This is a genomic window from Acidovorax sp. FW305-C-20-28, from assembly GCF_058783375.1.
On sequence record NZ_JBYSYM010000016.1, the window covers coordinates 55234 to 111510 of the forward strand.

Below are 56277 nucleotides of genomic sequence, written 5' to 3' on the forward strand. Positions count from 1 at the left end.
CCCCCTCTCCACCCTCGGCATCGCCCACACCGCCATCAGCCTGGTGCCGCTGTGCGCGGCCATCTACAGCTTTGCGCGCTACGGCGCCATCGAGCCGGGTACCCGCGCCGGCCGCGTGTACCTGGTCGGCTTGGTGCTCTCGGTGCTCACGGCCTTCGGTCTGTCGAGCACGGGTGGCTTCAATGCCGGGCATGCGCTGGGCATCCTGGCCCTGCTGGCGGTATCCGGCGCCTGGCTGGCACCGAAACTGTCGTTCCTCGGGCGGGCCAGCGCCTACCTGGCCACGCTGGGCTGGTCGTTCAGCGTGTTTCTGCTGCTGGTGCCGGGCATCAACGAGACGCTGACGCGCCTGCCGCCCGCGCAGCCGCTGGCCGCGGGGCCGGACTCACCGCTGGTGCGCGGTGCACTGCTGGCCTGGCTGGGGGTCTTTGCCCTCGGCTATGCCGCCCAAGTGTTCATGCTGCGCGCACGCCGGCGCGCCGCAGCCGGGGCACGCCGCTGAACGGCCGAAACGCTCAGCGCCGGCCGCGCGTGCGGCTGTGCACGATCAGCGCCCCCAGCACGATGCCGGCCGCCAGGCTGGTGTGGCCGCTGTAGCTCACGAGGCCCATGCTCCAGCCCTGGGCCTGCACGATGATGGCCAGCGCCAGACACAGCGCCCCCCAGCCCAGCAGGCGCCACAGCCAGGTGGCACGCGGGGCCAGCGGCTGGCCGAAGAGGTCGTCCTGCTGGCGCTCGGTGCCCAGCGCCAGCGCCGCGAAGGCGACGAGGCAGACCAGGAAGGTGGCGGCGTGGGCCATCAGACACCCTCCTTCGCCATGGCGGCACCGGCTGGCACCACGGGGGTTGCGGGCGCGCGCGCCGCCCGGCGCTTGGGGCCCTGGTGGCGCGCCGTGCGCACCGCCAGCCACCCATGCAGGCCGGCCAGCACCCAGAGCATGAGCTCGAAGCCCACGAACACCCAGTCACCCTGCGCCAGGCTGCGCCACAGGGGGCGGTCGGTGGTCAGCGCACTGACCACGGGCAGCAGGGCCAGGGCCGCGGCACCGATCCAGAACTGCTCGATCCACGCGCGGCGCGAGGGGCGCAGCATGGCATGCGCCAAGGTCAGCGCCCAGACGATGAAGAACACATGCACTTCCCAGGCGGTGCGTTCGGCCATGCCTTGCGGCAGCAGGCGGTTGCCCCAGAGGAAGCCCGCCATGGCGATGGACAGGCCGGCGATGCTGGCGATGTTGAGCTTTTCCACCAGCCGGAAGCCGAAATGCGGCCGCGCCGGGTCACCGAGCTTCTGGCGGCGCTTGACGGTCCACATCACCAGGCCTGTGCCCACCATGGCCGTGCCGGCCAGGCTCACGATGAAGTACAGCCAGCGCATGTGCAGGTCGGAAAAGCGCCCCAGGTGCAGCGAATACAGCACGCCGCGGGTTTCGGCCGCAGGGCCCACGCTTTCCTTGACCTCCAGCAGCTTGCCGCTCACGCCGTCGAACAGCATGTACTGCGGGCTCATGGTCACGCGGCCGGCCTCGCCGCGCGTCACGCTCACACGCGCTGCGGCATCGCCGGCATGGGTGGCCGTGACGCGGCCCACGTTGCCCACGCCCCAGCGGGCCTGGGCCTGGCGCACCATGTCGTCCACCGGCGCCAGCGGCGCGGCCTGGCCCGTGGCCTTGCCGGGCTGGATGAAGGTGTTGAGCTGGGCCGTGAGCTCCTGGCGCTGCGCCGGCGTCTTGTACGCCGCCTGCTCGCCGAACGGCATGTACAGCGCCATCAGCGTGATCAGGCCGGTGTAGGTGATCATGAAGTGAAAGGGCAGCCCGAACACCGAGAGCGCATTGTGCGCATCGAGCCACGAGCGCTGGCCCTTGCCCCAGCGGAAGGTGAAGAAGTCGGTGAAGATCTTCTTGTGCGTGATGACCCCGCTGACGATGGCCACCAGCATGAACATGGCGCAAAAGCCCGCCAGCCAGCGGCCCCACAGCACGGGCATGTAGTGGAACTGGAAGTGGAAGCGGTAGAAGAATTCACCCCCTACCGTCTCGCGCGAAGCCACCTTGTCCCCGGTCAGCGGATCGAAATTGGCGCTGCCGAAACTGCGGCCGTTCGGGCCCGGGGCCTGGCCGCGCGGCAGGCGCCAGAAGCTGTCCATGGTGGTGTAGCGCTCGTCGGGCAGGCGCATGCTCCACTGCGGCGCGTTCGGCGCCAGCTCCTGCAGCTTGCCGGCGATGCGCTGGGCGGCCTCGGCCGCATCGGGCACCACGGAGCGGTGCGGCATCTCGGGCCGCATCCACTGCGAGATCTCGTCCTTGAAATAGCTCACGGTACCCGTGAGGAACATCGCATACAGGAACCAGCCGCACAGCAGGCCGGCCCAGGTGTGCAGGTCCGACATGGTCTGGCGGATGCCCGGTGCCTTGGGTTCGTCCACCGGGGATGTTGTGTCCTTGTTCGTCATTGGGAGGCTCCTGCAGAGGACGACCATACGCTCCATGCGGCCAGCAGCAGCGGCACGGCCGCCACCAGCAACCCGCCCCAGGCGCGCCAGGCGCTGCGCACGGCAAACACCCAGACCACCGCGCCGGTGTAGATTGCGAAGCTGGCCAGCATGCCCGTGATCACGGCCTGCGACCGCGTCATGGGCAGGGCCAGCACCGCCACGCTGAACAGCGCGGCCAACACATAGCCGCCACCGATGGCGGCGACGGTGCGCGACAGCACCGGCCCGGCACGCCAGATACCGCGCAACAGATTCGTCACCATGTCCGCTGCTCCTGCATCACCCGCGGCCTCAGAAGTCGACCGCAGCCGACAGCATCAGCGTGCGCGGAGCGCCCACGGTCACGTAGTTGCTGATGACCCAGTAGTTCTTGTCCGCCACGTTTTCCAGGTTGGCGCGCAGCACCAGGGACTTGCCGGCCACCTTGGTGGCGTAGCGGGCGCCCAGGTCCAGGCGCGTCCAAGAATCCACGCGCAGGCGGTTGGTCGCGTCGGCGTACATGCTGGAGGTGTGGATCACGCGGCCGTTCACGCTCAGGTTCTGCACGGGCGTGTCCCAGTCCAGGCCCAGGTTGAAGGTGCGGTCGGGCACGCCTGCGGCATCGTTGCCCTGGTTCACACCACCCGCGGTGCGCGTGAGCTTGGCATTGTTGAACGAGGCGCTGGCCATGGCGCGCAGGCCGCGCTGCACTTCACCGTAGGCCGTCAGCTCCAGGCCGCGGTTGCGCTGCTCGCCGCCGAAGCTGTAGCGGTTGGTCACCGGGTCGGTCATCGCGCTCGGGCGCTTGATCTGGTAGATGGCGGCCTGGGTGGTCAACTGGCCCCAGTCGATCTTCACGCCGATTTCGTTCTGCTTGGACTTCTGCGGTGCGAAGGTCTCGCCCGCATTGGCCGTGCCGGGGCCGGCCGTGCCGCCGCGCGTGAGGCCGGCGGTGTAGTTGGTGTAGACCGAGATGTTCTTCGTCGGCTTGATCACCAGGCCTGCCAGCGGTGTCACGGCGCTGGCTTTGTAATAGCTGGTGGAAGCGCCCGTGTTCACGTTGAATGCGCTTTGCTCGATAGTCTGGTCACGCACGCCCAGGGTCAACAGGTAGCGGCCGCTGTCGAACGACAGGGTGTCGGCCAGCGCCACGCTGTGCTGCTTGAGTTCGGTGCTCTTGCTGGGGTTGCCGCGCGGGAAGTTGATGGTCGGCAGCGGCGACGGGTTGTAGATGTTGGAAGGCGCGTAGGTGCTGGTCAGCTGGTAGAAGTAGCCGATTTCCTGGTCCAGGTAGTTCGTGGACAGGGCCACCGTGTGGCCGACGCCGCCGGTCTGGAACTTGGTGCGCAGGCCTGCGTCCATCGACGAGGTCTTGTTGTACGCGTCGTAGTAGCCATTGGCCACCGTGAAGTTGCCCAGCGAATCCACACGCAGCCCAGCGGTCGGGAAGTTCTGCTCGTTGGTGTTGTGGGTGTAACCCACGCCGCCGTAGACCACGGTACTGTCGTTCAGGTCGTACTCCACACGCGACATCAAGGTGCGCATGTCGTCCGTGAGGTTGGCACCGGGGTAGATGCTGGTGCGGTTGTCCGGTGCAGCGGGCATCTGCGTGATGCCGGCGCGGAAGGCCGTCTGCGGGCGGAACTGACGGGTCTCGCCTTCGGTGGCATAGGCGTCCAGCGACCAGCGCAGGCGCCCGCCCGCGTAGTCCAGGCCCAGGGCGGCCAGGTCGGCACGCTGGCGGCCACCGTCCACATTGCCTTCGCCGTTGCGCACCAGCGCATTGGCGCGCACGCCCCATTGGTTGTCTTCACCGAAGCGGCGGCCCACATCCACGTGGGCGCCGAACTGGGCCTTGCCCATGTAGGTGGTGGTCAGGCGGGTGATCGGCGTGTCGGCCGCGCGCTTGGTCACCAGGTTGATGCTGCCGCCCACGCTGCCGCTCGGGCCCACGCCATTGGTCAGGGCGCCAGGGCCCTTGAGCACTTCCACGCGCTCGATCAGTTCCAGCGGCATGCGGGTCGAGGGGCTCAGGCCGAACAGGCCGTTCACGCTCACATCGGTGTTGGACACCGTGAGGCCACGCACCTGGAAGTCGTCGCCATAGCCGCCGCGCGCCTGCAGCGTGCGCACCGAGGCGTCGTTCATCACCACATCGGCCACCGTCAGGGCCTGCTGGTTCTGGATCAGCTCGTTGGTGTAGTTGGTGGTGCTGAAGGGCACGTTCATCTGGTCGGTCTTGCCCAGCATGCCCAGGTCGCCACCGCGCGCGAACTGGCCGCCGTGGTAGGTCTTCTGCAGGCCGCCAATGGCTTCGGCCTGCTCGCGCACCTTCACCTCGTCCAGCGTGGCGCCACTCTGTGCGGCCGCGCCCACGGCGGCCACGGCCAGGCCCGCGCCCAGGCATTGGCGCACCAGCAGGGCCAGGGGGTGGGGGGTGAAACGCGGGGACTCGCGCAGCGAACGGGAGGTCATGGATTGCATGGCAGGGCCGGAATGTGAAAAAAAGACGAGCGAAAGCCCGGCCGGGGCCGGGTCGATGGCATGGCGGGAAGTCGTACAACCTGCGGCGGCGCGGAGCCCCTCAAGCCGATTCCTGGAAACAAATCAAAACGACAACTATTCTCATTTTAATTTAGCACTTCCCGAACGGGGAGGCTTGGCTCTGTAAAGCCCGTCTGCCGTCTATTCACGCAGTACCGGGAAAACCCGAATCCACTGCAAGGCGTTGTCCGGCGCTACCAAATTCAGAGCAAACTGGTTATCAACCCGTTGCATCTTCGCAACGCAACAGGGCATTCCAGGCCGTGGAACAGCCCGATCCAGCCCCTTGCCACCGTGCCACAGGGCCCCGTGGTGGCGCGCCATGCCGCCAGAGGTCGGAGGACTGCCTGCAGCCACTCCCACCCGCCGCCATGTCCCCGTCGGCACTGCGGTCACCCAGCCTCGTCATACTCGCCGGCAACGGATGATGACCCTGAACAAAGCCTGATGGAGGACCACACCATGCTGCTGCAGCACCAAGCACCCCGACAACGCCCTTTCCTGCCGCTGCTGGCCGCCGCCTGCCTGGTGGCCGCCGGCATGGCCATCGCCCCTGCGGCCGCGCAGGCAGGCACTGCCAGCGTCACGTTCACCAAGCCCGAAAAGTACACCGATGCCAGCTACGCCCACCCCGTGGCCAACGAATCCGACCGCGCCCAGGTGCTGCGCGACGTGGAGCAGCACCTGCAGCGCCTGGCCACACGGGGTCTGGCAGCCAGCGACACCCTGCAGGTCGAGGTGCTGGACATCGACCTGGCGGGCCACTTCCCGCCCCTGGGTGCGGGCGGCTCCGAGGTGCGCGTGGTCACCGACATCACGGGGCCGCGCATCAAGCTGCGCTACAGTCTGGTGCGCGACGGCAGCGCCACGGTGTCCGGCGGCGAGGAGGTGCTCAGTGACCTGAATTTCATGGTGCCGAGCAACCGCTATTCGAGCGGAGACCGGCTGCGCTATGAGAAGGCCTTGCTGGACCGGTGGTTCGAGAAGCGCTTCGGCTCCAAGTAGGCGCGGTTGTCCCGGATTGAGCGGGCCGGGTTTCCCCGATGTCTAATGGCGACCCAGAAGACCTGTCGCCCCACCCATGCTCCACTACCTCACCGTCCCCGTCACCGCCTTCCAGCAGAACAGCTCCATCCTCTGGTGCGACGCCACGCACAAAGCCACCATCGTCGACCCCGGTGGCGACCTCGATGTGCTGCTGGCCGAGGTCGAGCGCCTGGGCCTCACGCTCGACCAGATCTGGCTGACCCACGCCCACATCGACCATGCGGGTGGCACGGGCGAGCTGGCCGAACGGCTGTCGCTGCCCATCGTGGGGCCGCACCCCGGGGACCAGTTCTGGATCGACGCGCTGCCGCAGCAAAGCGCGATGTTCGGTTTTCCGCCCGCGCAGCATTTCACGCCCACGCGCTGGCTGGCCGATGGCGACACGGTGCAGATCGGCAACGAGACGCTGCATGTGCGCCACTGCCCGGGGCACACGCCTGGCCATGTGGTGTTCCATGCGCCACAGATCGACCGGGCCTTCGTGGGCGATGTACTTTTTGCCGGCAGCATCGGGCGCACGGATTTCCCGATGGGCAACCACCAGGACCTGATCGACAGCATCACCGGGCGCCTGTGGCCCATGGGGGACCAGACGGTGTTCATTCCTGGGCATGGCCCGGAAAGCACCTTCGGCCGCGAGCGCAAGAGCAACCCCTACGTCGGCGGCACCTGATACCGCTACTCGGCGGCCTTGTTGCCCAGCAGCGCAGTGAGCCCCGTCGCCAGGGTGCCGCGCCAGTGCAGGTAGTCGTGCCCGGCCGCGTACTCGCGGTGCTGCACGGCATAGCCCTTGGCGCGCAGCACGTCGCGCAGGTGGCGCGTGGATTCGAGGATGCTGATCTGGCCGCTGCGGTTGGCCTCGAACAGCCCGGCCTCCAGGTAGAAGCGCACGGGCCGCACGGGGGCCTGCACGTAGTCGCGTGTGAGCGATGAGGGCTCCTGCCCCGGCGCGCCCCACCAGAACGAGCCGGACTGGCTGTACACGTTGCCGAACCACTCGGGGTGCTGCAGCCCCAGGTAGGCCGCCGCCAGCCCGCCGTAGCTGGCACCCGCGACCACGGTGCGCGCGGGCGCGGCGGCCACGCCCTGGCTGCGGGCCCAGGGCATGAGCTCGGTGGCCAGGAAGCGGGCGAACGCCGGGTTGGGCGGCAGCTCGTCGCCGCGCGCCTGGCGGCTGGGGTTGCTGATGAGGATGGCGGCCATGGGCGGCAGCTCGCCGGCCGCGATCAGGTTGTCGAGGATGGTGGGCGTGGGCACCTCTTTCTGGTAGGTGTCGCCGTCGAACAGCACCAGCAGGGCATTGCCGCTGGCACCCGGTTGCCAGCCCGCAGGGCGGTACAGCGCGACATCGCGCGTATTGCCCAGGGCCTGGCTGGTGATGCGGTGCGCCTGGACCGTGCCCTTGGGCACGCCGGGCCGCTCGGCCACCCAGGCCTGGGGCGGTGCGTCGGGCAGCTCGAACACCGATTCGCCCGCGAAGATGTCGATGAGCCGGTCCGGAAAACTGCGCGCATTGAACGGGTCACGCTGGGCCGTGGCCAGGATGGCGCGGCGGCGCACCATGGGCGAGGCGTTGAGCTCGGGCACATCGGGCGCGATCTTGTAGCCCAGGCGCGTGCCCGCAGGCACGCGGTAGCTGCGGTACCAGACGTCCGATGTGCCCAGGCGCGTAAGCTGCTCATGGTTGCCCGAGGGCGCGCCGAACAGCCAGGCATTGCGCTGCGCGCCGCGCCATACGAAGGTGACGCGCACCGTGCCGTCCTTGGCGGGCTCGGCATCGGCCTCCACCAGGGGCGTGCCGCGCTGCTGCACCTCCGCCCAGAAGGCCTCGGTGCTGCCGCCTGCGGCCAGGGACTGCTGCAGCGCACGGATGCGCGGGCTGTCGATCCCCTCGGGCGGCGGCACCTGCTCGGCACGCGTGACGACCTCGGTCACGCGCAGGCCGTAGCTGCCGGCCACGGGCGCGCGCACCTCCAAGGCATAGGGCGGGTTGGGCCCGGCGACGAAGACGAACTCCTGCAGCTCACCCACGCCCGTGGCCAGCACGCGCTCGCGCTTGCCCTCGGCATTGGTGAGCACCAGGCGCATGCTCGTGCCCGTGAGGCTGCCGCGCACCATGTCACCGGGCTGGGCCGCGATGGCATGGGCGCGCGTGGTCATGGCGGCGAGCGATCCCTGCACCTGCCCGCCCGCGCCGAGCGGCGCATTGGCCGGCGTCTGCGCGCCGGCGGGAGCGACTACCAGCAGCGCGCCCACCAGGACACACGCCGCTGCTGCACCACCATGAACACCCCACGAAAACCGCCCCATGCAAACACTCCTTGGTTAGAAATCGAACGCTGCCGACAGGCGCACGCTGCGCGGTGCGCCCACATTCACGCGGCCTGCGCCCCAGATGCTGTCGTAGTAGGCCTTGTTGGCCAGGTTGGTGACCGTGGCGCGCAGTACCACAGGCTGGGCGCCGATGCGCAACGCATAGCGCGCGCCCACATCGACCGTGGTCCAGCCGGGCAGCTTGACGCTGTTGTCGCCCGTGAGCCACTGGCCACCCGTGTGGTTCACCCGGCCCGAGACCGCCAGGCCTTGCACGCCCGGGATGGCCCAGTCGGCGCCCAGGTTCAGCGTGAGCTTGGGCACGCCGAACTGGGCCAGGCCCTGATTCACGCCCCGGATGGTCTTGGTCTGCTTGGCTTCGGTGTAGGCTGCGCCGCCCAGCAAGCTGAGGCCCCGGGCCACCTGGCCGAAGATGTTCCACTCCACGCCGCGGTTGCGCTGTTCACCATCGAGCAGTTGGCGGTTGTTGGCCTCGATCAGCGCAGGCTTGCTGATCTGGAACAGGCTCACGGTCTGCGTGATGTCGCCCATGGCCCACTTCACGCCCACTTCCATCTGCTTCGTCTTGTAGGGCTTGAAGGTCTCGCCCTCGTTGGCGTAGGGTGCCTTCACCGTGGTGCCGGCGCTCAGGCCTTCCACGTAGTTGCCGTACAGCGAGATGGCCTCGCCCCAGGGCTTGGCAACCACGCCGACCAGCGGGGTCACGGCAGTCTCCTTGTATTTGGCGAGCTTCTGGTTTACCTGCTGGGCGCGCAGGCCCAGGGTGAGCTGCAGCCTGTCTTCGGCGAACGACAAGGTGTCCACCGCGCTCAGGCCGGTGAGCACGTCGTCGTTGTATTTGGTGAAGGTGGATGCGGCCGCCCCCGCCGGCATGGTGATGGGCGTGGGGTTGAAGATGTTGCTGGTGATGTTGGCCGTGCCGTTGCCCCGGCTGCCGCCCTCGTAGTCGAGCACATTGGCCGCCAGCGTGAGCTTGTGCGCCACGGCGCCGGTGTTGAACTGGCCGCGCAGGCCCAGCTCGGCCGTGGTGGTTTCGTACTCGCCCCAGGAGTTGTAGGCCGTGCCCGTGGCATTGCCGGTGGCGGCGTTGGCCATGGTCCACACGGGGCGGGTGCCGAAGATGAAGCCGTCGTACGAATGCTTTGTGTGGCCGGCCGAGGCAAAGGCCGTCCAGCCGGCGTTGAGCTGCGCCTGGCCGCGCACGATCAGGCCCTGGGTCTCGGTGTTGCTGAACACGCCCTCGCCGTAGAAGAAGTTGGTGGAGCCATCGGGTGCGCGCGGCACCGTGGTCCAGCCGGTGATGATGGGCTGCATGGTCACGCCCTTGCGCACCTTGTTGGCCAGCGAATAGGCATCGGCCTCCACGCTCCAGCCGGGGCCCTGGTAGTCCAGCGCCAGGTGGCCGATCTCGCGCTTCTTGGTCTGGTGGTCGAGCCAGGTCTCGCCGCCCGAGAGCACACCGTTGACGCGCACGCCCAGGCGCTGCTCGGGGCCGAAGCGGCGCGCCACGTCGGCATGCACGCCCACATTGGATTGGTCGGACCAGGTGGTGGTCACACGCGTCAGCGGGTCCTTGCCGGCGCGCTTGGGCACCAGGTTGATGGCACCGCCTACGTCGCCCGCGGGCGGCAGGCCCATCATCATGGCACCGGGCCCTTTGAGCACTTCCACGCGCTCGAACATCTCCGTGGGCGTGTTCTGCTCGGGCGCCAGGCCGTACACGCCGTTGATCGCCAGGGAGTTGGCCGACACGCCGAAGCCGCGGATGATGAAGTTCTCCACCACATGGCCTTCGTTGGTCGTCATGCGCACGGAGGGGTCGTTCTTGAGCACGGCGCCGATGGTCTGGGCCTGCTGGTCGGCAATGCCTTCGGCCGTGTACGAGGTGGTGTTGAAGGGCGTGTCCATCACGCCCACATTGCCCAGGATGCCGAGGCGCGCGCCCTTGGCGACCTGGCCGCCGGGCGCTGCGGCCGGCAGGCTGTCGGGGGTTTCAGGGGCAGCGTTCACGGTCACCTCCTTGAGCGAGGGCGCCGTCGTGGTCTGCTGGGCCATGGCGGCGCCGGTGCCCGCGAGCAGGGTCCACGCACAGGCCTGGGCGATCTGGCGCAGGGCGAAGGGTTGGGCTTGGAAAGTGCCCCGGGTCGGGCGGCGTGTGCTGTGCATGGTGGTCCTGGAAAGAAGCATGGAAGACGAAGGCCAGGCCCCACCGGAGGCCGAGAAAATCGGAATGATTGTGATTCACCCCATGGGTCGCACCAACGCCCTGTGCGGGCTGCGGCAGTGGAATCCGGCGGGCAACCTGGTTGCAAGTTGTGCCAACGATGATTCCACGCGGCCTCCGCGGCCGTGTTTGCGCGGGCAACAAAGATCTTTGCCGCAGCCGCGCCTCAAACCCTCCCACGCGCCAGTTTCGGGGGCATGCCGAAGCGCTTGCGGTAGGCCGTGGCGAAGTTGGCCGCGCTGTTGTAGCCCGCCACCAGGGCCGCCTGCGCCACCGAGAAGCCATCGCGCTCCAGCGCCTGGCGCGCGCGCTGCAGGCGCGATTCGCGCACGAAGTCGAACACCGTCGTGCCGTACACCGCCTTGAAGTGGCGCTGCAGCGTATTGGCATTGGTACCGGCCTGGCGCGCCAACGCGTCCAGCGACAGGTCCATCGCGCTCTCGGTCTGCAAAAAGGCGTGCAGGTCGCGCATGCGCCGGTGCTCGTGCGGCAGCAGGCGCAGGGCCGATGGCACAGGCGCCGGGGCTGGCACGGGCGCCGGCGCTGGGCCGTGGGCCTGCTGGTCCAGGCTGGAGAGGGCTTCGCCCACGAGTTCGAGCGCGCGGCTTTCCAGGTACAGGTGCAGCAGCAGCGGGCTCAGATCGGGCGCGCGGGTGATCTGCTCGGCCAGCGCGGTGATGCGCGCCGAAGGCTGCCAGTGGTGCATGGCCAGGTGCTGGCGGCGAAAGCCGTCGATGGCGTCCGATGCCGACGGCCCGGCCACCTGCTCCAGCCACTCGGCCCCCAGCCCCACGCTCACGCGCCGGGCATAGGAGCCCCCGCGCGCTCGGCGCTCGAAGCGCTCGGGCTGCGCGACCGACACCAGCAGCGCGCGCGGCAGACCTGGCCCCGGGGCGCGCGTGCGCGACAGGGCTGTGCCGGCACTGCTCGACAGCGCCACCCGGCGCGGGCCATAGCTCACGTCGACCGAGCCTTCGAGCAGCACCACGATGCGCAGGCCAGCATCCATGTCGCCGCTGGCGCGGAAGTCCTGCGCATCGGCCACGTCGTCGGCGTGCAGGTGCAGGCCCGGGCGCAGCACATGCAGGCGCTTCAGGTGGCGCTGCAGCGAGGCCTGCATGCCTGCGGACGCAGGCGCCTCGGAGCTGACATGCAAGGGGCTGACGACGGACATGGTGCAGGGGATGAAGGGGGGCGAACGCCGGGGCCGCTGGCGCAAAGGTTTTTCTCTGCATGGCAAACACAGCGGGCCCGCGGGCATGGGATGCTAGCAAGCTGTCACAATAAATGCAAATGATTCTCAATAGTGAAATTTCACTGCGAGACTTTTCCGCAACGTTTGCACGGACTGACTGCCGACCATGCCCCTCTTCTTCCTGCGCGCCGCCGCGCTGTTCGCCTTCTCTGGCCTCTTCTCGCTGCTGGTGCTGTGGTGCCCGCCCCTGCATGCCCAGCCCGCACCGGGCGCCACCCAGACCGTGACCGACCTGGCGGGCCGCAGCGTCAAGCTGCCCGCCAAGGTGGAGCGCATCCTGCTGGGCGAAGGCCGGCTGCTGCCCGCGCTGGCCGTGTTCGAGCGCGACGATCCAGCGCGGCGCCTGGTCGGCATGATGGGCGACTACGAGAGCCTCGACGAGGCCGGCTACGCGCAATGGCGCAGCCGCTTTCCGCAACTCGACAAGGTGCCGCGCGTGGGCCGCAACAGCAGTGGCAGCTTCAGCGACGAGCAGGCCATCGCGCTGCGCCCGCAGGTCGCCATCCTGGGCCTGGCGGGCGGCCATGGCCCGAGCAAGAACGACCGCGAAACCCTGGCCCGGCTGGAGGCGGCCGGCGTGGCCGTGGTGTTCATCGACTTCCGCCACGACCCGCTCAAGAACACGGCGCGCAGCATGGAATTGCTGGGCACGGTGCTGGGCAAGCGCAAGGAGGCCGACGCGTTCGTCGCCTTCTGGCGCGCCCAGCTCGAGCGCGTGGAGTCGCGCCTGCGCAGCGCGCCGGCCAGCATGCGCCACCCCACGGTGTTCCTGGAGAACCGGGTGGGCCTCTCCGACGAGTGCTGCGCCACCATGGTCGGCCTGGTGGGCCTGCTGATGGACGCGGGCGGCGCGAACAATGTGGCGCGCGGCCTGATCCCCGGCGAGCACGGCACGCTCAACCCCGAGTTCCTGATCGCCACCCAGCCGCAGCTGTACATCGGCACGGGCATCGGCAGCATGGCCACGGTACAGAAGTCGCCGCTGCGCATCGTGCTCGGTGCCGACGCCACGCCCGAGGCCGCACGCGCCTCGCTGGTACGCGCCACACAGCGCCGCGGCATCGCGCAGCTGCAGGCCGTGCAGCAGCCCGGCCGCGCCCATGCCATCTGGCACCACTACTACAACTCGCCCTTCAACGTGGTGGCGGTGCAGGTTTTCGCCAAGTGGCAGCACCCCGAGCTGTTCGCCGACCTGGACCCGCGCGAGACGCTGCAGACCCTGTTCCAGCGCTTCCAGCCCATTCCGCTGACCGGCGTGTACTGGACCAGCCTCTGATGCGCGCCGATCCCCTGCACGGCAGCACCCGCCGCGCGCTGCTGGCCTCGGGCGCCGGCCTGTGGCTGGCCGGCTGCACCACCGCTGCACCGCAGCCCGGCCAGCTGCTGCAGGCGCCCTCTGTGCAATTGCCCGGCACACACCAGATGGACCTGCGCGACCCTGTGAGCGGCCACACCTGGCGCATCTGGGTGCAGCGCCCTGCCGGCCCCGCGCCGGCCACGAGGCACCCGGTGCTGTACCTGCTGGATGGCAATGCCTCCTTCGCGCTGGCCGCGCAGCTGGTGCGCAATGGCGCGGGCCGCCCCGGCGAACTGCGCAGCGATGCCGCCATCGTGGTCGGCATCGGCCACCCGGGTGACGCGACCATCCACCCCGCCGAGCGCCAGCGCGACTACACGCCGCCACCGCCCGGCGGCGCGGCCACGGCCCAGGCGGGCGGGGCCGAGGTGCTGCTCGACTTCATCGCGCGCGAGCTGCAGCCGCGCGTGGCCGCCGCCCTGCCGGTGGACCCGCAGCGCCAGACGCTCAGCGGACACTCCTTCGGCGGCCTGCTGGTGCTGCATGCACTGTTCACCCGGCCCGCGCAGTTCACACGCTATGCGGCGACGAGCCCCTCGGTGTGGTGGAACAACGGCCAGGTGATGGGCACGGCCGAGCGCTTTGTGCAGGCCTACACCGGCGCGCCGCGCCCTTTTCGCGCACAGCTGCAATTGCGCATCGGCAGCCTGGAGACGGCGGAAGCCGCCGCCACGCCGGCCCGCGCTGCCGTGCAGCGTGAGCGCCGCATGCTGGAGCGCACGCAGGCGCTGGCCGCACAGCTCGCTGCGCTGCAGTGGCCCGAGCTGGCCGTGCAGATGGAGGTGCTGGCCGGCGAGGACCATGGCAGTGTGATGGCGCCCGCGCTGATCGATGCGCTGGCCCTTGCCCAACAGCCGCGCTGAGCCCCTTTTTTCCTGTGTTCACTCCCGTGCCTTCCCCTATGTCCTCTTCCCCAGCCGAACCGCTGGCCCAGCGCTATCGGCATTTCATGCGCCTGCGATTGGTGCTGCTGGCCGCGCTGGCAGCGGTGCTGTGCACGAGCGTGGTGGCCGACATCGCCATCGGCCCTTCGACCTTCGCCTTTGCCGATGTGCTGCGCGGCCTGTTCGCTCCGGACAGCCTGCCGCAGGCCCAGCAGGTCATCCTGTGGCAGGTGCGCCTGCCCTATGCCGTGATGGCGGTGCTGGTGGGCGCCAGCCTGGGCCTGGCGGGTGCAGAAATGCAGACGGCCCTGAACAACCCGCTGGCCAGCCCGTTCACGCTGGGCGTGTCGGCCGCGGCGGCCGTGGGCGCATCGGCCGCCGTGGTCAGCGGCTTCACGCTGCTGGCCTGGGGCGAGAACCTGGCCGTGCCGCTGTGCGCGTTTGCCGGCGCGGCCTGCGCCACGGCGCTGATCCAGCTGCTGGCCTGGCGCCGGGGTGCGACGGTGGACACGGTGGTGCTATTCGGCATCGCCCTGCTGTTCAGCTTCGAGGCGCTGCTGTGGCTGCTGCAGTTCATCGCCGACAGCAATGCGCTGCAGCAGATCGTTTTCTGGACCATGGGCAGCCTGGGGCGCTCCACCTGGACCAAGATCGCCTTCGTGGGCGCGGTGCTGGGCATGTGCATGCTCTGGTCGGGGCGCCAGGCCTGGGCGCTCACGGCGCTGCGCGCGGGCGAGGACCAGGCGCGCAGCTTCGGCATCGCGGTGGAGCGGCTGCGCCTGGTGACCTTGCTGCGCGTGAGCCTGCTGGCCGCCACGGCCCTGTCCTTCACGGGCACCATCGGCTTCGTCGGCCTGGTGGGGCCGCACATCGCGCGCATGCTGCTGGGCGAAGACCACCGCTACTACCTGCCGGGCAGCGCGCTGGCGGGGGCGCTGATGCTCTCGCTCGCCTCCATCCTGAGCAAGTCCCTGATCCCTGGCGTGGTGCTGCCCATCGGCATCATCACGGCCCTGGTCGGCGTGCCCCTGTTCATGGCGCTGGTGCTGCGCCAGCGGAGGCTGGGATGAGCACGGGCTTGGTACTGGACCAGCTGTCCGCCGGGTATCCCGGGCGGCCCGTGCTGTCGGGCGTGTCCGTGGACGGAATCCCGCCCGGCACCCTGGTGGCCGTGGTGGGCCCCAACGCCGTGGGCAAGTCCACCCTGCTCAAGGCCATTGCCGGCCTGCGCCCGGCGCAGGGGCGCGTGCTGCTGGAGGGCACCGACCTGGCCACCCTTCCGCCGCGCGAGCGCCTGCGCCGCGTGGGCTACCTGCCCCAGGCCCTGCCGCAAAGCACCTCGCTCGTGGCCTACGAGACCTGGCACAGCGCCCTGCGCGCCAGCCGCAGCGAATGGAGCGCCGCGCGGCGCGAAGCGGCCATCGAATCGGTGGTGGCCGCGCTGGGCCTGCAGGCATTGGCGCTGCGCCGGCTCGACGAGCTCTCGGGCGGGCAGCGGCAGATGGTGGGCCTGGCCCAGGTCATCGTGCGCGAGCCGCGCCTCTTGCTGCTGGACGAACCGACGAGCGCGCTCGACCTGCGCTGGCAGCTGCAGGTGCTGCAGGCCGTGCGCGCACTGGTGCAGCAGCAGGGCACCGTGGGCGTGGTGGCGGTGCACGACCTGAACCTGGCGCTGCGCTTTTGCCAGCAGGTGCTGGTGCTGGGCGGCGGTGGCGTGCTGGCTGCGGGCGACCCTGCCCAGGTGCTCACCCCTGCGCTGCTGCAACGCGCCTACGGCGTGCAAGCCCGCGTCGAACGCTGCTCGCTTGGCAACCTGCTGGTGCTGGCCGATACCGCCCTGCCCCTCGATCACCCGCTTTCCCACACAACGACGACCACGACCCCATGATGCGACGCCAGGGCCATGTGCCCACGCCCGAAGCCAGCCGCTACCTGCAACGCCTGTGCTACCACTTCACGCGCAAGATCAGCGTCACCTACGACGCGCACCAGGGCCAGGCCCATTTCCCCTGGGGCCTGTGCGTGCTGCGGGCCGACGATGCGGCCCTGCACTTCGATTGCAGCGCCGAGGACGATGCCAGCCTGGCACGCGTGCAGTTCGCCATCGACTCGCATGTGGAACTGTTCTCGCGCAAGAGCCCCGTGGCCGTGGACTGGCAGCCGGTGCAAACCCTCTGACTGCACAATAGGCGGGCATTGACCCGCTTGATCGGGCGATGCCCGGGGCGGCAGCTTTCTAGGATGTGACATTTTGTTAACAATCCCGGATGCCGAAGGAATGCACCGGGCCCTGTCCCGCCATGGCATCCCCCGCTAGCACCACCTCCACTGCCCATCCACCCCGCCCTTTTGCCGTTCCACAGCGCGGCTCCAGCGTGGCGGGCAAGGCCTACTGGGCCATGGCGCAGCGGGTAGCGCTCACGGCCGCCGCCATCGATTGCGGCTACATCGTGCTGTTTCTCTGGCTCGGTTCCCCGCCGCTGGCCTGGGTCAACCTGGCCAGCATCGCGATGTACCTCGGGGCCTACCAGCTCATCCAGCGGCGGCGCAACACTGCCGGCATCCTGCTGATCTGGCTCGAAGTGATCGTCCACTCGGCCCTGGGCTCGCTGCTGGTGGGCTGGGACAGCGGTTTCCACTACTACCTGTGGCTGTTCATCCCGGCCATCGTGATCGCCAACTCGGGCCGCTATGCGGCGCCCATGGTGCTGGCCCTGCTCGCCTATTACCTGGGCCTGCGCTTCGCCTGCGACCACTGGGGTGCCCTGGCGCCGCTGCCCGGCAAGGGGCAGCAGATCGTGAACACCCTCCACACCTGCCTGGTGTTCGGCATGTTCGCGGCCCTGGCCGCGTTCTACCGCCGCACCATCCTGATCGCCGAGAACCGGCTGCTCAAGCAGGCCACGCTCGACGGGCTCACGGGCCTGAACAACCGCGCGCACTTCCACACCCTGGCAGGACACACGCTGACGCGCATCCAGCGCACGGGCGAGCCCGTGGCCCTGGTGCTGTGCGACATCGACCACTTCAAGCAGGTCAACGACCGCCATGGCCATGCCATGGGCGACCGGGTGCTGGTGGCGGTGGCCGGCGTGCTCGCGCGCAAGCTGCGCGAGAGCGATGTGATCGCGCGCTGGGGCGGCGAAGAGTTTCTGGCGCTGATGCCCGCAAGCTCCCTGGAATCGGCGCTCGAAGTGGCCGAGCGCATCCGCGTGGCGGTGGAGCAGGTCGAGATCAGCGACCAGGGCACGCCGGTGCCGCTCACCATGTCCTTCGGGGTCACGCGGGTGGCGGGCAGCGACGACCTGCAGGCCGCCATCGTGCGGGCCGACAAGGCGCTCTACCAGAGCAAGAACAGCGGCCGCAACCGCGCTACTGCAGGCTGACAGCGGCGGCTGTGGGTCTAGCCGCGCTTGCGCGCGGCTTCGTAGAGCTTTTGCACCTTGGGCACGTTGAGCTGCAGCTGCTCGATGCGCGCCGGGCCCGAGGGGTGGGTGGACAGAAAGGCCAGGCCGCCCTGCTTGTTGCCCGTGGCATTGCCCATCTTCTTCCACAAGCTGACCGAAGCCTCAGGGTCGTAGCCGCCGCGCGCGGCCAGTTCCAGGCCCACGAGGTCGGCATCGCTCTCGTCCGATCGGCTGAACTGCAGCGTGAGCAGCTGCCCGCCCAGGCTGGCGGCGGCATTGCCCAGGTCGCCCAGGCCCAGCAGTTGCGAGCCCAGGCGCAGGCCGATGTTGGTGGCCTGGGTCTTGGCCAGGCGCTCGCGCGCATGCTCACGCAGTGCGTGCGCCATTTCGTGGCCCATGATCATCGCCGCCTCGTCGTCGGTGAGCTTGAGCTGGTCGAGGATGCCGGTGTAGAAGGCGATCTTGCCGCCCGGCATGCAAAAGGCGTTGATCTGCTTGCTGCCGATCAGGTTGACCTCCCAGCGCCACTGGCCGACGCGGTCATTCCACGGTGCTGCAAAGGGGATCAGGCGCTGCGCGATGGCGCGCAGGCGCTGCAGCTGGGGGTGGCCGTCCGGGGCCAGCGCGCGCTGCGAGCGCGCCTGCTCCATCATCTGCTGGTACTGCTGAGCGGCCGAGCGCTCCAGCGTCTCGGCCGGGATCAGCTTGCGCAGGGTGGAGGAGGTGCCCACGTCCACCTGGGCCAGGGCAGGCGCCACCGCACCCGCGCCAGCGGCCAGGAGGAAGGCACGCCGCGCGGACCAGAGGGACGAAGGCGCGGCAACGGGAGCGGGGCAGAGCATGCACATGCAGGAATAATAGACAAAAACCCAGGCACCCATGTCAGACACCTCCCCCACCACCGGCATTCCCTCGGCGCCCCGCCCTTCCTGGCTGCAGACACTGCGCATCTACCTGGAGCCTGCGAGCCTGCGCATGCTCACGCTGGGCTTCTCGGCCGGGCTGCCGCTGCTGCTGGTGCTGGGCACGCTCTCGTTTCGGCTGCGCGAGGCGGGCATCGACCGCAGCACCATCGGCTACCTGAGCTGGGTCGGCCTGGCCTACGGCTTCAAGTGGGTCTGGGCACCGCTGGTCGACCGCATGCCCCTGCCCCTGCTCACGCGCTGGCTCGGCCGGCGGCGCAGCTGGCTGCTGCTGTCGCAGCTGGTGGTGGTGGCCGGGCTGGTGGGCATGGCCATGGCGGACCCGCGCGAGATGCTGGGCCCCATCGTCTGGTGCGCGCTGGCCGTGGCCTTCGGTTCTGCCACGCAGGACATTGCGCTCGATGCCTTCCGCATCGAGTCGGCCGATGCGCGCTACCAGGCGGCGCTGGCCGCCTCTTACCAGACAGGCTACCGCCTGGCCATGATCTGGGCCGGTGCCGGTGTGCTGTGGATCGCCGCACGCGCCGAGGTGGCGCCCGCCGTTGGGCAGGCCGTGGCGGGCTACCAGAACGGCGCCTGGCAGGCGGCCTACCTGGCCATGGCCGCATCGATGGTGGTGGGCATCGTCACCGTGCTGTTCTCGCGCGAGCCGGCGCAGCTGGTGCTGCCACCTGCCAGGAACGCCGCCGAGTGGATCAAGGGCGCGGTGATCGATCCGTTTGCCGACTTCCTGGGGCGCTACGGCTGGCACGCCGCGCTGATCCTGGCGCTGATCGCCGTGTACCGCATCAGCGACGTGGTCATGGGCATCATGGCCAACCCCTTCTACGTGGACATGGGTTACACCAAGGACGAGGTGGCCGCCGTGACCAAGATCTACGGCGTGGTGATGACCCTGGTGGGGGCCTTCGTGGGCGGTGTGCTGTCGATGCGCTTCGGCGTGATGCGCATCCTGATGCTAGGCGCGCTGCTCAGCGCCGGCAGCAACCTGCTGTTCGCCTGGCTGGCCGGCCACGGGCACGATGTGACGGCGCTGATCGCCGTGGTCTCGGCCGACAACCTGGCCAGTGGCATCGCCTCGGCGGCTTTCATCGCCTACCTGTCGAGCCTGACCAATGTGAGCTACTCGGCCACGCAGTACGCGCTGTTCAGCTCGCTGATGCTGCTGCTGCCCAAGTTCCTTGCGGGGTTTTCGGGCCGCTATGTCGATCTGTTCGGCTACGCCCACTTCTTCACGGCCACGGCGCTGCTGGGCCTGCCCGTGCTGGCCCTGGTGTGGCTGGCCTCGCGCGTGCAGGCGCCAGCCAATGAACAACGGTAGGCGCTGATCGCTATGGATTGCATAGCAACACGGGCCACGGCGCCCGCCCCAGGTTTACGGAAGCTTTACAGAGGCTACAACACGGCGTGACGCCTGTGGGCGAGCATAGGGTGTACCCAATACACTGAACCCATGAGCTCCCAACTGCTGATGATCGAAGACGACGCCCGCCTCGCCGAGATGGTGGGCGAGTACCTGGGCCAGTCCGGCCTGGTGGTGACGCACCGCGCCGACGGCAAGAGCGGCCTGGCCGAGCTGCAGGGGCCCGATGCCGCCGCCCTGCCCGACCTGGTGATCCTGGACCTGATGCTGCCCGACATGGACGGCCTGGAGGTCTGCCGCCGCATCCGCTCGCTGCAGGGCCCGGCAGCCCAGGTGCCGGTGCTCATGCTCACGGCCAAGGGCGACCCCATGGACCGCATCATCGGCCTGGAACTCGGTGCCGATGACTACCTGCCCAAGCCCTTCGAGCCGCGCGAGCTGCTCGCGCGCATCCGCGCCATCCTGCGCCGGCGCACCGATGGCACGGCGCCCGCCGCGCAGGCCCTGCGTTTCGGCACGCTGGAGATCGACCGCGACGCGCGCACCGTCACCGTGGGCGGGCAGCCGGCCGACCTGACCTCCTACCAGTTCGACCTGCTGGTGGCGCTGGCCGAGCGCGCGGGCCGTGTGCTCACGCGCGACCAGATCATGGAGGCCGTGCGCGGCCGCGAGCTGGAGGCCTTCGACCGCTCCATCGACGTGCACATGGGCCGCATCCGCGCGGCCATCGAGGCCGATGCCAAGAACCCGCGCCGCATCCTCACCGTGCGCGGCGTGGGCTATGTGTTCGCCAAGCAGCAGGACTGACGCGCTGTGAGCCTGTCCAACCCCTTCGCCCGGCGCCTGTACCTGCGCATCTGGCTCGCCGTGGTCGGCGGCATCGCCGTGCTCACGCTGGTCGTGGGCTGGGCCTGGCGCATCGCCGAGGAACAGAAGGCGAGCAACAACCAGCCCTTTGTGCCCCCCTCGCGCGAGATGGTGCTGCGCGACGCCAAGGGCGATGTGGTCTTTCGCGGGCCCGCCACGCGGCAGCCGTCGGAGCCCGGCGAGAACGTGGAATTCCACATCGAATCCGACACCGGCCAGGCCTTCGTGCTGCAGATGGCGCCGCGCCAGAACCGCGGTGGTGGCCGCCCGGGCAACGGGGATGCCGCGTTCTGGACCCGCCCGCCCTTCGGCTTTCTCTGGCTGCTGGGCATCGTGGGCCTGGCCGTGGCCGTGGGCGTGTACCCCATCATCCGGCGCCTGACCCTGCGGCTGGAGGCGCTGCAGCGCAGCGTCAAGCATTTCGGCGAAGGCGACCTGTCGGTGCGCGTGCCCGAGCAGGGCCAGGACGAAGTCGCCGACCTGGCGCGCCAGTTCAATGCCGCCGCCGCGCGTGTGGAGAGCCTGGTCAAGTCGCACAAGTCGCTGCTGGCCAATGCCTCGCACGAGCTGCGCTCGCCGCTCACGCGCATCCGCATGGGCATGGAACTCATGGGCGGGCAACAGCCCTCACCAGCCTTCCGCGCCGAGATCCTGCGCAACATCGCGGAGCTCGACCAACTGGTCGACGAGATCCTGCTGGCCAGCCGCCTGGATGCGCGCGAGGCCGATGTGGGCACGGTGGAACTGGTGGACCTGGTGGGCCTGGCGGCCGAGGAGTGCGCGCGTGTGGATGCCGACCTGGACGTAGGTGCCAGCCCCGATGGCGTGGACGTGCAGGGCATCTCCAAGCTGCTGCGCCGCGCCATCCGCAACCTGCTGGAGAACGCCCGGCGCTACAGCACGGGCGAGATCAGCGTGGCCGTGCTGCGCCGCCAGGGCCATGCCGAGGTGCGCGTGAGCGACCAGGGGCCGGGCGTGCCGGCGAGCCAGCGCGAGCGCATCTTCGAGCCCTTCTACCGCCTGCCCGGCGCCAGCGAACGTGCGGGCGGCGTGGGCCTGGGCCTGGCCCTGGTGCGTTCCATTGCGGGGCGGCACAACGGCGTGGTGTTCTGCGAGGACCGGCCCGATGGCGCGGGCGGCGCGTGCTTTGTGCTCCGCTTGCCAGTCACTTCCGCCAGCGCCACGCCATGAAGGCATAGAGCCCCGCGCCCAGCACCAGCACCGAGCCCGCCACCCCCAGCGCCCAGTCGAAGCCCTGCGCCCGCGAACCGGCCTGGGCCAGCAGTGCAGCCGCCATGGGTGGCCCGGCGATCTGGCCGATGCCGTACAGGGCGGTCAGCAAACCCGTGAATCCCGCGGCGGACTGGGGCCACTGGTGGCGCGCCTCCTGCAAGGCGAAGAAGGTGATGGCGGTGAAGGGCAGGCCGAGCAGCAGGCTGCCCAGCGCAAAGCCTGCCGGGCTGGGCCAGAGCACGCCCAGGGCAATGCCCGATGCCTGCAGCAGGTAGGCCCCGGCCAGCAGCCAGCGGCGGTCGCGGTGGGGCGCAATGCGCGTCGAGAGCCATGCACCCAGTGCCACACCGGCGCCGAACACGGGCCAGAACAGGTCGGGCCAGACCGAGCCGGCCGGCAGTGCGGCGCGCGCGATCACAGGCAGAAAGGTCGCGGTGACGATGTAGCCCAGGCCCGCGAGGCCATAGGCCAGCGCATGCAGGGCCCGCAGCGCCGCCGGACGGGCCGCCGGCAGGGCCTGGGCAGCGCTCGCACCCGCCACAGCACCGGGCGCCTCGCGGCCACGCAGCACCGGCCAGATCCCGGCGCACAGCAGCGCCGCCAGTGCGGCAAAGGTGGCCCAGCCGGCCGCAGCGCTCCAGCCCGCGGCGACCATGGCGCCCGTAGGCAGGCCCGTGGCCACGATGCCCAGGCCCGGTCCGCAGAAGATCAGGCCGGCGAGCTGGGGCTGCCCGAGGCGCGTGAGCTGCCCCATGCACCAGTTGGCCGTGCCCAGGAACACCAGCGCGCTGGCCACCCCGGCCACAAAGCGCAGCAGCGGCCACGATGCCGGCCACGGGCAGGCGAGCAGGCCCGTGAGCAGCACCGTGGCCACCAAGCCGCCACGCGACAGCGCCGCATTGCCGGGTACCGCTGCTGCGGCGCGCCGCGCCAACCATGGCAGAGCCATGTAGAGCAGCGCTCCGGCCAGGTAGCCGGCGTAGTTGGCCGTGGCCAGCCAGCTGCCCGTGGCGATGTCGACCACGCCATCGTGCAGCATCATGGGCAGCAGCGGGGTGAAGGCAAAACGGCCGATGCCCATGGCCACGGCCAGGGCGACCATGCCGGCCAGCGCGACCCGCAGGGGCGCCAGCTCAGACGCATGCACCCGGGCGGGGGAAGGGGAAGATGACACCTGGTCCATAGGGGTACCCAAAGGGTTGCCACGGCGGATGCCGCGGCGTATCATCTTAACAAGAGATTGAATTTTTGTAATTCATACTTTTTCAAGATGGTCGAATCACCCTCCCCGCTCGATCTGGCAGCCCTGGACATCTTCCGCACCGTGGCGGCTGAAGGCAGCGTCACGCGCGCGGCCGAACGGCTGGGGCGCGTGCAGTCCAATGTGACCACCCGGGTGCAGCAGCTCGAGGCGGACCTGGGCACCCCCCTGTTCCTGCGCGAAGGCAGGCGCATGGCGCTCACGCCCGAAGGGCAGGTGCTGCTGGGCTTTGCCGACCAATTGCTGGCGCTGGCCGAAGAGGCACGCCAGGCGGTGCGCCCCGGCCCGCCGGGCGGACGCTTGCGCCTGGGCTCGATGGAAAGCACGGCCGCGAGCCGCCTGCCCGTGCCCCTGGCGCGGCTGCATGGCCAATGGCCGGGGGTGGCGCTGGAACTCTCGACCGCCCCCACCCGGGAGCTCGTGGAACGGCTGCGTGCCCACGCGCTCGACGCCGTGCTGGTGGCCTGGCCCCCGGGCCAGGCGCCAGACCCGGTCTTCGAGACCCGGCCCGTGTTCACCGAAGAGCTGCTGCTGGTGCTGCCCGCAGGCCACCCGGCCGTGGCCGGGCCCGAGGAGGTGCAGCCCGGCGCGCTCGCGGTGTTCGAGCCGGGCTGCACCTACCGGCGCATCGGGCAGGACTGGTTCGCCCCGCGGCCGCAGCCCATGCAGGTGCTGGAACTGGGCTCCTACCACGCCATCCTGGCCTGCGTGGCCGCTGGGAGCTGTGCCGGCATCGTGCCGCGCTCGGTGCTGGCCATGACGCCCCACGCCACCCTGTTGAGCCACCAGCCGATCACCCGCATCGACACCCTGCTCACCTGGCGCAAGGGCTACCGCTCCAGCGCGCTGGACGCGCTGCAGCAGGCCCTGTCTGCCGACTGACCGCTTTTTCACTTCCCCCCGCTCCAGGAGTCCGCCATGTCCGACCGCAGCCTTCGCGCCACCCTCTCGCTCCGCCTGCCCATCATCCAGGGGCCGATGACCGGCTCCGACACCCCGGCTTTGGCCGCCGCCGTCTCTGCGGCGGGCGGCCTGGGCTCGCTGGGCTGCGGCATGCGCTCGCCCACGGCCATGGCCGAGGCGGCGGCCGAGGTGCGTCGGCGCACCGACCAGCCTTTCTGCATGAACCTCTTCGTGCAGGACACGCCCACACCCGACGCGGCCAGCGTGGACGCCGCCGTGGCGCGGCTGGCCCCCCTGTATGCCGAGTTCGGCCAGCAGCCGGCCGCGCCCGCGCGCTGGTGCGAGGACTTCGCGGCGCAGTTCGACGCACTGATCGCCGCGCGCCCGGCGGTGGCGAGCTTCACCTTCGGCATCCTGTCCGCCGCGCAGGTGGAGCGCCTGCACGCCGCGGGCTGCTATGTGATCGGCACGGCCACCACGGTGGCCGAAGCCGTGGCCTGGGCCGACGTGGGGGCCGACGCGGTCTGTGCCTCGGGAATGGAGTCGGGCGGGCACCGGGGCACCTTCCTCGGTGACTTCGCCTCTTCGATGATCGGCACCATGGCCCTGGTGCCGCGTTGCGTGGATGTGCTGGCGCCACGCGGCGTGGCCGTGGTCGCGGCCGGCGGCATCATGGACGGTCGCGGCATCGCCGCCGCGCAGGCGCTGGGTGCCGAGGCCGTGCAAATGGGCACGGCCTTTTTGTCCTGCGACGAATCGGGCATAGGCGTCCCCTACCGCCAGGCGCTGGCGACCGCCAAGGGCACCGATACGCGCACCACGCGGGCGCTGACGGGGCGCCACGCGCGCGGCATCGTCAATGCGCTGATGGACCGCCTGCAGGCCGATGAGGGGGCCGTGCCACCCTACCCCGTGCAGAACGCGCTGACGGGCGCGCTGCGCAAGGCCTCGAACGAGGCCGGCCGGGCCGACTACCTGTCGCTCTGGGCCGGCCAGGGTGTGGAGGCGGTGCGGCCCATGGCCGCCGGCGCGCTGGTGGCGCTGCTGGAAGAGGAATGGAGACAGGCCTGCGCGCGCGTGGGCGCGGTGGCCTGAAGCACGCGGCTCAGCGCGTCCAGGGGAGATCGCGGGCCGTGCCCTGGATCACCGGGTGTTCGCGGTGCAGCACCTCGCCAGCCAGCACGCGCTCGTAGTAGCGCAGGTAGCCGCGCGCCATGGCCTCGGCGCTGAAGTGCTGCTGCACATGGGCGTGGCAGGCACGCGGGTCGGCCTTGTGAGTGCGCACGGCTTCGGCCAGCGCGCTGGCACTGGCCGACAGGCTGCCGCACTCGGCAGGCACCAGCTCGGGCAAGGCGCCGTAGGGCGTGCTGAACACCGGGCAGCCGAAGTACAGGCTTTCGATCACGGCCAGGCCGAAGGGCTCGTGCCAGCGCACGGGAAAGATCAGGCCGCGCGAGGCGTTGAGCAGCTCGTTCTTCTGCGGGCCACCGACCATGCCGAAGAAATGGATGCGGCGCGACAGCGTCCAGCGGAAACCGCGCTTGAAGTTGATGCGGTCGCCGCCCAGCACGTCGAGCTCCACGCCCGCGAGCTTGGCCACCTTGATGGCGCCGGCCACGTTCTTCACGCCCCAGGCCGCCTTGCCCAGGAAGTGGTAGTGGTCGCGCGGGCGCGCAAAGTCCACTGGGCCGTAGGCCGACCAATCGAGGCCGTTGTAGACGAACTCGGTGGAGCCATAGCGCGCCGCATGGTTGCGCGACAGGAACACGGTGTTCAGCGGCAGCGGCTTGGGCTTGCGCGCATTGCCGTGCTCGGTGACCAGGTAGGGGCGCGAGGGCTCGCTGCGCGGGTTGAACTGGAAGTGGGTGATGTCCACGTCGGCCGGAATCTGGCCGTCCCAGGGCTCATCGGGCTTGATGGGCAGCACCTGGGCGAAATCGCAGCTCGAGCCCTCGGGCACGAGGTAGCTCACGCGGTGGCCCAGTTGCACCAGGGTCTTGCCCAGGTCCCAGATCACGCGCTCGGTACCGCCGTAGCCGTACACCGGAATGGGGGAGTTGTTGACCAGCAGGATGTGCATGGGAGAAAGGATACCTGTCGTCGTGGTCAGAAGGGGCGGCCGCAGCCGATGCGCGCACGCCGCTCGTGCAGGGCTGCCAGCACCAGCGGGCACATGAAGAGGTAGAACATGTTGCCGCTGTTGTGCGCCAGGAAGACCTGGGTCAGCCCGAAGCCGATGTACGACAGCGGCAGCATCACGCCGACCAGGCACAGCGAGAGCGATTCGCGGTCCATCTTGCCGGCGCCGTCGCGGATGCGCCGCGCCGTGGGCCAGAACATCACCAGCGGGATGCCGTAGAACGCGAACAGCAGCAGCACGCCGGGCAGGCCGCGCTTGGCGAACAGGTCCAGCACCTCGTTGTGCGCATGGCCGAACTCCAACACCACGGGGTGCGCGAGGCCGGCGGCCACGCGGCGTGCCTTTTCCTGCTCGTAGCCGGCCCGGCCCCAGCCGGTGAAGGGCCGGTCCCAACCCATCTGCCAGGCCAGCTGCCAGTGGGCCAGGCGCTGACCCACCGAGCTGCGGCCATCGCCGCGCTGCTGGTAGACCTGCATTTCCTGGCGCGCCTCGTCCACGCGCTGCTCCACGGCCGGCACCTGCGACAGCGCGGCCGCGGCAATGGCCAGCACGCACAGGCCCCAGTACACACGCCGCTGGCCCGTGGTGCGCACCAGCAGCCAGGCGCACACGGGCAGCAGCAGCACCAGCGCCAGCCAGCCGCCGCGCGACTGCGAAAGCACCGAGCCCACCGCGCCCAGGACGATGGCGGCCCCCAGCAGCAGCCGCTGCCAGGCCACCCAGCGCCGCCACTGCACGACCAGCAGCAGGCCGCTCATCACGGCCAGCAGCATGCTCAGGTTGCCGTACTGGATGGCGTTGGTGAAACCATCGGCGCGCGGCAATTGCCGCACACAGATCTGATAGATCGCCACCAACCCGCTGCCCACGGCCCCCACTGCCACGCCCATCCACAGCCAGGAGGCCCGCGGCTCGAAGGTCATGAGGTAGAAGATGCAGGGCAAGGCCAACAGGTACTTGGCCGGGCGGTCCATGCTGCCCCAGCCCCAGGTGGCGCCCACGTCGAGCAGCCACAGCGCGGCCATGCACGAGAAGGCCGCCGTGAGCCACCAGGCGGCACGCGGCGCCGGGCGCCGCCACCACACCGAGGCGCTGGCCAATGCCGCCAGCAGCAGCAGCGCCGCACCGTAGGAGTAGCCGGACGGCAGCCACAGCGCCAGGCCGGGCACCATGAAGGCGCCCACGCTGGCACTGCGCCCGAACCAGCGGTAGGTGCGGACCGTCACCGGATCACCCGGCCCGTGAGGCTGTCGCGGTCGTAGTGCAGCGCGGCATAGCGGAAGAAGCCTTCCAGCGCCACAAACAGGCTGTACAGGAAACCCGCGCCCCCGCACAGAAAGCCCAGGCGGAACACGTACAGGCGCAGGAACATCGAGCCGCCCGAAGCCAGGCCGCGCAGCACGCCGCCACGCTTGCCCAGCTCGGCGCGCTTGGCAGCGCCCAGCATCACGTACTGCGTGAGCTTTTCGAGGCTGGTGCGCACGGAGTTGCGCGTGTAGTGCAGCAGGCGCGCGCGCACCAGGCGGCGGGGCACTGCAGCGCCGCCGGGCTCGGGGTGCAGCTGGGCCTGCTCGTGCACCACGCCCGTGAACTCACGGACCATGGAGCGCACGAACAGGCGCTCGATGCGCGACTGCGAGAGGAAGTAGCGCAGCTCCTGACCAAAGGCCACCATGCGCCAGCGGATGGTCCATACCGCGCGCTCGCCCGAACGCACGATGGCCTGCACCTCCTGCTGGAAAGCAGGCGTCATGACCTCGTCAGCGTCGAGAAAGAACACATAGTCGCCGCGCGCATGGGCGAGCAGGCGGTTGCGCTGCACGGCAAAGCCCTGCCAGTCGGGGTAGGAATGGACTTCCGCGCCCAGGCCCTGGGCCAGGGCGACCGTGTTGTCCGTGCTGCCACTGTCGACGACCAGCACCTGATCGGCGAAGGCCGCGCTGCGCAGGCAGGCTTCAATACGGTGGGCTTCGTTGTGCGTGAGCACCGCCACCGTGAGCGTGGGCGACGCCTTTGCGTCGCCAGCGGCCACCGACATGGGTCAGTGGCCAGCGTGCACGTGCTCGCCCGCCTTCAGGCGGTACACCGTTCCGCAGTAGGGGCACTTGGCCTCGCCGCTGCGGCCCACGTCCAGATAGACCTTGGGGTGGCTGTTCCACAGTTTCATGTCGGCCTTGGGGCTGGGGCAGAAGACCCCGCCCTGGGCGTTCAGGTCCTTGGCCAGCAGTTCGATCACAGCTTGGGACATCGTTCAGACCTTTGCGAGCCAGTGGGCGTATTTCGGGTTGCGGCCGTTGACGATGTCAAAGAAGGCGCTCTGGATTTTTTCGGTGATCGGGCCGCGGCTGCCGCTACCGAGCTCGATGCGGTCGAGCTCGCGGATCGGCGTGACTTCGGCCGCCGTGCCGGTGAAGAAGGCTTCGTCGGCGATGTAGACCTCGTCGCGCGTGATGCGCTTTTGCACGATTTCCAGGCCCAGGTCCTTTGCAATGTGGAACACGGTGTTGCGCGTGATGCCGTTCAGGGCACCGGCCGACAGATCGGGCGTGTAGATCACGCCGTTCTTGATCACGAAGATGTTCTCGCCCGCGCCTTCGCTCACGAAACCGCTGCTGTCGAGCAGCAGGGCCTCGTCGTAGCCGTCGTCCAGGGCTTCCATGTTGGCCAGGATGGAGTTGGTGTAGTTGCTCACCGCCTTGGCCTGGGTCATCGTGATGTTCACGTGGTGGCGCGTGTAGCTGCTGGTCTTGACGCGGATGCCGCGCTTCATGCCTTCCTCGCCCAGGTAGGCGCCCCAGGCCCAGGCGGCCACCATCAGGTGGATCTGGTTGCCCTTGGGCGAAACGCCGAGCTTTTGCGAGCCGATCCAGGTCAATGGGCGCAGATAGCACGATTCGAGCTTGTTTTCGCGCACCACAGCCTTCTGGGCCTCGTTCACTTCGTCCTTGCTGAAGGGAATCTTCATGCGCAGGATCTTGGCGCTGTTGAACAGGCGGTCGGTGTGCTCTTCCAGGCGGAAGATGGCGGTGCCGTCGGCCGTCTTGTAGGCACGCACGCCTTCGAACGCGCCGCAGCCGTAGTGCAGGGTATGGGTCAGCACGTGGATCTTGGCGTCGCGCCAATCCACCATCTGGCCGTCCATCCAGATCTTGCCGTCACGGTCGGCCATTGAGGGAACTACGGGGCTCATGGGGGTCCTTTGGGTTGCTGTAGGTCGCAAAACAGCGATTTTACGGGGCCGGAGGGACCTCGGCCACCGGAGCCGGCGCCTCGTCCTGGGCGGGGCGCACCAGTTCCCACTTCACGAGCTTGCCATTCTTGAACTCGCAGGTCACGAAGGAGCGGGATCCATCCGTCCAGCGGTACAGCTCGGGCTGGGCACCATCGTCGGACAACAGCTGGCCCAGCGAGCGCGTCATGGCCACCACATGCATGAGGTTCACCCCGGGGCGCAGCTTGGCGTTGAGCATGACGGCGCTGCCGACGTGGCCGATGGGCCGGTCTGCCGCTTTTTTCAGCACATTCATGAGGCGCGTGAAGTGCAGCAGCGCCCACATCATGAGCCCGCCGCCCACGGCCGCCACACCCGGCCACCCATATTGCACATAGCCAAATGCCAGGCCACCCACCGCCGCGAGCGGCACCACGATATTGCGAAAATTCATGGGCGGTATTGTCTTATGCCCGGCGCGCACGGCCATCCGTGAAGACCGCAGGCCTGCAGGGCCCTCCCGGCAGCAGCACCAGAACCCCGCGCAGACCGCGCCCTTGTGGCAGAGACGCTCATTTCGTTGTGCAAACGCTACATCAAATGCAGGGCCGCGGCCGCCGTATGGCGCAACCGGGCGCCGCGGTTTACGCTCGCCCGGTTGATACAACCTGATACGCCGGGTGATGCCTGCGGGAGCACAAGCCATGAAACTGGACGACATACGCCTTTCCCCCAAGCTTTGGGGGTCCATCGTGGGCCTGCTGGGGGCCATGCTGCTGGTGTCCCTCTGGGCCCAGGCCCGGACCGACAGCGTCGTGGGCGAGGCCATGGCCTCGCTGCAGTCCTACGACCAGCGCATCACCCTGGCACTGCAGTGGAAGGGCGCGACCGAAACCACGGGCGAGCGCGTGCTGGCCAGCAATTCCACGCCCGATGCGGACCTGACCACGCTGTTCGATGGCCGCGTCAAGGCCGGCGTGACCGGCATCTCGGCCATCCAGGCCAAGGTGGTGGAACTGGCCACCAGCCCCGCCGACAAGGCGGCGCTGGAGCGCGTGGCGTCGGAGCGCACCAAGATCCTGGCCCTGAACAAGCAGGCGCGCGAGATCAAGCAAGGCGGCGATGCCGGGGCCTTCAAGACCTTCGTGGAGCGCCAGTACCTCGCGGCCATCGGCAGCTATGTGGACTCGCTCGAAGCCTTCGTGCAGCTGCAGCAGTCGCAGCGCGACGCCGCCAAGCAGGAAGCCGGCGCCGCCCTGGGCCGCGCACGGGTGCTGGCCTGGGCGATCCAGGGCCTGGTGTTCGTGCTCGGCCTGGTGCTGTCCTTCCTGCTGGTGCGCTCCATCAGCCGGCCGCTGGACCGCGCGGTGGAACTGGCCGACGCGATTGCCGGCGGCGATCTCACGGTGCAGGCCAAGGACGACCGGCAGGATGAGTTCGGCCACCTGCTGCGCACGGTGTCGCAGATGGCCGAGCGCCTGCGCGCGCTCGTGTCCGAGGTGCGCACCGGCGTGGATTCGATGTCCAACGCCTCGGTGGAAATCGCCACCGGCAACCACGACCTGTCATCGCGCACAGAACAGACCGCCGCCAACCTGGAGGAAACCGCCGCCAGCATGGAGGAGCTGACCGCCACCGTGACCCAGTCGGCCGATACGGCGCGCCAGGCCAACCAGCTGGCCAGCACGGCCGCGCAGGCCGCCGGCCGCGGCGGCGAGGTGGTGGCCCAGGTGGTCGACAGCATGCAGACCATCACCAACAGTTCGCGCAAGATCGCCGACATCATCGGCGTGATCGACTCCATCGCCTTCCAGACCAATATCCTGGCGCTCAACGCCGCTGTGGAAGCCGCGCGCGCCGGCGAGCAGGGCCGGGGCTTTGCCGTCGTGGCCAGCGAGGTGCGCAGCCTGGCCCAGCGCAGCGCCGAAGCGGCCAAGGAAATCAAGGGCCTGATCACGGCCTCGGTGGAATCGGTGGAAACCGGCTCCGGTCAGGTCACCCAGGCCGGCCAGGCCATGGACGAGATCGTCAGCAGCGTGCGCCGCGTCTCGGACCTGATCGGCGAGATCACGGCCTCGTCGTCCGAGCAGCGCGACGGTATCGCCCAGGTGAACGTGGCCGTGACCCAGCTCGACCAGATGACGCAGCAGAATGCCGCCCTGGTGGAAGAGTCCGCCGCGGCCGCCTCGTCGCTGCGCGACCAGGCCCAGCGCCTGGCCGAGGTGGTCTCGGTGTTCAATGTGGGCTACCAGCCGCCGGCCGCGCCAGCGCCCCGCCCCGCGCTCTCCGCCGTGTCTCCGCGCGCGCCTGCCGCCCAGGCCACAAAGAAGGTCGCCGCGCCGGCCAGCGCAGCCCGCAAGCTGCAGGCCCCCAAGGCCGCGCCCGCCGCTGCCAAGGCCCCCCCGGCCCCTGCCGCAGCACCGGCCAAGGCCAAGGGATCGGACGACGACTGGGAATCCTTCTGATCGGAGAGCCGCCCGGGCCAAAGGGCTCCTGCGGGGTATGCCTCACCGAGGTGGGTGGACGGGGTGCTCGGCCGCCCAGCGCGCGCTCCAGTCCCTGACCCAGGCCGGAATCTGGTCGGCGGGCATGGGCCGCGCAATGAAGTAGCCCTGGGCCAGATCGCAGCCCGACTGGAGCAGAAAGCCCCAGTCGTCGGCGTCCTCCACGCCCTCGGCCACCACCTCCATGCCCAGCTCCTTGGCCAGGCCCAGGCTGGCAAAGAAAATGGCGCGCAAGGTTTCGTTGTGGTGGGCGCCGTGCACGAAACCCTGGTCGATCTTGAGTTCATCGAAAGGCACATCGCGCAGCTGTGCCAGGGATGAATGGCCGGTGCCGAAATCATCGATGGAGAGCTTGAACCGGCGCAGGCGCAGGCGCGTGAGGATTTCCAGCGGCGCACGCAGATCCTTCATCAGCTGGCTTTCCGTCACCTCCAGCACGATGGACTGGGGCTTGACCTCGGCCGCCGCGGCCACGGCGGTGATCCGCTCGGGGAATTCCAGGGCATGCAGGTTGTCCATGGACACATTCACGGCCACCTTGAGCGCGAGGCCCTCGCGCGCCCAGGTGGTGCTGTCGCGCAGCGCCTGGGCCAGCACCACCTGGGTGAGCGCGTCGATCAATCCATGGGCCTCGGCCAAACCGATGAACTGGTCCGGGTACACCAGGCCGTCCTCCGGGTGGCGCCAGCGCACCAGGGTTTCCACGCCCACCACCGCGCCGGTCGAGACCGAGACCTTGGGCTGGTAGTGGTTGACCAGCTCTCCCGCCTGGATGGCCTGCGCCAGCCGCTCCACGCCATAGCCCTTGCCGTGCAGGTGCTGGGCCAGCCGCGCCGCGGGCACCCACCGCTCCACCAGCTGGAACAGCGCCTGCGGTGGCACGGGTTTTTGCAGGCTGCCCAGCACTTCGATGTGGTGAGCCTGCACCAGCCGGCGGGCCGAGTGCAGGGTGCGTTCATCCTCCCCGCTGACCAGGATCAGGCTACCGGTATAGCCGTGCTCGACCAGCTTGCGCACGAACTCCACGCCATCCATGCCGGGCATGTTGAGGTCGCACAGGATGAGCTGCGGTGCCAGCAGGGCATCGTCCACCCGGTCGAGCGCGGCCTGGCCGTTGTCGCAGGTATCGACCCGGGTGAATCCCAGGTTGGCCAGTTGCCGGGCCAGCAGCATGAGCATGAAGGGCTCGTCGTCGAGCACCAGGATGCGGATGTCCGATCGGGCGCTCATGGCGCACCGCCCCCCAGGTCGCCGGACAGGATCTCGACCAGGTGCCGATCGACGGTCGCCATCTCCAGCTTGAAATGCTGGAAGGCCAGCGACAGCGCATCGATCTGCCCCGCCGCCCCCACCTGCTCCATGTCGGCGCACAGGTCCCCCAGCGCCATGGCGCCCACCGACCGCGCTGCAGACTTGAGCTTGTGCACCGCTGCCACGGTCTTGGCCGCGCTGCCGGCACAGTAGGCCTGCTCCACTTCCTGGGCAATGCGCGCGGCACTGCTGCGAAAGGCCTGCAGAAACTCGCGCACGACCTGCGGGTCCTCCCCCACCAGGCTGCGCAGGACCTGGACATCGACCGGGCCGGCGGGCAGGTGCTGCAGGTCGGGGCTGCGCTCCCCCGGGGCCGGCGTGGCCGGCGCGGGCTTGGGCAACCAGCGCTCGAGCAGGTCCTGCAGGTCCGACAGGGGGGCAGGCTTGCTCATGTAGTCGTCCATGCCGGCATCCTTGCAGCGCTGGGCCTCCGTCTTGAGGGCATTGGCGGTCAGCGCCAGGATGCGAACGGGCGGCTCCACCGCTTCGGCGGCGTGGATGCGCGCATTTGCGCGCTCCTGCTCCTCGGCGCGGATCACCGAGGCCAGTTGGTAGCCGTCCATGCCGGGCATGTGCAGATCGGTCACGATCAGGGCATAGTCACCGCTGCGCCAGCGTATCAGGGCCTGCAGGCCGTCGCTGGTCAGATCGGCGGTCAGGCCCAGCAGCGACAGCTGCTGCATGATGACCTTCTGGTTGATTTCATTGTCTTCCACCACCAGGATCAGCCGGCGCTGGCGGCGTGCCTCTTCGCGCGACAGCGCCAGGGGCGCCGGCGCATGGCGCGCGGGCGCCAGCGTGTTCTGCTCGTCCTGGTAGGGCACTCGCCCCGCCGCCACGGCCACGGCGCGCAACAGCGCAGCGCGCGTCAGCACATTGCCGTCCACGGAGACGCGGTCTGAATCGAACTGCGGTGGGTAGCGGTGGGGGCCATGGCCGATGACCACGAAGTGCTGACTCAGCCCCGGATGGGAGCGCGCGATGGCGCGCAGGCGGTCGAGCGATGCGGGACTGTCGGCCTCAGTATTGACCACCCAGACCCAGGGGCCGGGCGCCAGGCTGGGCGCCAGCCGCCCGGCCGCCTCCAGGCTCGCCACATGCCGTGTGTGCGCGCCCGCGTTCGCGAGGTAGGTCACCAGATCGCCCGACAGCGTCTTGCCGTTACCGATGATGAGGCAGGACAGGCCGGCCACCAGGGAGGGGGGTGGGGGGGCCCCGTCTTGTGCGCCTGCAGCACCGTCCTTTGCGCCTGCAGTACCTTCCTTTGCGCCTGCGGCGCGCGCAAAAGGCAGGCGCAGTGTGAAGGTGGACCCCGCACCGGGCGCGCTGACCACGGAGATGCTGCCCCCCATGCGCTGCGCCAGGTTGCCGGAAATGGCCAGCCCCAGCCCGGTGCCGCCAAAGCGCCGCGTGGTGGAGACATCCGCCTGCGTGAAGGCCGTGAACAGCGTCGCCAGCGTGGCCTCACCCATGCCGATTCCATTGTCGATGACCTGGAATTCCAGGGTGACGCCCTGCGCGCCGTCCTCTACCAGCACGGCGCGCACCGCCACGCGGCCGGTGGTCTTTCCGCCCGCGGAGAACTTGATGGCGTTGTTCACCAGGTTGATCAGTATCTGGCGCAGGCGCAAGGCGTCGCCCCGCACCAGGCCGGGAATTTCGGGGTCGGTGAACAGGCTCAGTTCAACGCCCTGCTTCTCGGCCAGGCGGTTGAGCATCACGCACACCTTCTCGACCACCTCTCCCACGGCCATGGGCTCGCTTTCCACGTCCATGTGGCCGGCCTCGATCTTGGAGAAATCCAGGATGTCCTCGATGATGCTCAGCAGCGAGAACGCGGACTCGCGGATCAGGTCCACCATCGCCACCTGCGGGCTTTTCAGGCTGGAGCGCGCCAGCACGTCGATCATGCCGATGACACCGTTCATGGGGGTGCGGATTTCATGGCTCATCGCGGCCAGGAAGTTGGACTTGGCCTGGGCCGCCGCGTCGGCCTCGTTGCGCGCCACTTCGAGTTCTGCGCTGCGCTGGCGTTCGCGCGCATGGGCCGTGGCCAACTCGCCGTAGAGGCGGCTGCTCTCCAGCAGCAGCACGATGAGCACGAAGGACGATGCCAGCAGCCCGTACACCCGCCCGCCATAGAAGCCCAGGTCAAAGCGCGCACCGTTGAGCACCGAGGACAGAGCGATGTCCAGCAGCCAGGCCACCAGGGTCACCATCAGCCACAGGTCCAGCACGCTGTGCGCTTTTCTCCACAAGGACAGCAAGGCCACCAGCGACAGGATCCAGGTGCACACGGCCACCAGGAGCTTGCCCGAATCGTCCTGGTTGCCGCGCATCAGCACCGGCAGGGCGTCATGGCCTGTGGTGCTCAGCAGCACCAGCGCCAACGCCAACGCCAGGGTGCACAGGATGGCCCCTGCAATGCTGCGGCGCACCGAACCCTTCGCCGGTGCATGGGCACCCGCGCGCAGGCCCGACCGGTCCTTCCAATGGACATAGGCGAGCACAAACAGCGGAAAGCCGCCATGCCACAAAAAATACAACCACGCCGTGGTTTGCGGGCCTGCCCCCAGGGCGCCGCCCGGTGCAAAGAGCCCGGGAAAGCTCAGCCCGTGCGCCACCGCCATGCAGGCACAGAACAGGTAACCCGCCCCCAGCACCAGCAAGGCACGGGAACGCAGAAAGCTGTACTGACCGAACAGCAGCACGGTGGTGATCAGGTCGCTGGTGACCAGGGCGGTCTGGTAGATGGGGATGAAGGCGCCCACCTGCGGCAAGGCCACGCGCGCAAAGGGCGCAATCGCCAGAAAGATCAGCAGGGAGGCAAAAATCGCGGCAACGGCCACACGCCGCTGGCGTGTGTCTGCATCCAGCGTGGACAGAAAGGCCGACCCGCTGTCAGAAGGCGAACCCAGAGAATGCTCCATGGCCAACGCAGCCTCCCTCTGCAATCGCTAGCGGCGCCGCAGGTGCCTCTGAAGCGGGCATTGGCGGACGCCGGGCAGATTCGTCCAATGGACCCGAACCAGCTTAGTCCAAGTGCCCTGCAGGAGCAAGGAAAATGCTGCCGGGCCGGCCCAGGGAAGGGCGTTAGCCCATTTCACGCACCACGTTCATCGCCTCTTCCACACGCTCCACGGCGTGGATGGTGAGGCCCTCGATGGGCTTCTTGGGCGCATTCGCCTTGGGCACCACAGCGACGCTGAAGCCGAGCTTGGCGGCCTCCTTGAGCCGTTCCTGCCCGCGCGGCGCGGGCCGCACCTCGCCTGCCAGCCCCACCTCGCCAAAGGCCAGGAAACCGCGGGGCAGCGCCTTGCCACGCAGGCTGGAGGTGATGGACAGCATCACCGCCAGGTCGGCCGCAGGCTCGCTGATGCGCACGCCGCCCACGGCGTTCACGAACACGTCCTGGTCCATGCAGGCCACGCCCGCGTGGCGGTGCAGCACGGCCAGCAGCATGGCCAGGCGGTCCTTGTCCAGGCCCACCGAGAGGCGCCGGGGGCTGGGGCCACCGCTGTCCACCAGGGCCTGTATCTCCACCAGCATGGGGCGCGTGCCCTCCAGCGTGACCATGACGCAGCTGCCCGGCACGGGTTCGCTGTGCTGGCTCAAAAAGATCGCGCTGGGGTTGCTCACGCCCTTGAGGCCCTTCTCCGTCATGGCGAACACGCCGATTTCGTTGACCGCGCCGAAGCGGTTCTTGATGGCGCGCACCAGGCGGAACTGGCTGTGCGTGTCGCCCTCGAAGTACAGCACCGTGTCCACCATGTGCTCGAGCACACGCGGGCCGGCCAGGGCCCCTTCCTTGGTGACATGGCCCACCAGGACGATGGCCACGCCCGTGGCCTTGGCCGCGCGCGTGAGGTGGGCCGCGCATTCGCGCACCTGGGCCACCGAGCCTGGGGCCGAGGTGAGCTGGTCGGAGTACACGGTCTGGATCGAGTCGATCACGGCCACGGCGGGCTGGGTGGATTCGATGGTCGCGAGGATCTTTTCCAACTGGATTTCTGCCAGCACATTGACCTGGCTGTGGTCCAGCCCCAGCCGGCGCGAGCGCAGCGCCACCTGGGAACCGCTCTCCTCGCCCGTCACATACAAGGTGGGCAGGCCCATGCGCTGCAGCGCATCGAGCGCCTGCAGCAGCAGGGTGGACTTGCCGATGCCCGGGTCACCCCCGATCAGCACCACACCCCCCTCGACGATGCCGCCGCCCAGCACCCGGTCGAGCTCGTCGATGCCACTGGCCGTGCGCTCCACGTCGCTGGCCTCGATGGCCGACAGCGGCATCACCGCCTGGGCCTGTGCCAGGCCCGCATGCTGCGGCGTGCTGTAGCGGTTCTTGCCCGGCCCGGCGTCGGCCACCTGTTCGATCAGCGAGTTCCAGGCGCCGCAGGACGGGCACTTGCCCAGCCAGCGCGGGCTGGTGCCGCCGCATTCGGTGCAGGTAAAAACGGTCTTGTCCTTGGCCATGGTGTCGGGTGTCGTGAAGCGGGTGGGTGACTATAGCGGCCGGCAAATGCCCTGTGCACCTGTGCATGGCCGCAGGCTCCCGTACGATGTCGCCCTGGCACACGACGGACGCACGGACACGCACGCATGCACACCCCCACCAACACCTTCAAGCAGGCCATGGCCGAAGGCCGCACCCAGCTCGGCCTGTGGCTGGGCCTGGCCGATGCCTACAGCACCGAGATCCTGGCCGGCACGGGCTACGACTGGCTGCTGCTCGATGGCGAGCACGCGCCCAACGACCTGCGCTCGCAGCTGCACCTGCTGCAGGCCGTGGCCAGCGCCACCAGCGCGCTGCCGGCCGGAACGCAGCCGCCCCACCCCATCGCGCGTGTGCCCGTGGGCGACACGGCGCTGATCAAGCAGTACCTGGACATTGGCGCCACCACGCTGCTGGTGCCCATGGTGGACACGGCCGAGCAGGCGCGCGAGCTGGTGCGCGCCACGCGCTATGCGCCCGAGGGCGTGCGCGGCATGGGCAGCGCGCTGGCACGTTCGTCGCGCTGGCAGGCCTACCCCGACTATGTGCACGAGGCCAATGCCCAGGTCTGCCTGCTGGTGCAGGCCGAGACGGTGCAGGCGATGGAGAACCTCGATGCCATCGCCGCCGTGCCCGGCGTCGACGGCGTGTTCATCGGCCCGGCGGACCTGTCGGCGTCGATGGGCCACCCGGGCAACCCCGGCCACCCCGATGTGCAGGCCGCCATCCACGGGGGCATCGCGCGCATCCTGCGCGCGGGCAAGGCGCCCGGCATCCTCGCCACCAACGAAGCCCAGGCACGCCAGTGGCTCGCGGCGGGCGCGCGCTTTGTGGCGGTGGGCATCGACACCATGCTGCTGGCCAGTGCGGCCCGGCAGCTGCTGGCGCGCTTTCGCCCGGACGGGGCTGCGCAGGCACGCCCCAACGGCTATTGAATCAACCGACAACAACAGCAAGAGACAACGACGATGAAAGCATGTATCTACGGTGCCGGCGCCATTGGCGGCTGGATTGGCCTGGCCCTGGCCCAGGCAGGCTGCGAGGTGAGCCTGGTGGCGCGCGGCGCCACGCTCGCGGCGCTGCAATCCGACGGGTTGCGCCTGCGCCGCCCGGACGGCAGTGTCACCAGCGCCCCCGTGCGCGCCAGCGACAGCCCGGCCGCCCTGGGCGTGCAGGACCTGGTGGTCATCGCCGTGAAGGCGCCCGGCCTGCCCGAGGTGGCGCGCGCCATGGCACCGCTGGTCGGCCCGCAGACGGTGGTGCTGACCGCCATGAACGGCGTGCCCTGGTGGTTCCTCGATGGCTGTGGCGGCGCGGCCCAGGGGCGCACGCTGGAGTCGGTGGACCCGGGTGGGGCCATTGCGCGCGCCATCCCCGCGCGCCAGGTGCTGGGCAGCGTGGTGCATGCCAGTTGCTCGGTGGAGGCGCCGGGCTTCATCAAGCAGCATTTCGGCAACCGCCTGATCGTGGGCGAGCCCGATGGCAGCACCAGCGCGCGGCTGCAATCGCTGGCCGAGGTGCTGCAACGCGGCGGCATCGAGATCGAGGCCTCCACGAACATCCAGAAGGACATCTGGTTCAAGCTCTGGGGCAACCTCACGGTGAACCCGATCAGCGCGCTCACGGGTGCCACCACCGACCGCATCCTCGACGACGAGCTGGTGCGCGGCTTCGTCTCGGCCGTGATGCTGGAGGCCAAGGCGATTGGCGCCCAGCTGGGCCTGCCCATCGAGCAACAACCCGAGGACCGCCATGCCGTGACGCGCAAGCTCGGCGCCTTCAAGACCTCGATGCTGCAGGACGTGGAGGCCGGCAAGCCCGTGGAAATCGACGCCCTGGTGGGCGCCGTCTACGAGCTTGGGCAGATCACCAACACACCGACCCCGCACACGGGCGCGCTGCTCGGCCTGGCTCGCCTGATGGCCCGCACCCGTGGCTTGTACTGATTTTCCACTTCACCACGCAACCATGCTCAAGCTCTATTCCGCCCCCGGCACCTGCTCCCTGGCCGCGAACATCGCACTGCACGAGGCCGATGCCGGCCATGAACTCGTGACGCTGGACTTTGCCAACCAGCAGCAGCGCAGCCCCGAGTACCTGGCCATCAACCCCAAGGGCCGCGTGCCCACGCTGGTGACCGAACATGGCGTGCTGTCCGAAACGCCCGCGCTGCTGCTCTACATCGCGCAGCGTTTCCCATCCGCGAAGCTTGCACCGCTGGACGACCCCTTCGCCCTGGCACGCATGCAGGAGTTCAACAGCTACCTGGCCTCCACCGTGCACGTGAACCACGCCCATGGCCGGCGTGCCGGGCGCTGGGCCGACGATGCGGCCGCCATTGCCGACATGCAGCGCAAGGTGCCGCAGACCATGACCGAGAGCTTCACGCTCATCGAGACCCACTACCTGCAGGGCCCCTGGGTGCTGGGCGAGGCGTATTCGGTGGCCGACGCCTACCTGTTCACCATTGCCTCGTGGCTCAAGTCGGACGGCGTGGACATCACGGCCTTCCCCAAGGTGGCCGGCCACACGGCCCGCATGCGCACCCGCCCTGCGGTGCAGCGCGCGCTGGGCTGAGCCCCGTCGCTCCAGCAAAAAGCCCCCGCAGCCTGCACCGGCTGCGGGGGCTTTTTTGCGGGGGGGAGCCGGGGTTCAGTTCACCTTCAGGATGCGCCAGTCGACACGGTTGTCGGCGCGGTGCACGATGTCCACCTTCTGCGTAGCGGCCCAGGGGATGATCTGGTTGTACAGCGGGATGTGCGAGATCAGCTCGTGGTCGGCGATCAGGGCCTTCTCGATCAGGCCGTTGCGCGTGGCGGTGTCGGTCTCTTTCTTGATGCGCTCGATCAGTGCATCCTGCTGCGGGTTGGAGAAGCGGCCCAGGTTGAAGTTGCCGTCGCCGCCCGCGCCGCTGGAACGGACCAGCGACTGCAGCGAGTAGTAGGCGTCGAAGGTCGGCACGCCCCAGCCCAGCAGGTAGATGCTGGCCTCGTTGCGCTGGATCATCGGGAAGTAGGTGGCAAAGGGCAGCGAGCGCAGCTTGGCCTTGATGCCGATCTTGGCCCACTGGGCGGTGATGGCCTGGCACAGTTGCTCATCGTTGATGTAGCGGCCGGCGCTGCAGGCGAAGTCCACCTCGAAGCCCTGCGGGTAGCCGGCCTCGGCCAGCAGCTTCTGCGCGGCGGCGGGGTCGTAGGGGTAGCGCACGTCGGCCTTGGGCGTCCAGCCGTTGATCTGGCGCGCGATGATGGTGCCCGAGGGCTGGGCCAGGCCGCGCAGCACCACGCGCTGGATGGCGCTGATGTCGATGGCCTGGTAGAGCGCCTTGCGCACGCGCACGTCCTTGAGCGGGTTCTTGCCCTTCACGTCCGAGCCCGGCAGCTCCTCGCGAAACTGGTCCAGGCCCAGGAAGATGGAGCGGTTCTCGGCCCCGTCGAGCACCTTGAGGTTGGGCGTCTGGCGCACGCGCGGCAGGTCCTGCAGGCCGGGGTCGAGCACGAAGTCGAGCTCGCCCGAGAGCAGCGCAGCCGTGCGCGTGGCATCGGACTTGATGGGCGTATAGACGATCTGCGTCACGTTGCCGCCGTACTTGCCCTTGCCCCACCAGGTGGGGTTGGCCTTGAGCACCAGGCGCTGGTCGGGTGTCCACGACTCGAGCACGAAGGGGCCGGTGCCCAGTGCATTGCGGTGCGAGAAAGGCTCGTCCTTGGTCTTGATGTCCTTGGGCGTGACGGCATTGTTCTTCTCGGCCCAGGCCTTGCTCAGGATGCGCAGCTCGGTGAGCTGGTTCACGAGCACGGGGTTGGGCACCTCGGAGAAGATATCGATGGTGTACGCATCGACCTTTTCCACGCGGTCGATGCCCTGGGTGTAGACCGCGAAGTTGGAGGTCTTGGCCTTGGCGCGCTCCAGCGAGAACTTGGCGTCGTCGGCCGTGAAATCGCTGCCGTCGCTGAACTTCACGCCCTTGCGCAGGCTCAGGCGCAGCTGCGTGGGGCTCACGCGCTTCCACTCGGTGGCCAGCGAGGGCTCGGGCTTGAAGGTCTTGCTGTTGTACTCGACCAGGGTGTCGTACACGGCCGCATGCAGGGTGTTGTTCACGCCCACGTTCTGGGCGTGGATGTCCCAGGAGGACAGGTCGGTGGAGCGCGACCAGCGGAAGGTATTGGCTTGGCTCGCCAGGGGCAGCGCGCCGGCCAGCGCGGCCGCCAGCAGCAGGGATTGGAATCGCATGGAAAAAACAGTGCTTGTGCAAAAAGTCGTTGTGCACTGCACTATGGACCGCTCGGCCTGCGGGGCGAACGAATTTCTCGTTGTAACCTTATGCGCCGCGCCCCCTGGGCGTCTGCGGCCCCTCAATGCAGCAGCAACCCCACGGCCAGTGCGACCATCATGGCCGCCACCACGGCATCGAGCACCCGCCAGGCATGGGGCGATGCAAACAGCGGCGCCAGCCAGCGCGCGCCCCAGCCCAGTGCGGAGAACCACAGCAGGCTGGCCAGGCTGGCCCCCACCGCGAAGCCCATGCGCAGCGAGGGTGGGTAGGGGCTGGCGATGGCGCCGAGCAGCAGCACGGTGTCCAGGTACACATGGGGGTTGAGCCAGGTGAAGGCCATGGCGGTGAGCACCACGGGTTGCCAGCCGGCCGATGCCGCGCCTTCGGACCCGACCTGCATCGCGGCAGGCCGGTAGGCGCGCACCAGCGCGCGCGCCGCATAGGCCAGCAAAAAGGCCGCGCCCAGCCAGCGTGCAGCCACCAGCAATGCCGGGTGGGCCTGCACGGCCGAGCCCAGGCCCCAGACGCCCGCCTGCACCAGGATGGCATCGGACAGCGCACACACCACCACCACGGGCAGCACATGCTCGCGTCGGAGGCCCTGGCGCAGCACGAAGGCATTCTGCGCACCGATGGCGATGATGAGGATGGCGGTCGAGGAAAAGCCGTTGGCAAAAGCCGATGAGAGATTCATGGCCGCGATGGTGCCGGGCCGCACAAGGAAAGAAAAGCTATACTTTTTTGCGACCCGTAAGCAAAACTGAATGCACCTCGACACCGCGCAACTGGCGGCGCTGGCCGCCGTGCTGGAAACCGGCAGCTTCGAGCGTGCCGCTGTGGCGCTGCACGTGACGCGCTCGGCCGTGTCCCAGCGCGTGAAGCTGCTCGAGGAGCGCGTGGGCCAGGTGCTGGTGCGCCGCGCCGCGCCCTGCACGCCGACCGAGGCGGGCCAGGCCCTGTTGCGCCATGCGCAGCAGATGGCGCTGAGCGAGGCCGATGCCCTGCGCAGCATTGCCGGCAGCAGCGCAAGTCTGGCGCCCGTGCGGCTGGCGCTGGGCGTGAATGCCGATTCGCTGGCCAGCTGGTTCATTGAGGCCATGGCCCAGGCTGCGGAACCAGACCCGGGCGCGGCCCCACCCATCACCTTCGACATCCATGTCGAGGACCAGGACCACTCGTCCGAGCTGCTGCGCCAGGGCCGCGTGATGGCGGCCGTCACGGCCGATCCGCAGCCCGTGCAGGGCTGCCAGGTGGTGCGCCTGGGCACCATGCGCTACCGCGCGCTGGCCAGCCCCGCTTTCATGCGACGCCATTTCGCCCAAGGGGTAACGGCCGCCGCGCTGGCCCAGTCCCCGGTGCTCGTCTTCAACCGCAAGGATGCGCTGCAGGAGCGCTTCCTGCGCCGCATCGCGCGGCGCGACCTGGCGCCGCCCGTGCACTGGCTGCCCTCGTCGCAGGGCTTTGTCGCCGCATCGCTGGCCGGGCTGGGTTGGGGCATGAGCCCCGACCAGTTGGCGCGCGAGGCCATCGATGCCGGCCACCTGGTGGAACTGGTACCCGGCAAGCCGGTGGACGTGGCGCTGTACTGGCAGTTCTGGCGCCTGAATGTGCAGGCACTGCAGCGCATGACGCAGGCGGTGCAACAGGCGGCGGCGTCGGCCTTGCTGCCGTAGGGGGTCAGGCCGGCAAGTCTTCGTGGTGGTCGGCCACGCCTTTTTTCCAGTAGGCCGCGATGCGCATGCGCTTGGGGTTCACGCCCGGCTTGGCCAGCACGACCTTGCGCAGGGCCGCCATGTCGGCATGCTCGCCTGCGGCCCAGATATAGCCATCGCCCTCGGGGATCGCCAGCGACGCCGCAGCCTCGGGCAGTGAGTCCACCCATTGCAGGTCGAGTTTCGCGGCGCTGACCAGCGGCCGCTGGTCGGCCGGGTTGCGCACCTGGATGCGCACCGTCACGCTGGCCTCGGCCGGCAGCTCGGCCAGGCGCCGCGCGATGGCGGGTACCGCCGTCTCGTCGCCCAGCAGCCAGTGCCACGCAAACGCCGTGGGCACCACCATGCTGCCGCGCGGGCCGGCCACGCCCACCCAATGGCCTACCTGGGCGGCGGCGGCCCAGTCGGAGGCCGGGCCGGCATCGTGCAAGGCCACTTCGACGTCCAGCTCGCCCTTGGCCGCGTCGTAGTGCGCGGGCGTGTAGTCGCGCAGCACGGGGCGGGGCTCGGGCATCACCGGGCGGCCGTCCTGCATCGAGGGCAGGCTGGCGCGCTCCTGGCCCGGGTGCGGCAGGATGAGCTTGAAGTGGTCGTCGAAGCCCGCGCTCACGAAATCCGCCATGTCCGGCCCACCGAGCGTCAGGCGTACAAAGCCGGGGCTGACTTCAGTGCGGCGCAGCACCTGCGCATGGCGCGCCTTCAAGGTGTGGCGGACACGGGTGATGGCGAGGGCGTCGGCAGGCGCCGTGGAGAAAGTTTCAGTGCGCATGATTTAAAATGTTGTTGATTCAATCAACCAAATCATCCGCCAACAAGTTGACTTTGTCAACCGGTTGGCTCTGCCATGCACCGCAACCGCCCCCCCGCCGATGTCTTTGAAGCGATGCACGACCTGATGCACGTGTACCGCGCGCATATGGTGCGGGCCATGGCCGCCATCCACCCCGACCTGACCATGAACGAGGTGCGAGCATTGGGTTTCATCGGCCGCCACCCGGGGGCCACGCAGAAAGACCTGGTGCGCCACAGCGGCGCCGACAAGGCCCAGGTGGCGCGCATGGTGGCGCTGCTGGCCGAGCGCGGCTGGATCACCAGCGCCCCGAACCCCGAGGATGGCCGCAGCCGCATCCTGGCGCTGAGCCCCGAAGGCCAGGCCCTGCAAGAGACGGTGCGCGGCCTGCGCCAGACGCTGTCGGCCCGGCTGCTGGCCGGCTGCGATGCGGGCACCCAGGCGCAACTGCTGGCGCTGCTGGAGCAACTGCGCGGGGAGCTGGATGCCCTGCCGGCGTGCGACCGGCACAGCTGACCATGGCACCGGCGTCCCCGGCCCACCTGGGTCCTGCGCGCCCCGCCGGAGCACCCATGGCGGCCGCGGCTTCAGCGCCACAATCGCGCCAAGCGGTAAAACTTTACGTGCAGTCGTTAAAATTTGCGTGTAACTTCGGGTTTTTGCGGCACGGCGCCGCTGGCAGAGCCTGCCTGGTTGGGCGGCAAGAAAGGTGTGGCAAGTGGGAGCGTCCATGGCGAAGCAGCAGCCAGCCCTCGCGTTGCGTCCTGCAACCGAGCAAGACGCAGCGTTCCTGAACGCCGTGTACCGCTCGGTGCGCGAGCCCGAGCTCCAGGCCATCGGCTGGCCGGACGCCCAGATCGACGCCTTCTGCGCCATGCAGCACCGCTTTCGCACGGCCGGTTATGGCCAGTACCTGCCCCCTGTGGAAACCCGCTTGGTGCTGTGCGACGACCAACCCGTCGGCATGCTGGCCGTTTGCCGCAATGCGGAACGCTGGGTGCTGGTCAACATCGAGCTCCTGCCTGCTGCCCGCGGCCAGGGCATTGGGGCCGAACTGATCACCCGGCTCCAGCAGGAGGCCCAGGCGGCTGGCGTGGGCCTGCGGCTGCAGGCTGCCAGCGCCAGCCCCGTGGTGCACCTGTACGAGCGCTGCGGCTTTGCGAGTGTGGCCGACGACGGCATGGTGCGGCAGATGGAATGGCCGCATGGCAAGCCACGGCGGGCTTCTGCAAGGAAGTCGGGCAACCGTGGCACGAATGAACAACAGACAGTGGACTGATTGAACCAGGAACAACGACCCATGGAATTCGAAGACACCGCGCCCTTGGCCCCAGAGGCCCCGGAATCCGAAAGCCGCCGCCGGTTTGTGGCCGGCGCCGGAGCGATGGCGGTCGCCGCCGCCCTGGGCGCCCCAGGCCTTGTCGGTGCCACCCCTTCTTTGCCCCTGGCTACCAACACCACCAAGGGCACAGGCCGCGGCGCGCTGCGGGTCGGCATGCTGCTGCCCGAAGGGCGCGCCTACCCCCTGCTGGGCGCACAGCTGATGGCCGGCGCACAGGCTTTTGCACAGCAGCAGACCGGTGGCCCGCAGTTGCACGTCACCCCGGTCACCTACGGAAACCGCTCGAGCCAGGCGCAACATGCCGCGGAGGAACTGCTGGCGACCGGGCAGGTGGACGTGCTGGCCGGCTTTGTCGACACGGGCACGCGGGCCGCCCCCTGGGAGCCCCTGCTGGAACGCTACCAGGTGCCCCTGCTCGTGGGTGACACCGGGGCCAATGCGCTCAATCCCCAGGCACGCTCGCCCTGGGTGGTGCACAACAGCCTGGGCTACTGGCAAGCCGCCTGGGCGGCGGGCCGCTGGGCCGCCAAAGCGCTTGGCCCGCGCGCCATCGTGGCCGCAGGTCCGGCAGACAGTGGTTTTGACCACCTGCCCGCCTTCGAGCGCGGCTTTGCTTCTGCCGGTGGGCGGGTGCAGAACACGGTGTTCACCCGCGCAGCCGATGGGACCAGCCAATTGGAAGAACTGGCGCTGCTGGTGCGCCAGACACGGCCCGATTTCGTGTTTGCGCTGGACTCCGGCCACCGGGCCGACGCGTTCCAGCAATTCTGGACACAGTCGGGCATCGCGAGCCAAGTCCCCCTGGTGGCCGGCGGCATGCTCGCGGAAACCATGGCGGCTGCCCAGCGAGCGGCGTCGGGATTGCCGATCTGGGCAGCGCGTTCCTGGCAACCTCAGGCCGGGGGCAGCGGCGGTATGGCGGCCTTGCAGGGCATGCACCAGCCCACGCCATTCCATCTGCTGGGGTACGAACTGGCCCAGCGCCTGCACGCTGCCGCCCCGAAGGCCCCCCTCGGACTGCCGTTGGCCCAGGCCATGGCCGCGGCCGTACTGCAGACACCGCGCGGAGAAGTGCGCCTGGATGCCATCTCCGGAGAAACGGTGGCTGCAGCCTACCTGCACGCCCTGCACCTGCCACAGGCCCGCGCTGGGGTCACGCTGCCCTCCGTGGCGGCCGCATCCTGCCAAGGACTGTGTGACGTGCTGTCCAGCCGGGTCACAGGCACTTATCTGGCTGCGTGAGCAGCTTCCAGAATTTCCTAGAAAGCGACTGACGATGTCCGAACCATTCCTCGGCGAAATCAGAATATTTGCCGGTAACTTCCCCCCCCGGGGCTGGGCATTTTGCCAAGGCCAAATCATGGCCATTTCACAAAACACCGCCCTGTTCTCCCTGCTGGGCACCACTTACGGAGGCAACGGACAAGCAACCTTCGGCCTGCCCGACCTGCGAGGCCGTGCGCCCGTGCACTATGGTCAGCTTCCTGGAGGGGACAACTATGTCCAGGGGCAGGTCGCAGGCACGGAAAGCGTGACCTTGCTCGCCAACCAGATCCCGGCCCACAGCCACAGCTTGGCCGCAGGGTCCACGGGAACCCAGGCCTCCCCATCCGGAGGCTTGCCCGCAACCACTTCGGCTCGCGATTTCCGTTACTCCAACGCAGCAGCAAACGCCACTCTGCATGCCGGTACCGTCTCATCCGGTGCCGGAGCGCAGCCGCATGAGAACCGCTCGCCCGTGTTGGCACTGAACTTCATCATCGCGCTGGAAGGCATCTTCCCGTCGCGCAATTGAGCTTGGGGTATCCATGTCCGAACCATTTCTCGGAGAAATCCGCCACTTCGCCTTCAATTTTGCGCCACGGGGCTGGATAGCCTGCCAGGGCCAGATGTTGAGCATTGCGCAGAACACGGCCCTGTTTTCCATACTGGGCACCACCTATGGGGGGAACGGACAGACCACGTTCGCCGTGCCCAATCTCGCGGGGCGTACGCCGATCCAGCAAGGCTGGGGGCCAGGCTTGAGCCCGTACGTCCTGGGCGAGCAACTGGGTGCGGAAACCGTCACCCTGACGGCTGCACAGGTACCGCCACACACCCACCTTGTCTCTGCCGTGGCTGCTGTCGGCACCAGCGATGCACCTGCAGGGAACGCCCTGGCGCAATCGAGCATCCGCAGCGATCTGTACGCCGCCGCCACACCGAATACGGCGATGTCTTCTCTTGCAGTGAATCTTGCCGGCGGCGGCCTGCCACACAACAACATGCCCCCCTTCCTGGCAGTGGGTTTCTGCATTGCGACGCAAGGCATTTTCCCGTCCCGCAACTGAACCCGCCGTCCGGCAACACCGTTGGAAAATCTCCATGTCAGAACCCTATATCGGCGAAATCCGCATGTGCGGCTTCAGCTTTGCGCCACGCGGCTGGGCACTGTGCAATGGGCAAATCCTGTCCATTGCGCAAAACACGGCTTTGTTCTCCTTGATCGGTACCACCTATGGCGGCAATGGGCAGACCACATTTGCCCTGCCCGACCTGCGCGGGCGGCGCGCCCTTGGGACGGGCACGGGACAGGGCAGCAACTATAACTATGTGCATGGGCAGGTCGGTGGCGCCGAAACCCACACGCTGATCCTGTCGGAGTTGGCACCCCATAGCCATACCCTCATGGCATCCAGCGCTCCAGGCGATCAGGCCTCGCCAAACGGCAATGCACTCGCCGCCTCGGCAGTGGATTCACCATATTCCACCAGCAGCGGTGGAACCCAGACCACCCCGGTCTCCAACGGCGGAGGCTCTTTGCCCCATGACAACCTCCCACCGTACCTGGTCGTGAACTTCGTGATCGCGGTGGAAGGCGTCTTCCCCTCTCGCAACTGATCTGCACAAGAACCCATCAGGCGCCAGGGGCGCCGCAGGGCCTTCGGGCCGACCAAGGAGCTGATTTCATGCAACGATGGATCCAAACCCTGAAGCCGACCTGGTGGTCCGGCCTGGGCATGCTGGTTCTGGCCCTGGGGGCCAGTGGCCATGCCATGGCTGCCACCATCACGGTAGATACGCTGGGGGATGGCAACACGGGATGCACCCTGCGCAGGGCCATTGCCAACACCAATGCAGGCAGTGGTGTATCGGCAGGCTGTACCGCGGCCGACGCCGGGCCCAACGAAATCCGGTTCCAGGGAACCCAAGCGATTGTGCTGACCGCGGGCAACGGACCACTGGTCATCCAGCGCTCCGTCACACTGACCGGCAACGGCGCCGCAATGACCAGCATTTCCGGCGGCGGTGCCACGCGCGTGTTCGACATTCCGGTGGGTACCAGCATCACCCTCGCCCTGAACGGGCTCACCGTGCAAAACGGCAAGGCGCTGGCCAGCAGCGCCATGAGCAATGCGGGCGGGCTGTTCATCCCCACAGGCTCCACCGCCAACCTGAGCAACTGCGCTTTCCGCAACAACGACGCGCAGTCCAGCGGGGGCGCCATCGAGAACCGCGGTGCGCTGAGCATCAACGCCTGCATCTTCACCGGCAACACGGCCGCCGGTGAAGGCGGCGCCATCCGCAACATCGGCACGATGACGGTGGGCGGCTCCATCTTCAACAGCAACACGGCCGACCGCGGCGGCGCCGTGTGGGTGAACCGCACGGCGGTAACCAATATCGACCTGCTCAACTCCAAGTTCGGTGCCAACACCGGCGGCAGCACAGGGGGCTCGACCGCCCCTCTGGGTGTGGCCGTGATGAACGCCACGGGCAGCAGCGCCACCTTGACCACCACGGGCAGCGTTTTCAATGCGTCGGCCTATCCCGAGGGCCCGCCGACCATCACGGTGCAGCCCACCACCCCCGTCACCGTGGGCAATGCCGCCACGCTGTCCGTCACGCTGTCCGGCGGCAGCGGCACGCCCACGGGCACGGTGAGCCTGCGGTCCGGCGTGGATGCCATTGCCGCTTGCGCCAACCTGGCCCTGACCAATGGCACTGCGAGCTGCAGCCCGACCAGCCTGGTCGTGGGTGTGCACACCATCACGGCCGAGTATCCAGGCGACAGCACCTACCAGCAAGGCACCTCTGCAGGCGTGGCCCAAGTGATCAACGGTTCCACGAATGCCGACACCACGCAGGTCACGGTGAGCGGCCCGCAGAATGCCGAGGTCTGGGTGGACAGCGCCAACAAGGGCAGCATCACGGCCAGCGGCAAGCTGACCGTTGTGCTGGACACGCCCGCGCCGGATGGCGCCAAGCCGTTCCTGGTCGAGACCAAGACCGCAGGCGGGGGCAGCACGCTGGTCACCGGCACACTCACGATCACGCGCGACGGGACGCCACCGGTGTTCTCCGGCTTCGTGCCAGCCGACAATGGCTTCCTGGGCAGCACCAGCACCATCGACTACGCGCTGAACGAAGACGTGGTGGCCGGCGCCACCATCGTGCTCACGCGCACCGGCGGCGCCGCCGACCCGACGCCGCACACTTGCACGCTGCAGGGCACGGCCCTGAATGCGGGTACGCACCAGATCGCCTATGGCGCCAATGCCAATGGCTGCACCACGGCACTGAACCTGGTCAGCAACGCCATCTACACGATTGCTTTCAGTGGCACGGACAAGGCGGGCAACGCATCGGCGGCCACCCAGGTCACTGGGGTCACCTATGACACCACAGCCCCCACGGCCAGCCTGACCCTGGCCGCCACCTCCACCAACCGCACGATCACCGTGGCAGCCGGTGCCTTCACCGGCAGTGATGCCGGATCGGGCATCGCCGCGGCAGGCTACTGCCTGCAGGAAACCAACGTGTCGGCCAACTGCGTCTGGGGTGCGGTACCGACGAGCTACCAGTTCGCCTCGGATGGCAGCAAGACGCTGTACGGCTTCGTCAAGGACAACGCGGGCAACGTCTCTGCGGCCGCCACGGCCAACGTGCTGGTGGACTCCAGTGTGCCAGCGGCCCCGACCCTGAACACGACGCCCACCTATGCCATCGGCAGCTCCACGACTCTGACCGTCCAGAGCGCCGAGAACGGGCTCCAGGTCTGGGTTGGCAACACCAACACGAACCAGGTCATCGCGGGCGGCACGGCCAGCATCACGATCGACACCAGCGGCATCGCCAATGGCCAGCAGGCCACCTTCCGGATCACCCTGCGCGATGCGGCGGGCAATGTGAGCGCAGAGCTGGTTCTGCCCCTGACGCGCGACGAAACGGCGCCCGTGTTCAGCGCGACGACCCCGGCCAACAACGCCGCCATCAAGGCCAATGCCACGCTGGGCTTCACACTCAGCAAGGCCGTGGCCAGTGCGCGCATCACCGCCACCCGCACAGGCGGCACGGCCGATGGCGCCTCGCCCCATACCTGTACCCTCCAAGGCACCGCCCTCAATGCCGGTGCCCATGGGGTGGCGCTGACCGCGGACGCCAATGGCTGCACGGCCCCGCTGGGCCTGGTCGACGGTGCGATCTACACCTTCGAGTTCAACGCGACCGATGCGGCTACCAATGCCGCCGCGCCGGTTTCCATCACCGGCGTGACCTACGACACCAGCGCGCCATCGGCCCCGGTGGTGAACAGCCCGGCCAACAACGCTGCGGCCGAAGGCAGCTCGGTGGCGATCAGCGGCACGGCAGAGGCCGGCAGCCGCGTGGAGGTCTACGAAGCCGCCACGCTGCGGGGCAGTGCCACGGCCACGGGCGGCAACTTCTCGATCACCGTGGGGGGCCTGAGCTACGCGCTGCACAACTTCACGCTCAAGGCCATCGACGCCGCAGGCAACGAGAGTGGCACCACGGCCCTGGCCTACACGGCCCAGGTGCCCAGCGGCGGCGGCTCGACACCGCCCAATGTGGTGACGGAAGGCAACGTGACGGTGACGCCAGGCGCACCGGTCATTGTGGGCGGCAGCGTCCAGGTGACAGCGCCACCGGGCAGCACGATCACACTGAACCCGCAATCGGGCGGCTCCACCATCACCCTGCCCCCCACGGGCGGTGGAGGTACACCAGCCCCCGTGACCCTGGTGATCGGCGGCCAGACCTTCAGCATCCAGCCCCAGCCCAATACCGCCACGGTGCTGAGCGTGGTGACGCTGACGGGCGCCAATGGCCAGCCCCAGGTGGCCCTGGTGCTCAACCCATCGACCTCGGGCGACTCGCAGGTGACGCTCAGCGGCACGGTGAGCCAGGGCACGGTGGTGGCCCTGCTGTCCACCACCACAGGCAACCTGCCGCTGACGGCCCAGGGCGACGGCGTGGTCTCGGTCACGCTGGTCACCACGCCGCGCGCTGCCGCAGGCACGCCGCAATCGTGGAGCGTGTTCGTGGGTACCGGCCGCGTGGCGCTGCCCCCATCCGCCAATGGCGCCGCCAATGTGACGGTGCTCAGCGGCGAAGTGGCACGCCTCGATGGCTCGGGCAAGGTGCAGAGCGTGCGTCTGGGCACCGTGGCCGGCAATGGCCTGGGCGACCCCGTGCAGCGCAGCGACCTGCCCGCCGGCATCAATGCCAACGTGGGTTTTGTGCGCCTGGCCGGCGTGCCGACGCGTACCGGTGGCAGCACGCCGCTGGAGACCCTGGTCAACAATGGCCTGCGTACCATCGGCATCACCAGCAGCGCACAGTCCGCCAACGGCAGCGTGACCTGGACACTGGGCGGCGCGAGCTTCCCCGTGGTGCCGCTGGAAGTGCGCGTGGTGCCCGGCCGCGCCGACGGCGTGAGCGTGGCAGACGATGGCAGCATCGAGGTGGCCACGGCAGGCCTGGTGACCCGCTTCGGCCCGGCCCTGCAATCGCTGGCCGCCATGGGCCAGGCCCTCACGGGCCTGGGTGCCACCACGGTGCTGCAGCCCAATGGCGCCCTGCGCGTCTCCCTGGGCACCACGGTCTTCCACCTGCGTCCGCAGTGGCTGCCGCTGGGCCGCACGGGCAATGCCCCGGGCTTTGTCTTCAGCAACTCGGCCGGCCTGGTCTTCACGGATGCGAACGGCGTGAGCCAGGCGCTGCAGGGCGACGTGGCCGACTACGAGGGCCTCACCAGCCTGCTGCAGTCGCTCCTGGGCCCCACCACCACCTTGCGCACCGGCCTGGACCTGCAGACCGAGCTGGCCGTGGGCAACCAGCGCTTTGTGCTGGTGGCCGACCTGGCCCTGCTGCCCGCCACCAGCGGACCTGCGGGCAGCAGCTGGTGGTTCGAGGGCAGCAAGCTCTTCGTGCGCTACCCAGGTGGCCTGGTACAGGGCTTTGCGGTGACCGCACGCTGAGCGGCAACGCCCACCCACCCGCAGAAAGCGGGGTGCGCCAACCACTGGCGCACCCCGCTTTTTTCATGGGCGACGGGGCGCGAAAGACCCGGCACCAGGGCCCTCAACCAGGGCGGGTGCCTGCGGCCAGATGGCGCTCCAGGTACGCCTGCAGCAGCTCGCTGCGCGCCTGCGGGTCGGCACAGGCCACATAGCTGTCGGGCCGCAGCAGGTAGGCGGCACCACGGGCCAGGCCTGCGGCCTCGTGCGCCGGGCCAAACGGGAACTGGTGCAGCGCGATGCCTTGCGAAGCGCACCACGCGGCGAGCTCGCCGGGGGCATCGCCATAGACATGCACCTGCCAGGTGATATCGGCCAGGGGACCGTGGTTGTCGGCCGTGCGCACCCAGGGCAGGCGGTCGCCGCCGCGCACCGCGCCGGCCTGGCCTTCAGCCAGGGGGCCGCCGTGGTAGCTGATCATCGTCTGCGAGACCATGCGGAAGGCGTACTCGCGCACGGCATCCGCGCCAGACGCCAGCGGCACCAGCAGCGGGGCAATGCGCGTGCGCATGAAATCGGCAAAGCGGCCTTCGGCCGTGACGAAGCTGAACATCCGGTCGGTGGTTTCCACCAGCTTCAGGGCAAAGGCGCGCCGCTCGGCCTCGTAGCTGTCCAGCAGTGCATCGGGGGCGCCCTGCCGCAGCACAGCAGCCAGCTTCCACGCGAGGTTGATGGCATCGCCAATGCCCGTGTTCATGCCCTGCCCGCCAGCCGGGCTGTGCACGTGCGCGGCGTCGCCCACCAGGAAGGCGCGGCCCCGGCGGTAGTGGTCCGTGACGCGGTGGTGCACGCGGTAGGTCGAGAACCAGTGCACCTCGCGCACCTGCAGGCCCACGCTGGTGATGGCCCTGTGGCCCACATCGTCGAAGCTCAGGGATTCGGCCCGCTGCGCTCGTTCATCGCCCACCACGCCGATGAGCCGGCCGCGGCCCTGGTCGTCGTAGGGCAGCCAGGCGGCGAAATCCGCATGGTCCAGCGCAATGTGCGCCTGCCCGTTGGCCGCTGCCGACCCACTGGCATCGACATCGGCCACGTAGAAGATCTTGTCGTAGGTGCCGCCCGGGAAACCCGCGCCGATCTGGTGGCGCACCACCGAACGGGCGCCGTCACAGCCGGCCAGGTAGGCGGCCTCGCCAAGCTGCTCGCTGCCGTCGGGCAAACGCAGCCGCGCGATGACGGCCTCGCCCCGCTCCTCGAATCCCAGGCATTCGGTGCGCCATTCCACCCCAACCCCCAGGGCTTGCAGGCGCGCCACCAGCAGCCGCTCGTGCTGGTCTTGCGGGTAGACCAGCAGGAAGGCATAGGGCGTGAGGTCCTGGCCCGCCGAGCCGAAGGACAGCGTGGCGCGCCGCTGGCCCGTGGTCCAGAGGTTGATGGCCGGGATGGTATGGCCGCTGGCCACCACGGCATCGGCCAGGTCGAGCTGGCGGTACAGCTCCAGCGTGCGCGCCTGCACGGCCATGGCGCGCGATGCCGTGCCGGGCCCGGGCGCCTTGTCGATGATGCGCACCGGTACGCCCTGGCGCGTGAGCCAGAGGGCCAACACCAGGCCGGTAGGGCCTGCGCCCACGATGAGAACGGGTGCATGGGGCATGGTGGTCTTGTCCTCTCCAGCGGGTTGCGGCCTTGCCGCGCCGTGTGCTCAGCGCGCTTTCGATGCCGACGATTGCAGCGCCCGCACAGCCTCGGGCAGCGAATTCACATGGGGCAGGAAGTGGTCGATGGCCGCGCCCAGGGCCACGGCACACACCACGGCGCCCAGCATGGGCTTCCAGGTCAGGCGCACGGCGGCGCTGAGCCAGCCCTCGCGCTCCACCCCCATGGCGGCGCGCGCCGTCACCACCGAGAAGGCCAGTTCCACGGCCACGGTGAGCAGCACGTCCCAGCCGAAGAACAGCATGGCCAGCGCGCCCGCTCCGAAAACGATGGCCGAGCCGATGAGGAAGATGGCCACGATGGGAATCACCACCACGGCGCCCTCGTCGGCGCCCGACACCGCGTCGGCCGCTCCGCTGGCCAGGTCACCCAGCCCGGAGCCCGCGTCCGACAGGGCGGAGCCGAAATCGCCCGATCCGCCGCTGGTGTGGACCGTACCGCCCGAGCGCGGCATGGGCACGCTCGGCCCGCTGCCCCCGCGCCACGAGAGCGCATCGATTGCGATGTCTGCCACGTCCCCGGCTGCCTCGATCGCATCGCCCGCACCGCTGTCCGAATCGTCCTCATCCCGCTGCACCAGGCGGGCCGCCCACAGGCGCAGCACCAGCAGATAGCCGACGTAGCCGACCGACAGGGTGACCAGGTAGCGCCACGCCAGCGTCTCCATGCCCATGCGCATCTGCACATAGGAGGCGCACCACATCAGGATCAGCACAAAGCCGCCAATCAGAAATCCGTGCAGGCGCAGGCTGTAGCGCTGCTGCAGGCTGTCCGCCAGGTGGTGGCGGGGCTGCATGCGCACGGAGCGCCAGTTCGAGTTCTTTTTGCGGGCGCTGCGCTTGTCGGCCATGGGCTGCACTCCTGTCAGGACGGATGGTCAGGCGCGCAGCGTACCCGATCAGGCCCGGCTCAGGGCAAGGCCCGTCGGGCGAACCGTGACAAGATGCCCCATTACTCCACCGTGACAGGCACGCGCTGCGCCAGAGCGCACATGAGTTCCCAGGACACGGTGCCCGCCGGCTGGGCCACCTCGTCGATGGTCAGCACCGCCCCGTTGCTGGCACGGCCCCAGAGCGTGACCTCGCTGCCGAAGCCCACCTCCATCCCGGCCTGCAGCAGCGGCGTGAGGTCGACGGTGACCATGTCCATGCTCACCCGGCCCACCAGGCGCGTGCGCACCCCGTTGACCAGCACCGGCGTGCCGGTAGGACAATGTCGCGGGTAGCCGTCGCCATAGCCACAGGCCGCCACCCCGATGGTGAGCGGCCCGTCGGCGACGAAATTCGAGCCGTAGCCCACCGTGTCGCCCGCCTGCAATTGCTGCACGGCCAGCAGCCTGGTCGCCAAGGTCATGGTGGGCGCCAGCTCCCAGTGGCTGGCGGTGTTTTCCGGATGGTCGGGGGCATTGCCGTAGAGCACGATACCGGCGCGCACCCAGTCGCCGCGCACGGCCGCATCGCTGCTGTG

The 56277-nt window shown here is 69.0% G+C and carries 50 protein-coding genes (2 of these 50 cut by a window edge); 26 read left to right on the forward strand and 24 right to left on the reverse strand.

Annotated features, from left to right (window positions below):
• Window positions 1-502, forward strand: the 3' portion of a protein-coding gene (locus tag AC3WOH_RS18775; protein WP_492230829.1) for a hypothetical protein. It extends 8 nt beyond the left edge of the window; 502 of the gene's 510 nt are visible here — the last part of the coding sequence; its start codon lies off the left edge, out of view; the stop codon is at window positions 500-502.
• Window positions 503-515: 13 nt separating this feature from the next.
• Here the strand turns inward: AC3WOH_RS18775 and AC3WOH_RS18780 are convergent, their stop codons facing one another.
• The 4 genes from AC3WOH_RS18780 to AC3WOH_RS18795 are packed head-to-tail and all read right to left on the reverse strand — an operon-like array spanning window position 516 to window position 4960.
• Window positions 516-800 carry a DUF3325 domain-containing protein gene (locus AC3WOH_RS18780; protein ID WP_492230830.1) on the reverse strand — a complete coding sequence of 95 codons (285 nt, stop codon included), beginning with the start codon at window positions 798-800 and terminating at the stop codon, window positions 516-518.
• The gene (locus AC3WOH_RS18785) at window positions 800-2455 is read right to left on the reverse strand and encodes a PepSY-associated TM helix domain-containing protein (RefSeq protein ID WP_492230831.1); all 1656 of its coding nucleotides are present in this window, start codon (window positions 2453-2455) and stop codon (window positions 800-802) included. Before AC3WOH_RS18785 ends, AC3WOH_RS18780 begins: the two co-directional genes overlap by 1 nt.
• Window positions 2452-2760 (reverse strand): DUF3649 domain-containing protein, encoded by a 309-nt coding sequence (locus AC3WOH_RS18790; RefSeq protein ID WP_492230832.1) that lies wholly within the window; start codon window positions 2758-2760, stop codon window positions 2452-2454. The genes AC3WOH_RS18785 and AC3WOH_RS18790 overlap by 4 nt, the downstream gene beginning before the upstream one ends.
• Window positions 2761-2788: 28 nt before the next feature.
• Window positions 2789-4960 (reverse strand): TonB-dependent receptor, encoded by a 2172-nt coding sequence (locus AC3WOH_RS18795; protein WP_492230833.1) that lies wholly within the window; start codon window positions 4958-4960, stop codon window positions 2789-2791.
• A 522-nt stretch (window positions 4961-5482) separates the two neighbouring features.
• Here AC3WOH_RS18795 and AC3WOH_RS18800 point away from each other — a divergent pair.
• The gene (locus AC3WOH_RS18800) at window positions 5483-6025 is read left to right on the forward strand and encodes a DUF3016 domain-containing protein (protein ID WP_492230834.1); all 543 of its coding nucleotides are present in this window, start codon (window positions 5483-5485) and stop codon (window positions 6023-6025) included.
• 76 nt (window positions 6026-6101) lie between these two features.
• Complete coding sequence (locus AC3WOH_RS18805) at window positions 6102-6740, forward strand: MBL fold metallo-hydrolase (protein ID WP_492230835.1); 639 nt, start codon at window positions 6102-6104, stop codon at window positions 6738-6740.
• A 5-nt stretch (window positions 6741-6745) separates the two neighbouring features.
• On the opposite strand, the gene fes is transcribed toward AC3WOH_RS18805, so the two are convergent.
• The 3 genes from fes to AC3WOH_RS18820 form a co-directional block, all read right to left on the reverse strand.
• Complete coding sequence (gene fes, locus AC3WOH_RS18810) at window positions 6746-8377, reverse strand: enterochelin esterase (RefSeq protein ID WP_492230836.1); 1632 nt, start codon at window positions 8375-8377, stop codon at window positions 6746-6748.
• 15 nt (window positions 8378-8392) lie between these two features.
• Window positions 8393-10567 (reverse strand): TonB-dependent receptor, encoded by a 2175-nt coding sequence (locus AC3WOH_RS18815; RefSeq protein WP_492230837.1) that lies wholly within the window; start codon window positions 10565-10567, stop codon window positions 8393-8395.
• 224 nt (window positions 10568-10791) lie between these two features.
• On the reverse strand, window positions 10792-11799 hold the full coding sequence (locus AC3WOH_RS18820) for a helix-turn-helix transcriptional regulator (RefSeq protein WP_492230838.1): 1008 nt from the start codon (window positions 11797-11799) through the stop codon (window positions 10792-10794).
• 187 nt (window positions 11800-11986) lie between these two features.
• Between AC3WOH_RS18820 and AC3WOH_RS18825 the strand changes: the two genes are divergently transcribed.
• The 6 genes from AC3WOH_RS18825 (at window position 11987) to AC3WOH_RS18850 (ending at window position 17507) form a co-directional block, all read left to right on the forward strand.
• Complete coding sequence (locus tag AC3WOH_RS18825; RefSeq protein WP_492230839.1) at window positions 11987-13156, forward strand: ABC transporter substrate-binding protein; 1170 nt, start codon at window positions 11987-11989, stop codon at window positions 13154-13156.
• Window positions 13156-14100, forward strand: coding sequence for an alpha/beta hydrolase (locus AC3WOH_RS18830; protein WP_492230840.1), 945 nt, complete (start codon window positions 13156-13158; stop codon window positions 14098-14100). Before AC3WOH_RS18825 ends, AC3WOH_RS18830 begins: the two co-directional genes overlap by 1 nt.
• 38 nt (window positions 14101-14138) lie before the next feature.
• Window positions 14139-15191: a FecCD family ABC transporter permease gene (locus tag AC3WOH_RS18835; protein WP_492230841.1), complete on the forward strand. Its 1053-nt coding sequence runs from the start codon at window positions 14139-14141 to the stop codon at window positions 15189-15191.
• Window positions 15188-16009 carry an ABC transporter ATP-binding protein gene (locus tag AC3WOH_RS18840; protein ID WP_492230842.1) on the forward strand — a complete coding sequence of 274 codons (822 nt, stop codon included), beginning with the start codon at window positions 15188-15190 and terminating at the stop codon, window positions 16007-16009. The genes AC3WOH_RS18835 and AC3WOH_RS18840 overlap by 4 nt, the downstream gene beginning before the upstream one ends.
• The gene (locus tag AC3WOH_RS18845) at window positions 16006-16299 is read left to right on the forward strand and encodes a DUF2218 domain-containing protein (protein ID WP_184854871.1); all 294 of its coding nucleotides are present in this window, start codon (window positions 16006-16008) and stop codon (window positions 16297-16299) included. The genes AC3WOH_RS18840 and AC3WOH_RS18845 overlap by 4 nt, the downstream gene beginning before the upstream one ends.
• Window positions 16300-16421: 122 nt before the next feature.
• Complete coding sequence (locus AC3WOH_RS18850; RefSeq protein ID WP_492230843.1) at window positions 16422-17507, forward strand: GGDEF domain-containing protein; 1086 nt, start codon at window positions 16422-16424, stop codon at window positions 17505-17507.
• Window positions 17508-17524: 17 nt separating this feature from the next.
• On the opposite strand, the gene AC3WOH_RS18855 is transcribed toward AC3WOH_RS18850, so the two are convergent.
• Window positions 17525-18370 carry a M48 family metallopeptidase gene (locus tag AC3WOH_RS18855; protein WP_492230844.1) on the reverse strand — a complete coding sequence of 282 codons (846 nt, stop codon included), beginning with the start codon at window positions 18368-18370 and terminating at the stop codon, window positions 17525-17527.
• Window positions 18371-18407: 37 nt separating this feature from the next.
• On the opposite strand from AC3WOH_RS18855, the gene AC3WOH_RS18860 reads away from it, so the two are divergent.
• The 3 genes from AC3WOH_RS18860 (at window position 18408) to AC3WOH_RS18870 (ending at window position 21872) form a co-directional block, all read left to right on the forward strand.
• Window positions 18408-19772, forward strand: coding sequence for an AmpG family muropeptide MFS transporter (locus tag AC3WOH_RS18860; protein ID WP_492230845.1), 1365 nt, complete (start codon window positions 18408-18410; stop codon window positions 19770-19772).
• 132 nt (window positions 19773-19904) lie between these two features.
• The gene (locus tag AC3WOH_RS18865; RefSeq protein ID WP_184854875.1) at window positions 19905-20621 is read left to right on the forward strand and encodes a response regulator; all 717 of its coding nucleotides are present in this window, start codon (window positions 19905-19907) and stop codon (window positions 20619-20621) included.
• 6 nt (window positions 20622-20627) lie between these two features.
• Window positions 20628-21872: a HAMP domain-containing sensor histidine kinase gene (locus tag AC3WOH_RS18870; protein ID WP_492230846.1), complete on the forward strand. Its 1245-nt coding sequence runs from the start codon at window positions 20628-20630 to the stop codon at window positions 21870-21872.
• On the opposite strand, the gene AC3WOH_RS18875 is transcribed toward AC3WOH_RS18870, so the two are convergent.
• On the reverse strand, window positions 21847-23097 hold the full coding sequence (locus AC3WOH_RS18875) for a YbfB/YjiJ family MFS transporter (protein WP_492230847.1): 1251 nt from the start codon (window positions 23095-23097) through the stop codon (window positions 21847-21849). The two genes, AC3WOH_RS18870 and AC3WOH_RS18875, sit on opposite strands and share 26 nt — an antisense overlap.
• 87 nt (window positions 23098-23184) lie before the next feature.
• Between AC3WOH_RS18875 and AC3WOH_RS18880 the strand changes: the two genes are divergently transcribed.
• A complete protein-coding gene (locus tag AC3WOH_RS18880) occupies window positions 23185-24057 on the forward strand; it encodes a LysR substrate-binding domain-containing protein (protein WP_492230848.1) in 873 nt (290 codons plus the stop codon).
• 36 nt (window positions 24058-24093) lie between these two features.
• Window positions 24094-25173 (forward strand): NAD(P)H-dependent flavin oxidoreductase, encoded by a 1080-nt coding sequence (locus tag AC3WOH_RS18885; protein ID WP_492230849.1) that lies wholly within the window; start codon window positions 24094-24096, stop codon window positions 25171-25173.
• Window positions 25174-25183: 10 nt separating this feature from the next.
• Here the strand turns inward: AC3WOH_RS18885 and AC3WOH_RS18890 are convergent, their stop codons facing one another.
• From AC3WOH_RS18890 to AC3WOH_RS18915, 6 genes are read right to left on the reverse strand one after another with little or no spacing between them, the layout of a single operon-like run.
• Window positions 25184-26158: a glycosyltransferase gene (locus AC3WOH_RS18890; protein WP_492230850.1), complete on the reverse strand. Its 975-nt coding sequence runs from the start codon at window positions 26156-26158 to the stop codon at window positions 25184-25186.
• A gap of 26 nt (window positions 26159-26184) precedes the next feature.
• Window positions 26185-27444 carry an O-antigen ligase family protein gene (locus AC3WOH_RS18895; protein ID WP_492230851.1) on the reverse strand — a complete coding sequence of 420 codons (1260 nt, stop codon included), beginning with the start codon at window positions 27442-27444 and terminating at the stop codon, window positions 26185-26187.
• Complete coding sequence (locus tag AC3WOH_RS18900; RefSeq protein ID WP_492230852.1) at window positions 27441-28256, reverse strand: glycosyltransferase family 2 protein; 816 nt, start codon at window positions 28254-28256, stop codon at window positions 27441-27443. The genes AC3WOH_RS18895 and AC3WOH_RS18900 overlap by 4 nt, the downstream gene beginning before the upstream one ends.
• A 3-nt stretch (window positions 28257-28259) precedes the next feature.
• On the reverse strand, window positions 28260-28466 hold the full coding sequence (locus AC3WOH_RS18905; protein ID WP_184854883.1) for a zinc-finger domain-containing protein: 207 nt from the start codon (window positions 28464-28466) through the stop codon (window positions 28260-28262).
• 3 nt (window positions 28467-28469) lie between these two features.
• Entirely contained in the window at window positions 28470-29408 is a 939-nt protein-coding gene (locus AC3WOH_RS18910; protein WP_184854884.1) for a branched-chain amino acid transaminase, read from the reverse strand.
• A 40-nt stretch (window positions 29409-29448) separates the two neighbouring features.
• Complete coding sequence (locus AC3WOH_RS18915; protein WP_492230853.1) at window positions 29449-29883, reverse strand: glycerate kinase; 435 nt, start codon at window positions 29881-29883, stop codon at window positions 29449-29451.
• 250 nt (window positions 29884-30133) lie between these two features.
• Here AC3WOH_RS18915 and AC3WOH_RS18920 point away from each other — a divergent pair, with 250 nt between their 5' ends.
• Window positions 30134-31894, forward strand: coding sequence for a methyl-accepting chemotaxis protein (locus tag AC3WOH_RS18920; RefSeq protein ID WP_492230854.1), 1761 nt, complete (start codon window positions 30134-30136; stop codon window positions 31892-31894).
• Window positions 31895-31936: 42 nt separating this feature from the next.
• Here AC3WOH_RS18920 and AC3WOH_RS18925 read toward each other — a convergent pair whose 3' ends face one another.
• From AC3WOH_RS18925 to radA, 3 genes are all read right to left on the reverse strand, one after another.
• Window positions 31937-33163: an EAL domain-containing response regulator gene (locus AC3WOH_RS18925; protein ID WP_492230855.1), complete on the reverse strand. Its 1227-nt coding sequence runs from the start codon at window positions 33161-33163 to the stop codon at window positions 31937-31939.
• Window positions 33160-36174 (reverse strand): MASE4 domain-containing protein, encoded by a 3015-nt coding sequence (locus AC3WOH_RS18930; RefSeq protein WP_492230856.1) that lies wholly within the window; start codon window positions 36172-36174, stop codon window positions 33160-33162. Before AC3WOH_RS18930 ends, AC3WOH_RS18925 begins: the two co-directional genes overlap by 4 nt.
• Window positions 36175-36337: 163 nt before the next feature.
• Window positions 36338-37717, reverse strand: a complete 1380-nt coding sequence (radA, locus tag AC3WOH_RS18935) for a DNA repair protein RadA (RefSeq protein WP_492230857.1) — start codon at window positions 37715-37717, stop codon at window positions 36338-36340.
• A gap of 126 nt (window positions 37718-37843) precedes the next feature.
• Between radA and AC3WOH_RS18940 the strand changes: the two genes are divergently transcribed.
• The 3 genes from AC3WOH_RS18940 to AC3WOH_RS18950 are packed head-to-tail and all read left to right on the forward strand — an operon-like array spanning window position 37844 to window position 40313.
• Complete coding sequence (locus AC3WOH_RS18940; RefSeq protein WP_492230858.1) at window positions 37844-38671, forward strand: aldolase/citrate lyase family protein; 828 nt, start codon at window positions 37844-37846, stop codon at window positions 38669-38671.
• A gap of 33 nt (window positions 38672-38704) precedes the next feature.
• Window positions 38705-39682: a 2-dehydropantoate 2-reductase gene (locus tag AC3WOH_RS18945; RefSeq protein ID WP_492230859.1), complete on the forward strand. Its 978-nt coding sequence runs from the start codon at window positions 38705-38707 to the stop codon at window positions 39680-39682.
• Window positions 39683-39704: 22 nt separating this feature from the next.
• Window positions 39705-40313, forward strand: coding sequence for a glutathione S-transferase family protein (locus AC3WOH_RS18950; protein ID WP_492230860.1), 609 nt, complete (start codon window positions 39705-39707; stop codon window positions 40311-40313).
• Between the two features lie 75 nt (window positions 40314-40388).
• On the opposite strand, the gene AC3WOH_RS18955 is transcribed toward AC3WOH_RS18950, so the two are convergent.
• Together AC3WOH_RS18955 and AC3WOH_RS18960 are read right to left on the reverse strand one after the other, a co-directional pair.
• Window positions 40389-41969, reverse strand: a complete 1581-nt coding sequence (locus tag AC3WOH_RS18955) for an ABC transporter substrate-binding protein (protein ID WP_492230861.1) — start codon at window positions 41967-41969, stop codon at window positions 40389-40391.
• A gap of 122 nt (window positions 41970-42091) precedes the next feature.
• Complete coding sequence (locus tag AC3WOH_RS18960) at window positions 42092-42706, reverse strand: LysE/ArgO family amino acid transporter (RefSeq protein WP_492230862.1); 615 nt, start codon at window positions 42704-42706, stop codon at window positions 42092-42094.
• A 70-nt stretch (window positions 42707-42776) separates the two neighbouring features.
• Between AC3WOH_RS18960 and AC3WOH_RS18965 the strand changes: the two genes are divergently transcribed.
• Complete coding sequence (locus tag AC3WOH_RS18965) at window positions 42777-43685, forward strand: LysR family transcriptional regulator ArgP (protein WP_492230863.1); 909 nt, start codon at window positions 42777-42779, stop codon at window positions 43683-43685.
• 4 nt (window positions 43686-43689) lie between these two features.
• Here AC3WOH_RS18965 and AC3WOH_RS18970 read toward each other — a convergent pair whose 3' ends face one another.
• Window positions 43690-44493: a siderophore-interacting protein gene (locus AC3WOH_RS18970; protein ID WP_492230864.1), complete on the reverse strand. Its 804-nt coding sequence runs from the start codon at window positions 44491-44493 to the stop codon at window positions 43690-43692.
• Window positions 44494-44568: 75 nt separating this feature from the next.
• On the opposite strand from AC3WOH_RS18970, the gene AC3WOH_RS18975 reads away from it, so the two are divergent.
• The 7 genes from AC3WOH_RS18975 to AC3WOH_RS19005 all read left to right on the forward strand — a co-directional run bounded on the left by AC3WOH_RS18975 (window position 44569) and on the right by AC3WOH_RS19005 (window position 53115).
• Complete coding sequence (locus AC3WOH_RS18975; RefSeq protein WP_492230865.1) at window positions 44569-45030, forward strand: MarR family winged helix-turn-helix transcriptional regulator; 462 nt, start codon at window positions 44569-44571, stop codon at window positions 45028-45030.
• Window positions 45031-45244: 214 nt separating this feature from the next.
• Window positions 45245-45793: a GNAT family N-acetyltransferase gene (locus tag AC3WOH_RS18980; protein ID WP_492230866.1), complete on the forward strand. Its 549-nt coding sequence runs from the start codon at window positions 45245-45247 to the stop codon at window positions 45791-45793.
• A 21-nt stretch (window positions 45794-45814) separates the two neighbouring features.
• Window positions 45815-47098, forward strand: a complete 1284-nt coding sequence (locus tag AC3WOH_RS18985; protein ID WP_492230867.1) for an ABC transporter substrate-binding protein — start codon at window positions 45815-45817, stop codon at window positions 47096-47098.
• A gap of 34 nt (window positions 47099-47132) precedes the next feature.
• Window positions 47133-47651: a phage tail protein gene (locus tag AC3WOH_RS18990; protein WP_492230868.1), complete on the forward strand. Its 519-nt coding sequence runs from the start codon at window positions 47133-47135 to the stop codon at window positions 47649-47651.
• Window positions 47652-47664: 13 nt separating this feature from the next.
• Window positions 47665-48186 carry a phage tail protein gene (locus AC3WOH_RS18995; RefSeq protein ID WP_492230869.1) on the forward strand — a complete coding sequence of 174 codons (522 nt, stop codon included), beginning with the start codon at window positions 47665-47667 and terminating at the stop codon, window positions 48184-48186.
• Window positions 48187-48220: 34 nt separating this feature from the next.
• Window positions 48221-48736 (forward strand): phage tail protein, encoded by a 516-nt coding sequence (locus AC3WOH_RS19000; protein WP_492230870.1) that lies wholly within the window; start codon window positions 48221-48223, stop codon window positions 48734-48736.
• Between the two features lie 68 nt (window positions 48737-48804).
• Window positions 48805-53115: a beta strand repeat-containing protein gene (locus tag AC3WOH_RS19005; RefSeq protein WP_492230871.1), complete on the forward strand. Its 4311-nt coding sequence runs from the start codon at window positions 48805-48807 to the stop codon at window positions 53113-53115.
• Between the two features lie 103 nt (window positions 53116-53218).
• Here the strand turns inward: AC3WOH_RS19005 and AC3WOH_RS19010 are convergent, their stop codons facing one another.
• From AC3WOH_RS19010 to alr, 3 genes are all read right to left on the reverse strand, one after another.
• A complete protein-coding gene (locus AC3WOH_RS19010) occupies window positions 53219-54748 on the reverse strand; it encodes an FAD-dependent monooxygenase (RefSeq protein ID WP_492230872.1) in 1530 nt (509 codons plus the stop codon).
• 48 nt (window positions 54749-54796) lie between these two features.
• Window positions 54797-55660, reverse strand: coding sequence for a hypothetical protein (locus AC3WOH_RS19015; RefSeq protein ID WP_492230873.1), 864 nt, complete (start codon window positions 55658-55660; stop codon window positions 54797-54799).
• 101 nt (window positions 55661-55761) lie between these two features.
• Window positions 55762-56277: the 3' end of an alanine racemase gene (alr, locus tag AC3WOH_RS19020; protein ID WP_492230874.1), read on the reverse strand. Its footprint extends 591 nt past the window's final position; 516 of the gene's 1107 nt are visible here — the last part of the coding sequence; its start codon lies beyond the right edge, outside the window; the stop codon is at window positions 55762-55764.

Coding starts and splice junctions, on each gene's coding strand:
- AC3WOH_RS18930 (WP_492230856.1), bottom strand. CDS start 36,174: ATGGAGCATTCTCTGGGTTCGCCTTCTGACAGCGGGTCGGCCTTTCTG.
- AC3WOH_RS18790 (WP_492230832.1), bottom strand. CDS start 2,760: ATGGTGACGAATCTGTTGCGCGGTATCTGGCGTGCCGGGCCGGTGCTG.
- AC3WOH_RS18865 (WP_184854875.1), top strand. CDS start 19,905: ATGAGCTCCCAACTGCTGATGATCGAAGACGACGCCCGCCTCGCCGAG.
- AC3WOH_RS18830 (WP_492230840.1), top strand. CDS start 13,156: ATGCGCGCCGATCCCCTGCACGGCAGCACCCGCCGCGCGCTGCTGGCC.
- AC3WOH_RS18875 (WP_492230847.1), bottom strand. CDS start 23,097: ATGGACCAGGTGTCATCTTCCCCTTCCCCCGCCCGGGTGCATGCGTCT.
- AC3WOH_RS18800 (WP_492230834.1), top strand. CDS start 5,483: ATGCTGCTGCAGCACCAAGCACCCCGACAACGCCCTTTCCTGCCGCTG.
- AC3WOH_RS18920 (WP_492230854.1), top strand. CDS start 30,134: ATGAAACTGGACGACATACGCCTTTCCCCCAAGCTTTGGGGGTCCATC.
- AC3WOH_RS18945 (WP_492230859.1), top strand. CDS start 38,705: ATGAAAGCATGTATCTACGGTGCCGGCGCCATTGGCGGCTGGATTGGC.
- AC3WOH_RS18985 (WP_492230867.1), top strand. CDS start 45,815: ATGGAATTCGAAGACACCGCGCCCTTGGCCCCAGAGGCCCCGGAATCC.
- AC3WOH_RS18785 (WP_492230831.1), bottom strand. CDS start 2,455: ATGACGAACAAGGACACAACATCCCCGGTGGACGAACCCAAGGCACCG.
- AC3WOH_RS18855 (WP_492230844.1), bottom strand. CDS start 18,370: ATGCTCTGCCCCGCTCCCGTTGCCGCGCCTTCGTCCCTCTGGTCCGCG.
- AC3WOH_RS18825 (WP_492230839.1), top strand. CDS start 11,987: ATGCCCCTCTTCTTCCTGCGCGCCGCCGCGCTGTTCGCCTTCTCTGGC.
- AC3WOH_RS19005 (WP_492230871.1), top strand. CDS start 48,805: ATGCAACGATGGATCCAAACCCTGAAGCCGACCTGGTGGTCCGGCCTG.
- AC3WOH_RS18780 (WP_492230830.1), bottom strand. CDS start 800: ATGGCCCACGCCGCCACCTTCCTGGTCTGCCTCGTCGCCTTCGCGGCG.
- AC3WOH_RS18880 (WP_492230848.1), top strand. CDS start 23,185: ATGGTCGAATCACCCTCCCCGCTCGATCTGGCAGCCCTGGACATCTTC.
- AC3WOH_RS18820 (WP_492230838.1), bottom strand. CDS start 11,799: ATGTCCGTCGTCAGCCCCTTGCATGTCAGCTCCGAGGCGCCTGCGTCC.
- AC3WOH_RS18975 (WP_492230865.1), top strand. CDS start 44,569: ATGCACCGCAACCGCCCCCCCGCCGATGTCTTTGAAGCGATGCACGAC.
- radA (WP_492230857.1), bottom strand. CDS start 37,717: ATGGCCAAGGACAAGACCGTTTTTACCTGCACCGAATGCGGCGGCACC.
- AC3WOH_RS18990 (WP_492230868.1), top strand. CDS start 47,133: ATGTCCGAACCATTCCTCGGCGAAATCAGAATATTTGCCGGTAACTTC.
- AC3WOH_RS18915 (WP_492230853.1), bottom strand. CDS start 29,883: ATGAATTTTCGCAATATCGTGGTGCCGCTCGCGGCGGTGGGTGGCCTG.
- AC3WOH_RS18995 (WP_492230869.1), top strand. CDS start 47,665: ATGTCCGAACCATTTCTCGGAGAAATCCGCCACTTCGCCTTCAATTTT.
- AC3WOH_RS18885 (WP_492230849.1), top strand. CDS start 24,094: ATGTCCGACCGCAGCCTTCGCGCCACCCTCTCGCTCCGCCTGCCCATC.
- AC3WOH_RS18925 (WP_492230855.1), bottom strand. CDS start 33,163: ATGAGCGCCCGATCGGACATCCGCATCCTGGTGCTCGACGACGAGCCC.
- AC3WOH_RS18860 (WP_492230845.1), top strand. CDS start 18,408: ATGTCAGACACCTCCCCCACCACCGGCATTCCCTCGGCGCCCCGCCCT.
- AC3WOH_RS19010 (WP_492230872.1), bottom strand. CDS start 54,748: ATGCCCCATGCACCCGTTCTCATCGTGGGCGCAGGCCCTACCGGCCTG.
- AC3WOH_RS18970 (WP_492230864.1), bottom strand. CDS start 44,493: ATGCGCACTGAAACTTTCTCCACGGCGCCTGCCGACGCCCTCGCCATC.
- AC3WOH_RS18840 (WP_492230842.1), top strand. CDS start 15,188: ATGAGCACGGGCTTGGTACTGGACCAGCTGTCCGCCGGGTATCCCGGG.
- AC3WOH_RS18905 (WP_184854883.1), bottom strand. CDS start 28,466: ATGTCCCAAGCTGTGATCGAACTGCTGGCCAAGGACCTGAACGCCCAG.
- AC3WOH_RS19015 (WP_492230873.1), bottom strand. CDS start 55,660: ATGGCCGACAAGCGCAGCGCCCGCAAAAAGAACTCGAACTGGCGCTCC.
- AC3WOH_RS18845 (WP_184854871.1), top strand. CDS start 16,006: ATGATGCGACGCCAGGGCCATGTGCCCACGCCCGAAGCCAGCCGCTAC.
- AC3WOH_RS18910 (WP_184854884.1), bottom strand. CDS start 29,408: ATGAGCCCCGTAGTTCCCTCAATGGCCGACCGTGACGGCAAGATCTGG.
- fes (WP_492230836.1), bottom strand. CDS start 8,377: ATGGGGCGGTTTTCGTGGGGTGTTCATGGTGGTGCAGCAGCGGCGTGT.
- AC3WOH_RS18805 (WP_492230835.1), top strand. CDS start 6,102: ATGCTCCACTACCTCACCGTCCCCGTCACCGCCTTCCAGCAGAACAGC.
- AC3WOH_RS18890 (WP_492230850.1), bottom strand. CDS start 26,158: ATGCACATCCTGCTGGTCAACAACTCCCCCATTCCGGTGTACGGCTAC.
- AC3WOH_RS18850 (WP_492230843.1), top strand. CDS start 16,422: ATGGCATCCCCCGCTAGCACCACCTCCACTGCCCATCCACCCCGCCCT.
- AC3WOH_RS18960 (WP_492230862.1), bottom strand. CDS start 42,706: ATGAATCTCTCATCGGCTTTTGCCAACGGCTTTTCCTCGACCGCCATC.
- AC3WOH_RS18950 (WP_492230860.1), top strand. CDS start 39,705: ATGCTCAAGCTCTATTCCGCCCCCGGCACCTGCTCCCTGGCCGCGAAC.
- AC3WOH_RS18795 (WP_492230833.1), bottom strand. CDS start 4,960: ATGCAATCCATGACCTCCCGTTCGCTGCGCGAGTCCCCGCGTTTCACC.
- AC3WOH_RS18955 (WP_492230861.1), bottom strand. CDS start 41,969: ATGCGATTCCAATCCCTGCTGCTGGCGGCCGCGCTGGCCGGCGCGCTG.
- AC3WOH_RS19000 (WP_492230870.1), top strand. CDS start 48,221: ATGTCAGAACCCTATATCGGCGAAATCCGCATGTGCGGCTTCAGCTTT.
- AC3WOH_RS18980 (WP_492230866.1), top strand. CDS start 45,245: ATGGCGAAGCAGCAGCCAGCCCTCGCGTTGCGTCCTGCAACCGAGCAA.
- AC3WOH_RS18835 (WP_492230841.1), top strand. CDS start 14,139: ATGTCCTCTTCCCCAGCCGAACCGCTGGCCCAGCGCTATCGGCATTTC.
- AC3WOH_RS18940 (WP_492230858.1), top strand. CDS start 37,844: ATGCACACCCCCACCAACACCTTCAAGCAGGCCATGGCCGAAGGCCGC.
- AC3WOH_RS18815 (WP_492230837.1), bottom strand. CDS start 10,567: ATGCACAGCACACGCCGCCCGACCCGGGGCACTTTCCAAGCCCAACCC.
- AC3WOH_RS18900 (WP_492230852.1), bottom strand. CDS start 28,256: ATGTCGGTGGCCGCTGGCGACGCAAAGGCGTCGCCCACGCTCACGGTG.
- AC3WOH_RS18965 (WP_492230863.1), top strand. CDS start 42,777: ATGCACCTCGACACCGCGCAACTGGCGGCGCTGGCCGCCGTGCTGGAA.